The organism is Bradyrhizobium sp. CCBAU 51627 (assembly GCF_028128765.1).
Lineage (GTDB): Bacteria > Pseudomonadota > Alphaproteobacteria > Rhizobiales > Xanthobacteraceae > Bradyrhizobium.
Genome location: NZ_LBJG01000018.1, coordinates 56,938 through 113,300, shown reverse-complemented (window position 1 = coordinate 113,300; position 56,363 = coordinate 56,938). Strand labels below are relative to the sequence as shown.

Annotated in this window: 55 protein-coding genes (2 of these 55 only partly in view); 17 read left to right on the top strand and 38 right to left on the bottom strand. The window is 64.8% G+C overall.

The window, feature by feature from the left end; translation table 11 throughout:
* The 4 genes in view from XH88_RS09665 to XH88_RS09650 are tightly spaced (at most 22 nt apart) and all read right to left on the bottom strand, a layout consistent with a single transcriptional unit that may run on beyond the window.
* Positions 1-600, bottom strand: the 5' portion of a protein-coding gene (locus XH88_RS09665) for a CCA tRNA nucleotidyltransferase (protein ID WP_271615158.1). The gene continues 666 nt to the left of window position 1, outside the view; the window shows 600 of its 1,266 coding nt (coding positions 1-600); its start codon is at positions 598-600; the stop codon falls past the left edge of the window.
* Positions 601-622: 22 nt separating this feature from the next.
* The gene (locus tag XH88_RS09660) at positions 623-886 is read right to left on the bottom strand and encodes a DUF6111 family protein (RefSeq protein WP_271615157.1); all 264 of its coding nucleotides are present in this window, start codon (positions 884-886) and stop codon (positions 623-625) included.
* Complete coding sequence (locus XH88_RS09655; RefSeq protein ID WP_271615156.1) at positions 883-1,554, bottom strand: CoA pyrophosphatase; 672 nt, start codon at positions 1,552-1,554, stop codon at positions 883-885. The genes XH88_RS09660 and XH88_RS09655 overlap by 4 nt, the downstream gene beginning before the upstream one ends.
* Before the next feature lie 2 nt (positions 1,555-1,556).
* On the bottom strand, positions 1,557-2,168 hold the full coding sequence (locus XH88_RS09650; RefSeq protein ID WP_271615155.1) for a DUF1285 domain-containing protein: 612 nt from the start codon (positions 2,166-2,168) through the stop codon (positions 1,557-1,559).
* Positions 2,169-2,428: 260 nt separating this feature from the next.
* On the opposite strand from XH88_RS09650, the gene XH88_RS09645 reads away from it, so the two are divergent.
* The 6 genes from XH88_RS09645 to XH88_RS09620 all read left to right on the top strand — a co-directional run bounded on the left by XH88_RS09645 (position 2,429) and on the right by XH88_RS09620 (position 12,474).
* Complete coding sequence (locus XH88_RS09645; RefSeq protein ID WP_271615154.1) at positions 2,429-3,427, top strand: AAA family ATPase; 999 nt, start codon at positions 2,429-2,431, stop codon at positions 3,425-3,427.
* Positions 3,427-4,371 carry a DUF58 domain-containing protein gene (locus XH88_RS09640; protein WP_271615153.1) on the top strand — a complete coding sequence of 315 codons (945 nt, stop codon included), beginning with the start codon at positions 3,427-3,429 and terminating at the stop codon, positions 4,369-4,371. The genes XH88_RS09645 and XH88_RS09640 overlap by 1 nt, the downstream gene beginning before the upstream one ends.
* A complete protein-coding gene (locus XH88_RS09635; protein WP_271615152.1) occupies positions 4,368-7,181 on the top strand; it encodes a DUF4159 domain-containing protein in 2,814 nt (937 codons plus the stop codon). The genes XH88_RS09640 and XH88_RS09635 overlap by 4 nt, the downstream gene beginning before the upstream one ends.
* A gap of 181 nt (positions 7,182-7,362) precedes the next feature.
* Positions 7,363-9,426: a hypothetical protein gene (locus tag XH88_RS09630; protein ID WP_271615151.1), complete on the top strand. Its 2,064-nt coding sequence runs from the start codon at positions 7,363-7,365 to the stop codon at positions 9,424-9,426.
* Between the two features lie 235 nt (positions 9,427-9,661).
* Positions 9,662-10,072 carry a DUF2946 family protein gene (locus XH88_RS09625; protein WP_271615150.1) on the top strand — a complete coding sequence of 137 codons (411 nt, stop codon included), beginning with the start codon at positions 9,662-9,664 and terminating at the stop codon, positions 10,070-10,072.
* A gap of 146 nt (positions 10,073-10,218) precedes the next feature.
* A complete protein-coding gene (locus XH88_RS09620) occupies positions 10,219-12,474 on the top strand; it encodes a TonB-dependent receptor domain-containing protein (protein ID WP_271615149.1) in 2,256 nt (751 codons plus the stop codon).
* Positions 12,475-12,528: 54 nt separating this feature from the next.
* Here the strand turns inward: XH88_RS09620 and XH88_RS09615 are convergent, their stop codons facing one another.
* From XH88_RS09615 to XH88_RS09580, 8 genes are all read right to left on the bottom strand, one after another.
* Positions 12,529-12,912 (bottom strand): RidA family protein, encoded by a 384-nt coding sequence (locus tag XH88_RS09615; RefSeq protein WP_271615148.1) that lies wholly within the window; start codon positions 12,910-12,912, stop codon positions 12,529-12,531.
* A 44-nt stretch (positions 12,913-12,956) separates the two neighbouring features.
* A complete protein-coding gene (locus XH88_RS09610) occupies positions 12,957-14,570 on the bottom strand; it encodes an N-acyl-D-amino-acid deacylase family protein (RefSeq protein WP_271615147.1) in 1,614 nt (537 codons plus the stop codon).
* 10 nt (positions 14,571-14,580) lie between these two features.
* Positions 14,581-15,861 (bottom strand): MFS transporter, encoded by a 1,281-nt coding sequence (locus XH88_RS09605; RefSeq protein WP_271615146.1) that lies wholly within the window; start codon positions 15,859-15,861, stop codon positions 14,581-14,583.
* A gap of 257 nt (positions 15,862-16,118) precedes the next feature.
* Complete coding sequence (locus XH88_RS09600) at positions 16,119-16,889, bottom strand: IclR family transcriptional regulator (RefSeq protein WP_271615145.1); 771 nt, start codon at positions 16,887-16,889, stop codon at positions 16,119-16,121.
* Positions 16,890-17,014: 125 nt separating this feature from the next.
* Complete coding sequence (locus tag XH88_RS09595; protein WP_271615144.1) at positions 17,015-17,530, bottom strand: GNAT family N-acetyltransferase; 516 nt, start codon at positions 17,528-17,530, stop codon at positions 17,015-17,017.
* 115 nt (positions 17,531-17,645) lie between these two features.
* Entirely contained in the window at positions 17,646-18,581 is a 936-nt protein-coding gene (locus XH88_RS09590; RefSeq protein ID WP_271615143.1) for a glycosyltransferase family 2 protein, read from the bottom strand.
* Positions 18,578-19,729, bottom strand: coding sequence for a hypothetical protein (locus tag XH88_RS09585; protein WP_271615142.1), 1,152 nt, complete (start codon positions 19,727-19,729; stop codon positions 18,578-18,580). Before XH88_RS09585 ends, XH88_RS09590 begins: the two co-directional genes overlap by 4 nt.
* Positions 19,730-19,777: 48 nt before the next feature.
* On the bottom strand, positions 19,778-20,269 hold the full coding sequence (locus XH88_RS09580) for an NUDIX domain-containing protein (protein ID WP_271615141.1): 492 nt from the start codon (positions 20,267-20,269) through the stop codon (positions 19,778-19,780).
* Positions 20,270-20,385: 116 nt separating this feature from the next.
* On the opposite strand from XH88_RS09580, the gene XH88_RS09575 reads away from it, so the two are divergent.
* Positions 20,386-21,267, top strand: coding sequence for a metallophosphoesterase family protein (locus XH88_RS09575; RefSeq protein WP_271615192.1), 882 nt, complete (start codon positions 20,386-20,388; stop codon positions 21,265-21,267).
* A 97-nt stretch (positions 21,268-21,364) separates the two neighbouring features.
* On the opposite strand, the gene XH88_RS09570 is transcribed toward XH88_RS09575, so the two are convergent.
* The 3 genes from XH88_RS09570 to XH88_RS09560 form a co-directional block, all read right to left on the bottom strand.
* Complete coding sequence (locus XH88_RS09570; RefSeq protein WP_271615140.1) at positions 21,365-21,919, bottom strand: hypothetical protein; 555 nt, start codon at positions 21,917-21,919, stop codon at positions 21,365-21,367.
* A gap of 188 nt (positions 21,920-22,107) precedes the next feature.
* Positions 22,108-22,317, bottom strand: a complete 210-nt coding sequence (locus XH88_RS09565) for a DUF4170 domain-containing protein (RefSeq protein WP_008560963.1) — start codon at positions 22,315-22,317, stop codon at positions 22,108-22,110.
* Positions 22,318-22,340: 23 nt separating this feature from the next.
* Entirely contained in the window at positions 22,341-23,975 is a 1,635-nt protein-coding gene (locus XH88_RS09560) for an isocitrate lyase (RefSeq protein ID WP_271615139.1), read from the bottom strand.
* A 232-nt stretch (positions 23,976-24,207) separates the two neighbouring features.
* Here XH88_RS09560 and XH88_RS09555 point away from each other — a divergent pair, with 232 nt between their 5' ends.
* Positions 24,208-25,653, top strand: a complete 1,446-nt coding sequence (locus tag XH88_RS09555; protein ID WP_271615138.1) for a helix-turn-helix domain-containing protein — start codon at positions 24,208-24,210, stop codon at positions 25,651-25,653.
* Between the two features lie 159 nt (positions 25,654-25,812).
* Here XH88_RS09555 and XH88_RS09550 read toward each other — a convergent pair whose 3' ends face one another.
* The gene (locus XH88_RS09550; RefSeq protein ID WP_027575542.1) at positions 25,813-26,106 is read right to left on the bottom strand and encodes an antibiotic biosynthesis monooxygenase; all 294 of its coding nucleotides are present in this window, start codon (positions 26,104-26,106) and stop codon (positions 25,813-25,815) included.
* 372 nt (positions 26,107-26,478) lie between these two features.
* On the opposite strand from XH88_RS09550, the gene XH88_RS09545 reads away from it, so the two are divergent.
* Both XH88_RS09545 and XH88_RS09540 read left to right on the top strand, forming a co-directional pair.
* Complete coding sequence (locus tag XH88_RS09545) at positions 26,479-27,285, top strand: hypothetical protein (RefSeq protein ID WP_271615137.1); 807 nt, start codon at positions 26,479-26,481, stop codon at positions 27,283-27,285.
* Positions 27,286-27,444: 159 nt separating this feature from the next.
* Positions 27,445-27,813: a hypothetical protein gene (locus tag XH88_RS09540; protein ID WP_271615136.1), complete on the top strand. Its 369-nt coding sequence runs from the start codon at positions 27,445-27,447 to the stop codon at positions 27,811-27,813.
* A 1-nt stretch (position 27,814) separates the two neighbouring features.
* Here the strand turns inward: XH88_RS09540 and XH88_RS09535 are convergent, their stop codons facing one another.
* Positions 27,815-28,456 (bottom strand): tetratricopeptide repeat protein, encoded by a 642-nt coding sequence (locus XH88_RS09535; protein ID WP_333909244.1) that lies wholly within the window; start codon positions 28,454-28,456, stop codon positions 27,815-27,817.
* A 136-nt stretch (positions 28,457-28,592) separates the two neighbouring features.
* Positions 28,593-29,549, bottom strand: coding sequence for a zinc metalloprotease HtpX (htpX, locus tag XH88_RS09530; RefSeq protein ID WP_271615134.1), 957 nt, complete (start codon positions 29,547-29,549; stop codon positions 28,593-28,595).
* 184 nt (positions 29,550-29,733) lie between these two features.
* Between htpX and XH88_RS09525 the strand changes: the two genes are divergently transcribed.
* The 3 genes from XH88_RS09525 (at position 29,734) to XH88_RS09515 (ending at position 32,946) form a co-directional block, all read left to right on the top strand.
* Positions 29,734-31,050 carry a lytic murein transglycosylase gene (locus XH88_RS09525; RefSeq protein WP_271615133.1) on the top strand — a complete coding sequence of 439 codons (1,317 nt, stop codon included), beginning with the start codon at positions 29,734-29,736 and terminating at the stop codon, positions 31,048-31,050.
* Between the two features lie 111 nt (positions 31,051-31,161).
* A complete protein-coding gene (locus tag XH88_RS09520; protein ID WP_271615132.1) occupies positions 31,162-31,665 on the top strand; it encodes a DUF1993 domain-containing protein in 504 nt (167 codons plus the stop codon).
* A 180-nt stretch (positions 31,666-31,845) separates the two neighbouring features.
* Positions 31,846-32,946, top strand: a complete 1,101-nt coding sequence (locus XH88_RS09515) for an alkene reductase (RefSeq protein WP_271615131.1) — start codon at positions 31,846-31,848, stop codon at positions 32,944-32,946.
* Between the two features lie 109 nt (positions 32,947-33,055).
* Here XH88_RS09515 and XH88_RS09510 read toward each other — a convergent pair whose 3' ends face one another.
* Genes XH88_RS09510 through XH88_RS09485 form a run of 6 tightly spaced genes read right to left on the bottom strand, consistent with a single transcriptional unit; the run spans position 33,056 to position 40,373 of the window.
* Positions 33,056-33,922 carry an IclR family transcriptional regulator gene (locus XH88_RS09510; RefSeq protein ID WP_271615130.1) on the bottom strand — a complete coding sequence of 289 codons (867 nt, stop codon included), beginning with the start codon at positions 33,920-33,922 and terminating at the stop codon, positions 33,056-33,058.
* A gap of 12 nt (positions 33,923-33,934) precedes the next feature.
* On the bottom strand, positions 33,935-34,840 hold the full coding sequence (gene dapA, locus XH88_RS09505) for a 4-hydroxy-tetrahydrodipicolinate synthase (protein ID WP_271615129.1): 906 nt from the start codon (positions 34,838-34,840) through the stop codon (positions 33,935-33,937).
* A gap of 31 nt (positions 34,841-34,871) precedes the next feature.
* Positions 34,872-36,680, bottom strand: a complete 1,809-nt coding sequence (locus XH88_RS09500) for an ABC transporter permease subunit (protein WP_271615128.1) — start codon at positions 36,678-36,680, stop codon at positions 34,872-34,874.
* 4 nt (positions 36,681-36,684) lie between these two features.
* Positions 36,685-37,779, bottom strand: a complete 1,095-nt coding sequence (locus XH88_RS09495; protein ID WP_271615127.1) for an ABC transporter ATP-binding protein — start codon at positions 37,777-37,779, stop codon at positions 36,685-36,687.
* Positions 37,780-37,807: 28 nt separating this feature from the next.
* Positions 37,808-38,893, bottom strand: coding sequence for an ABC transporter substrate-binding protein (locus XH88_RS09490; protein ID WP_271615126.1), 1,086 nt, complete (start codon positions 38,891-38,893; stop codon positions 37,808-37,810).
* Positions 38,894-38,906: 13 nt separating this feature from the next.
* Positions 38,907-40,373 carry an FAD-binding oxidoreductase gene (locus XH88_RS09485; RefSeq protein WP_271615125.1) on the bottom strand — a complete coding sequence of 489 codons (1,467 nt, stop codon included), beginning with the start codon at positions 40,371-40,373 and terminating at the stop codon, positions 38,907-38,909.
* A 294-nt stretch (positions 40,374-40,667) separates the two neighbouring features.
* Here XH88_RS09485 and XH88_RS09480 point away from each other — a divergent pair, with 294 nt between their 5' ends.
* Entirely contained in the window at positions 40,668-41,474 is an 807-nt protein-coding gene (locus tag XH88_RS09480) for a tetratricopeptide repeat protein (protein WP_271615124.1), read from the top strand.
* Here the strand turns inward: XH88_RS09480 and XH88_RS09475 are convergent.
* The 8 genes from XH88_RS09475 to glpD all read right to left on the bottom strand — a co-directional run bounded on the left by XH88_RS09475 (position 41,463) and on the right by glpD (position 50,084).
* A complete protein-coding gene (locus XH88_RS09475; RefSeq protein WP_271615123.1) occupies positions 41,463-42,173 on the bottom strand; it encodes a hypothetical protein in 711 nt (236 codons plus the stop codon). The genes XH88_RS09480 and XH88_RS09475 overlap by 12 nt on opposite strands.
* Positions 42,174-42,324: 151 nt before the next feature.
* Positions 42,325-44,106, bottom strand: a complete 1,782-nt coding sequence (locus XH88_RS09470) for an ABC transporter substrate-binding protein (RefSeq protein WP_271615122.1) — start codon at positions 44,104-44,106, stop codon at positions 42,325-42,327.
* Between the two features lie 75 nt (positions 44,107-44,181).
* On the bottom strand, positions 44,182-44,511 hold the full coding sequence (locus XH88_RS09465; protein WP_271615121.1) for a DUF2160 domain-containing protein: 330 nt from the start codon (positions 44,509-44,511) through the stop codon (positions 44,182-44,184).
* 9 nt (positions 44,512-44,520) lie between these two features.
* Positions 44,521-45,327 (bottom strand): carbohydrate ABC transporter permease, encoded by an 807-nt coding sequence (locus XH88_RS09460; RefSeq protein ID WP_092298756.1) that lies wholly within the window; start codon positions 45,325-45,327, stop codon positions 44,521-44,523.
* Positions 45,327-46,301 (bottom strand): carbohydrate ABC transporter permease, encoded by a 975-nt coding sequence (locus XH88_RS09455; protein ID WP_271615120.1) that lies wholly within the window; start codon positions 46,299-46,301, stop codon positions 45,327-45,329. The genes XH88_RS09460 and XH88_RS09455 overlap by 1 nt, the downstream gene beginning before the upstream one ends.
* Complete coding sequence (locus tag XH88_RS09450) at positions 46,301-47,386, bottom strand: ABC transporter ATP-binding protein (protein ID WP_271615119.1); 1,086 nt, start codon at positions 47,384-47,386, stop codon at positions 46,301-46,303. Before XH88_RS09450 ends, XH88_RS09455 begins: the two co-directional genes overlap by 1 nt.
* Positions 47,387-47,397: 11 nt before the next feature.
* Positions 47,398-48,537 (bottom strand): ABC transporter ATP-binding protein, encoded by a 1,140-nt coding sequence (locus XH88_RS09445; RefSeq protein WP_271615118.1) that lies wholly within the window; start codon positions 48,535-48,537, stop codon positions 47,398-47,400.
* Positions 48,534-50,084: a glycerol-3-phosphate dehydrogenase gene (gene glpD, locus XH88_RS09440; RefSeq protein WP_271615117.1), complete on the bottom strand. Its 1,551-nt coding sequence runs from the start codon at positions 50,082-50,084 to the stop codon at positions 48,534-48,536. The genes XH88_RS09445 and glpD overlap by 4 nt, the downstream gene beginning before the upstream one ends.
* Positions 50,085-50,312: 228 nt before the next feature.
* Here glpD and XH88_RS09435 point away from each other — a divergent pair, with 228 nt between their 5' ends.
* Positions 50,313-50,579 carry a type II toxin-antitoxin system Phd/YefM family antitoxin gene (locus XH88_RS09435; protein ID WP_271615116.1) on the top strand — a complete coding sequence of 89 codons (267 nt, stop codon included), beginning with the start codon at positions 50,313-50,315 and terminating at the stop codon, positions 50,577-50,579.
* Positions 50,576-51,001, top strand: coding sequence for a type II toxin-antitoxin system VapC family toxin (locus XH88_RS09430; RefSeq protein WP_271615115.1), 426 nt, complete (start codon positions 50,576-50,578; stop codon positions 50,999-51,001). Before XH88_RS09435 ends, XH88_RS09430 begins: the two co-directional genes overlap by 4 nt.
* Positions 51,002-51,005: 4 nt before the next feature.
* On the opposite strand, the gene XH88_RS09425 is transcribed toward XH88_RS09430, so the two are convergent.
* Complete coding sequence (locus XH88_RS09425; protein ID WP_220003944.1) at positions 51,006-51,851, bottom strand: DeoR/GlpR family DNA-binding transcription regulator; 846 nt, start codon at positions 51,849-51,851, stop codon at positions 51,006-51,008.
* A 72-nt stretch (positions 51,852-51,923) separates the two neighbouring features.
* A complete protein-coding gene (locus XH88_RS09420; protein WP_271615114.1) occupies positions 51,924-52,598 on the bottom strand; it encodes an HAD family hydrolase in 675 nt (224 codons plus the stop codon).
* Positions 52,599-52,754: 156 nt separating this feature from the next.
* Between XH88_RS09420 and XH88_RS09415 the strand changes: the two genes are divergently transcribed.
* Complete coding sequence (locus XH88_RS09415; RefSeq protein ID WP_271615113.1) at positions 52,755-53,147, top strand: nuclear transport factor 2 family protein; 393 nt, start codon at positions 52,755-52,757, stop codon at positions 53,145-53,147.
* A gap of 58 nt (positions 53,148-53,205) precedes the next feature.
* On the opposite strand, the gene XH88_RS09410 is transcribed toward XH88_RS09415, so the two are convergent.
* From XH88_RS09410 to XH88_RS09395, 4 genes are all read right to left on the bottom strand, one after another.
* A complete protein-coding gene (locus tag XH88_RS09410; protein ID WP_271615112.1) occupies positions 53,206-53,397 on the bottom strand; it encodes a hypothetical protein in 192 nt (63 codons plus the stop codon).
* Positions 53,398-53,605: 208 nt separating this feature from the next.
* A complete protein-coding gene (locus tag XH88_RS09405; protein ID WP_271615111.1) occupies positions 53,606-54,016 on the bottom strand; it encodes an acyl-CoA thioesterase in 411 nt (136 codons plus the stop codon).
* Positions 54,017-54,023: 7 nt separating this feature from the next.
* Positions 54,024-56,120 carry a 3-hydroxyacyl-CoA dehydrogenase NAD-binding domain-containing protein gene (locus tag XH88_RS09400; RefSeq protein ID WP_271615110.1) on the bottom strand — a complete coding sequence of 699 codons (2,097 nt, stop codon included), beginning with the start codon at positions 56,118-56,120 and terminating at the stop codon, positions 54,024-54,026.
* Position 56,121: 1 nt separating this feature from the next.
* Positions 56,122-56,363 carry the 3' end of an acetyl-CoA C-acetyltransferase gene (locus XH88_RS09395; RefSeq protein ID WP_271615109.1) on the bottom strand. It continues 1,042 nt past the right edge of the window, so only the last 242 of its 1,284 coding nucleotides appear in the window; the start codon falls outside the window, past its right edge; the stop codon is at positions 56,122-56,124.

The following is a 56,363-nucleotide window of genomic DNA, read 5'->3' as shown; positions in this document are numbered from 1 at the left end:
GCCGCGGATGCAGGCGAGATAGCCGTCGCGATCAGGCTCGCCGGCACCGAAGGCGGCATGGATGCGGAAGAAACGCAGGATGCGCAAGTAATCCTCGGCGATGCGCTGGTCGGGATCGCCGATGAAGCGCACGCGCCGCGCCTTGGCATCGGCGATGCCGCCGACATAGTCGTAGACCACGCCGTTCGCATCGACCGACAGGCCGTTCATGGTGAAGTCGCGCCGCTCGGCGTCCTTGACCCAGTCGCGGCCGAAGGCGACCTTCGCCTTGCGGCCGAAGGTCTCGGTGTCCTCGCGCAGCGTCGTGACTTCGTAAGGCGCACCATCGATCACCAGGGTGATGGTGCCGTGGTCGATGCCGGTCGGCACGCTCTTGATGCCCGCCGCTTTGGCACGCCGCACCACCTCGTCCGGCAGCGCCGTGGTCGCGATGTCCAGGTCACCAGGCGTCAGGCCGAGCAGCGCGTTGCGGACGGTGCCGCCGACGACGCGCGCTTCCTCGCCACCTGCGTTGAGCAATTGCAGGACGCGCGCCGTGCCACCTGCGGTCAGCCAGGGCGCACCGGCAAGAATGGGGGCAAGTATCGGCTCCGCGCTCATCGTCCGGCTCTTATCCTTCCATTCAGCTGTCCCTGCCCGGCACGAGCTTGCCGTTCTCGATATGGGCGGGAATGTAGGTCGAATTCGGCGCGGCGCCGGAGAAATGCGCAAGGCCAATCAGCCCGCCGATCACGAGCACGAGCGCCACCAGGATCAGGCGCGCGACGACGGTGATCGGCCAGGACGATTGCACGAACAGGCCGGAGCGCGTGGCGGCGAGGAACAGCGCATAGACGGCAAAGGGAATGAGGAAGATTCCGATCTCGGTCAGAACCGGCCGGATCATGATGAATAGATCCGCTCATACAACACACGCAGCATCCCGGCCGTAGCCCCCCAGATGTAACGCTCCGCGAACGGCATGGCATAATAAAACCGCTCCATGCCGCGGAATTCCTTGCTGTGCACCTGGTGGTTCACCGGATTCATCAGGAAGGATAGCGGCACTTCGAATGCGTCATCAACCTCGGAATGATTGATCGTGAGCTGAAAACCCGGCCGCACCCTCGCCACCGTCGGCAGGATGCGGAAGCCGAACGCCGTGCCGTAGAGATCGAGATAGCCGATCGGCTCGACGAAATCTCTTGATAGCCCGACCTCTTCCTCGGCCTCGCGCAATGCGGCGTCAAGCGGCGAGGAATCGGTCGCATCGATCTTGCCGCCGGGAAAGGCGATCTGGCCGGCGTGATCGTTGAGATGCGCCGAGCGCTGCGTCAGGAGGATGGTCGGCTCGGGATGATCGACCACCGCGATCAGGACCGCGGCGGGGCGCACCGGCTGCTCGCGCGCGACGATCTCGAGCATCTTGTCGGTGCCGGGGTCGCCGGACGCCGGAATGATGTTGGGATCGTAGAGGCCGGGCGGAACATCGAAGCCGAGCCTCGCCTTCGAGCGGGCGAAGAAATCCGCGGCCCCCATGGCGGCCGGCTCGCTCGTCGGGATGGGCTTGTTCAAATTCAAAGTGCGGCCCTCACCTGCTCCGCGTCGGCCATGGCGAAGAATTCGCCTGATGATTCGACGCCGAACATCGGCTGGCCATCGACCATCCGCTCCTCGCCCATGTCAACCAGATCGTAATAGAGCGCGCGGGTAACCTTGGCCCAGAGGTCGGCGCGGACATGCAGATACGGCGTCAGGCCACCGTCCGCCGCCTGCTCGAAGCGCAGCCGGTGCGCGGCATCGCAGGTGACCCAGTCGCCGACATTGGTACGGAAGCTCAGTACGCGCCGGTTGTCCTCGCCGTGCTTTTGCATCTCGACCGCCATGAACGGCGCATCGTCGACGCGGATGCCGACCTTCTCCACCGGCGTGACGAGGAAGTGCTTGTCGCCTTCGCGCTTGAGGATGGTCGAAAACAGGCGCACGAGCGCGTGACGCCCGATTGGCGTGCCCATGTAGAACCAAGTACCGTCGGAGGCGATTCGGATGTCGAGATCGCCGCAGAACGGCGGATTCCACAGATGCACTGGAGGCAGGCCCTTTTTGGCGCCTTCGGCCTTGGCGGCACTCTGGGCGGCGGCAGTCAGCCCTTCAAGACCGCGATCGGCGCTCTGCCCTTGGTTCGCCATGGTTTGCCCTGACTTTGTCATTTGGCACGATTGGTGCAGGTCTACGTTGTACGTAACTATCCGGTTCCACCCCGGGCAAGTCCGGTGTGGAGGTCTCCACTTCGTGATGCCGTACATAACCCGAAGCCGATAAGGTGGGGATAGGTTAATTCAACGAATACATGGCGTTCCTGCAAGTTTAGCATAGGGCCCATGATGCAAGTTGATGCGATCATTTGACGACGCAGGAAAGCCGCGTGGCAGGCTGAAGGAGCGAGCGTATGGCGGAAAGTGTCGAGAAGCTCGAAGACGGCATCGTTCGTTCGGCCGAGCAGGTGTCGGCCCAAGTGCGCGCGGCGAAGGACGCGATCGCATCAGTGATCTTCGGCCAGGATCGCGTGATCGAGAACACGCTCGTCACCATCCTCTCCGGCGGCCACGCGCTCCTGATCGGCGTGCCCGGTCTCGCCAAGACCAAGCTGGTCGAGACGCTCGGCGTCACGCTCGGGCTCGATGCCAAGCGCATCCAGTTCACGCCCGATCTGATGCCGTCGGACATTCTCGGCGCCGAAGTGCTTGACGAGAGCACCGCGGGCAAGCGCTCGTTCCGCTTCATCGCAGGCCCCGTCTTTGCGCAGCTGTTGATGGCCGACGAGATCAACCGCGCCTCACCGCGCACGCAATCGGCGCTGCTGCAGGCGATGCAGGAGCAGCACATCACGGTCGCCGGCGCGCGGCACGATCTACCCAAACCGTTCCACGTGCTGGCGACGCAAAACCCGCTGGAGCAGGAAGGCACCTATCCGCTGCCCGAAGCGCAACTCGACCGTTTCCTGATGGAGATCGACGTCGATTATCCCGATCGCGATGCCGAGCGCCGCATCCTGTTCGAGACAACGGGCGCCGAGGAGACGCTGGCGAAGGGCTCGATGACATCTGATGCGCTGATCACGGCACAGCGGCTGGTGCGCCGCCTGCCGGTCGGCGATTCCGTGGTTGAAGCGATTTTGTCGCTGGTGCGCTCGGCCCGTCCGGGTGCCGAAAGCGGCGAGGCCGGCAAGTTCATCGCCTGGGGCCCCGGCCCGCGCGCCAGCCAATCCTTGATGCTTGCGGTGCGCGCACGCGCGCTGATCGACGGACGTCTGGCGCCCTCGGTCGACGACGTGCTCGATCTTGCCGAGCCGGTGCTGAAGCACCGCATGGCCCTGACGTTCCAGGCGCGCGCCGAAGGCCGGACGATTCCTGACGTGATCAGGCAGTTGAAGACTCGGATCGGTTGATGGCAGCAGAGAACGGGCACACGGCGAAGGAGATCATCGCGATCCGACGTGCCGATGGCGAAAGCCGCACGCTCGCAGCTTCCTTGCCGCGCCTGGTGCTCGAGGCCCGCCGTATCGCCGCCAACGTCATCCACGGATTGCACGGCCGTCGCCGCGCCGGTTCCGGCGAGAATTTCTGGCAATACCGCCGCTTCGTCTCGGGCGAGCCGTCGCAGAATGTCGACTGGCGGAGATCGGCGCGCGACGACCATCTCTATGTTCGCGAGCTCGAATGGGAGGCCTCGCACACGGTCTGGATCTGGCCCGACCGCTCGCCGTCGATGGCCTTCGCCTCGAAGACCGCGCGCGAGTCGAAGCTGGAGCGCACACTGATCGTCGCCTTTGCGCTGGCCGAGCTGCTGGTGGCGGGCGGCGAGCGCGTCGGCATTCCCGGATTGATGGCGCCGACCGCGAGCCGCAGCGTGATCGACAAGATGGCGCAGGCGATGCTGCATGATGATGCCATCAGGCTGAACCTGCCGCCGTCCTTCGTGCCGGCGGCGCTGGCCGAGATCATCGTGCTGTCCGATTTCTGGTCGCCGATCGCGGAGATCAGAGCGACGCTCGCAGGCCTGTCCGGCTCCGGCGCGCATGGCACGCTGGTGCAGGTCGTCGATCCCGCCGAAGAGAGCTTTCCTTATTCGGGCCGCGTCGAATTCGTCGAGCCGGAAGGCTTTGGCGTGATCACCGCCGGCCGCGCCGAAAGCTGGGCGCAGGATTACACCGCGCGGCTTGCGCTGCACCGCGACCAGATCCGCGCCGAGACCAACAAGCTCGACTGGCTGTTCACGACGCATGCGACCGACCGTTCCGCCGCCGAGCTCTTGCTGTTCCTCCATGCCGGCATGCAGGTGAGCAAGTCGGGCGCCCGCACCACCTCGATCAAGGCGGGGCCGGCCGCATGATGGGATTGCCGCTCGCTTTCACCGAACCGCTGCTGCTGATCGGCCTTGTCAGCCTTCCGGTACTATGGTGGCTGCTCCGCGTCATGCCGCCGCGGCCGCGCCGCGTCGAGTTTCCGCCGACGCGCCTGCTGTTCGAGATCGCGCCAAGGGAAGAGACTCCGTCGCGGACGCCCTGGTGGCTGACCGCATTGCGTCTGCTCGCCGCGGCGCTGGTGATATTCGCCGCCGCCGGCCCGATCTGGAATCCGCAAACGGGCCTTGCCGCCAGCAAGGCGCCGTTGATGATCATGTTCGACGACGGCTGGAGCGCGGCCTCGAACTGGGACACCCGGATCCGGGCCGCCGACGAGCTGATCGCGAACGCCGAGAACGACCGCCGCGGCATCGCGCTGGTGCCGCTATCCGAGCCGAACCGCGACATCACGCTGATGCCGGCCGGTGCGGCGCGCGTTGCGCTGCGGCAGATCGTGCCAAAACCCTATTCGATCGAGCGCGTTGAAACCCTCGCCGCGATCGATCGTTTCCTGAAAGCAACCGGCGATTGCGAGATCGCCTGGCTGTCTGACGGCGTCGACACCGGCCGCGGCGAAGAGTTCGTGGCTGGGCTCGGCAAGACCTTAGGGGATCGCAGCTTGACGGTGTTCGAAGGCGGCACCTCCTCCCCGCTGGCGCTGGTCGCGGCGGAGAACGCGGCTGCGAAGATGACGGTGAAGGTGCTGCGCACCGACAGCGGCATTGCCACCGGCACCGTGCGGGCGCTCGACCAGAAGGCCTCACCGATTGGCGAGGCACGTTTCACCTTCGGACCGCAGGACAAGGAAACCGAGGCGGCGTTCGACCTGCCGGTCGAGCTGCGCAACGACATCTCCAGGCTCGAGATTTCAGGCGAGCGTTCAGCCGGCGCGGTGCAACTGCTCGACAAGCGCTGGCGCCGCCGCGCCATCGGCATCGTCTCGGGCTCGACCAGCGAGACCGCGCAGCCGCTGCTGGCGCCGACCTTCTACCTCACGCGCGCGCTGGCGCCGTTCGCCGACGTGCGGCTCGCCGACAAGGGCTCGCCGCAGCAGGGCATCACCCAATTCTTGGACCAGAAACTGCCGATGATCATCCTCGCCGACGTCGGCACCGTCGCGCCCGAACTGCGCGAGCGCCTCAACGCCTGGATCGACCAGGGCGGCGTGCTGGTGCGGTTCGCGGGCCCCCGGCTGGCGCAGGCCGAAGACGATCTCGTGCCGGTCAAGCTGCGCAAGGGCGGCCGCACGCTCGGCGGCAGCCTGACCTGGGAGAAGCCGCAGCATCTCGCCAGCTTCGCCGCTGACGGTCCGTTTGCCGGCGTCGCCGTTCCCAAGGACGTTACCGTGAGCCGGCAGGTCCTGGCCGAGCCCGATGCAGTGCTCGCCACCAAGAGCTGGGCTTCGCTCGAAGACGGCACGCCGCTCGTCACCGGCGAGCATCGCGGCAAGGGCATCGTCAGCCTGTTCCATGTCAGCGCCGACATGCGCTGGTCGGATTTGCCGATGTCCGGCACCTTCGTGGAAATGCTGAGGCGTGTCGTCGAGATGTCCGGCTACACCGCCAAGCCCGGCGCCGGCGTTGCCGCTGAAGCCAGCACGGAGACGCTGGCACCGCTGCACATGCTCGACGGCTTCGGCGCCTTCGCGCCACCGCCCGCCACCGCCAAGCCGCTGACGGCTGATTATCGCGACCGCGCCACGCCGGACCATCCGCCCGGCTTCTACGGTCCGGCAGAAGGACCGCTTGCCGTGAACACGCTCGCCAACGCCGACCGCATCGCAGCCCTCAACACCTCGAGCCTGCGCGCCCGGCACGCCACCTACACCAATGCCGAGCCGCGCGACTTGCGCGGCTGGCTGTTGTCGACCTCGCTCGCGCTGTTCCTGGTCGATGCCGTCATCGTCGCGCTGCTCGGCGGTGGCCTCGCGGCGCTGCTGCGCCGCCGCGCCGCAGCCGCGATGATCCTGCTCGGGCTCGCCCTCGCAGGCGTCGCGGCTCTCTCGCCGACGCCGGCGCGAGCCGACAGCGCTGCCGACGAGTTCGCGATGAAGTCGACCTCGCAGACCCGCCTCGCCTACGTCATCACGGGCAATGCCGATGTCGATTCCATCGTCAAGGCCGGCATGTCCGGCCTGACGCTGTTCCTGGCGCAGCGCACCGCGCTCGAGGCCGGCGATCCCGTCGGCGTCGATCCCTCCCGTGACGAGCTCGCCTTCTTCCCGCTGATCTACTGGCCGATCGTGCCGGGCCAGCCGAAACCGCCGCAGGACGCCATCAACAAGATCGACGCCTATATGAAGCAGGGCGGCACCGTGATCTTCGACACCCGCGACGCGATCGAGGCGCCGCCCGGCGACGATGGGGCCTCGCAGACGCCAGGCATGCAGACCCTGCGCGATATCCTGTCCTCGCTCGACGTGCCCGAGCTCGAGCCGGTGCCGCGCGAGCATGTGCTGACCAAGACCTTCTATCTGCTGCGCGACTTCCCCGGCCGGTTCAATTCGGGCCAGACCTGGGTCGAAGCGCTGCCGCGCGAGGACGACGACGAGAGCGCACAGCGTCCCGCGCGCGGCGGCGACGGCGTCTCGCCAATCATCATCACTTCCAACGACCTTGCGGGTGCCTGGGCGCTCCGTCCGGACGGCCAGCCGATGCTGCCGCTCACGCCGGGCGAGCCGCGCCAGCGCGAATTCGCCTACCGCGCCGGCGTCAACATCGTGATGTATACGCTCACCGGCAACTACAAGGCCGACCAGGTGCACGCACCGGCCCTGATCGAACGGCTGGGGCAATGATGCGGGTTTTGAATTTGGATGCCCACCCAAATGAAGCCGTCATGGCCGGGTTTATCCCGGCCATCCACGCCCTGCCTCGCGGCATGGAGAACGTGGATGCCCGGCAGCGCAGACACGTTTACGCAGTCTGCGTAAAGCAGACTGCTATCGCCGGGCATGACGACGCCGAGAGAGTGACGCCATGAACTACGGCATCGCGTTCACGCCGCTTGTCCCGGCGATTGTCCTGTGGATTGCGCTCGCTGCGATCGTGATCATCGCGATCGTGCTGTTGGTGGCGCGGGCGCGCGGCGCGGCCGTGCGCGTCGCTGCGCTGGCGCTGTTCCTGCTGGCGCTCGCCAATCCCTCCTTCACACGTGAGGACCGCGATCCCCTCACCTCGGTCGCCGCCGTCGTCGTCGACAAGAGCCCGAGCCAGAATTTCGGCAAGCGCAACCAGGAAGCCGCGAAGGCGAAGGAGGCGCTGGTCGATACTTTGAAGAAGATCAAGGGGCTGGAGGTGCGCGTCATCGAGGCCGGACAGGCCGACGGCGAGACCGACGGCACGAAGCTGTTCGGCGCGCTGGCCTCGGCGCTGTCGGACGTGCCGGTCGACCGCGTCGCCGGTGCGTTCCTGATCACCGACGGCCGTGTGCACGATATTCCGGCCAACGCCGCCGCGCTCGGCTTCCAGGCCCCGGTGCAGGCCCTGATCACCGGCCAGAAGGACGAGCGCGATCGCCGCATCGCCATCACCGCGGCGCCGCGCTTCGGCATCGTCGGCCAGACCCAGACCATCAGCTACAAGCTCGACGATCAGGGCGTCACCGGCGAGCGCGCCAAGATCACGGTCCGCCGCGACGGCGAGGTCATCAACGAGCGCACGCTCTCGAGCGGCCAGAGCGCAAGTGTCGAGGTCGAGATCAAGCATGCCGGGCCGAACATCGTCGAGATCGAGGCCTCGCCGCTCGAAAGAGAATTGACCCCGGTGAACAACCGCGCCGTGGTCGCCATCGACGGCGTGCGCGACAAGCTCCGCGTGCTGCTGGTGTCGGGCGAGCCGCATTCCGGCGAGCGCACCTGGCGCAACCTGCTCAAATCGGACGCCAGCGTCGATCTCGTGCATTTTACGATTCTGAGGCCGCCTGAGAAGCAGGACGGCACGCCGATCAACGAGCTCTCACTGATCGCGTTTCCGACCCGTGAGCTGTTCCAGCAGCACATCAATGAATTCCAGCTGATCATCTTCGACCGCTACGCGCGTCAGGGCGTGCTGCCGACCGCCTATTTCGACAATATCGCGCGCTATGTGCGCTCGGGCGGCGCCGTGCTGGTGTCGGCTGGTCCCGACTACGCCTCGAACACCAGCATCTGGCGCACGCCGCTCGACACGGTGCTGCCGGCCGAGCCGGTCGGCGTGACCGAGAAGCCCTTTTATGCGCATCTCTCCGACATCGGCAAACGCCATCCCGTGACACGCGGGCTGGAGGGCGCGGCGTTCGAGCCACCGCATTGGAGCCGCTTCTTCCGCACCGTAGACACCCGCAATTCGGTCAACCCGCCCGTCATGACGGGCGCGGACGGCAAGCCGCTGTTGTTCCTGTCGCGCTTCGGCGAGGGCCGCGTCGCGCTGCTGCTGTCCGACCACATCTGGCTGTGGGCGCGTGGCTATGAGGGCGGTGGTCCGCATCTCGATCTGCTCAGGCGGATGTCGCACTGGCTGATGAAGCAGCCGGACCTCGACGAGGAAGCGCTGCGGATGCAGGTGCAGGGCAAGGACCTCGTGGTGGTGCGCCAGACCATGGGCGACAGCGTGCAGCCGGTGAGCGTGACTTCGCCCTCCGGCGTCTCGCACGATCTCACGCTCAGCCCCGGCGATCCCGGCGAGTGGCGCGCCAGCCTGCCGGCCAATGAACTCGGCCTGTGGCAGGCGACCGATGGCACGCTGAAGGCGCTGATCAATGTCGGCCCGACCAATCCGAAGGAGTTTTCGGAAGTCACCTCCACCACCGAGACCTTGAGGCCGCTGACGCAGGCGACCGGCGGCAATTCCGTGCGGATCGCGGATGGCTCCAGCGTCGAGCTGCCGCGCATCGTGCCGGTGCGCTCGACCAGCGTCTTTGCCGGCGACGGCTGGATGGGCGTGCGGATGCGCGACGCCAGCGTCGTGAAGGGCGTCGGCGTGCTGCCGATCTTCGCCGGCCTGGTCGGGCTGTTGCTGCTGCTCGGCGCGTTTGCCGCGACCTGGGTGCGAGAGGGGCGATGAGGCGCGACGAGAGGATGAGTCTTGCTCGGCCTCTCGCGCTTGAAAGCGGGAGCGGGAGCGCACCTCCCTCGGTGCTGCATCGAACCTGATCGCGTTGCCGGAACGACACATCAGCCCGGCCGCCTGCGCGCACCGCTCCGCCCGCGGTTGACATCCACGAGCCTCTCGCGCGATGTTACAATATAACATCGCGGCGCCCGGTTGGCGTCTCGCAATGCGGGGTGTCGTTTTACAGATGAAGTGGTTTCGGTCGAAAATCAGGCACGGCGCCCGGCTCGCGTTGTTCGCGATGCTGGTGCAGTTCGCGCTGACGTTCGGCCACAGCCACTGGTTCGCACAGGCCGCGCCGCTCGCGCAGTCCCAACTGGCCGACGGCGCCAACGGGACTGCCAAGTCGATCGCGTCGCCCGATAGTGCGGCGGTCCAGAAGCAGTCACCGACAACCCCCGACCGCGAACAGCCGGGCGACGACAATTGCGCGATCTGCGCATTGGTCGCGATGGCCGGCACGGTCGTGTTCGCGACGCCGCCTCTGCTGCACTTGCCGCAGGCGGTCGAGCTGCTCTACCGCACCACCGACGCCGAATTCATCCATCTGGAATCGGCAAACCACGCGTTCCAGCCACGCGCGCCTCCCGCCTCCTGATTTCCATCGATTGAGCTTGCCTTCGGCGTCGGTCGTCCAAGCCGACACCGCAAGGCTATCGAACATGACCCGTCGCGTGTCGACGGCGCGCGCCGCATGCGAGTGCTCTGAACGAGCGCAGCGGTGCGCGATCGGAAATCAGGACAATGGTGTCTTCAAAGGCAATATTGGCGAGCGCGAGCCTCGCCGTACTCACACTGTTTCAATCCGGCGGCAGCGCCATGGCGCAGACCACGGCCCCCGTCACGACGCTGCCTAGCGTCGAAGTCGAAGCACCCAAGCAGACGCAAGCGCCGCGCCGTCCCAAGGTTCGTGTCGCGGTCGACAGGCGCCGGGCCACGCCGCAGGCGCGGCCGCAGACCGAGGCGCCCGCCGCCGTCGAGGGCCAGGGCGAGCGGTTCGACACGGCGCGCCAGAGCATTCTGCCGCCCGGCGGGGCTACGGCTCACACGCTCACGCGCCAGGCCATCGAGGCGCTGCCTCAGGGGAGCAATGCCTCGCTGGACAAGGTGCTGCTGCAATTCCCCGGCGTCACCCAGGATTCGGCGGCGAGCGGCGACCTGCATGTCCGCAACGAGCACGCCAATCTGCAATATCGCATCAACGGCGTCATGCTGCCCGACGGCGTCGGTGCGTTCGGGCAGATCCTCGACACCGGGATCGTGGGCAGCCTCAGCCTGCTCACCGGCGCATTGCCGGCGCAATACGGCCTGCGCACGGCCGGCGTGCTCGACATCTCCACCAAGGCCGACGCCTTCAACAATTCCGGCGTGGTCGGCGTCTATGGCGGCAGCAACGGCACCATCTCGACCAATGTGGAATATGGCGGCACTGCAGGGCAGACGCAGTATTTCCTGTCGGGCCGCTTTCTCCAGAACAATCTCGGCATCGAGAACCCGACGCCTTCGGTCAATGCGATTCACGATCGCACCAACCAGGAGAAGGGCTTTCTCTATCTCTCGACGATGATCGATCCGACTAGCCGTCTCACCTTCATGAGCGGCGTCTCGAATGCGACGTTCCAGATCCCGAACAATCCCGGCCAGACGCCCGCCTTCACGGCCTTCGGCGTCTCGAATTTCGATTCCTCCAGGCTCAACGAGCACCAGAACGAGTTCAACCAGTTCAACGTCGTCTCCTACCAGACCTCGAACGGCGAGTTCGACACGCAGACCTCCTACTTCAACCGCACCAGCCTGCTGCATTTCTATCCTGATCCGATCGGCGACCTCGTGTTCAACGGCGTGTCCTCGGACGTCTATCGCCAGAGCGTGGTCAACGGCATCCAGCAGGACACCGCCTGGCGGATCGGCTATGCGCACACGCTGCGCTTCGGCCTGTCGGTGAGCGCGGAGCGAACGCTGGTCAACAGCGGGACGACGGTGCTGCCGCTGGACCCGGCAGGGGGTACGATCGACGCGCCGTTCTCTGTATTCGACTCCAATGCCAAGACCGGCTGGCTGGCCGGGACCTATGTCCAGGACGAATGGAAGATCACCAACAATCTCACCCTGAACGCCGGCCTGCGCTTCGACCAGATGTATCAATATGTCGATGCGAACCAGCTCAGCCCGCGTGTCAGCCTGACCTGGAAGCCGTTCGACGGCACCACGTTCCACGCCGGCTATGCGCGCAACTTCACCCCGCCCTCGCAGGTGATCGCAGCCCCCGTCAATCTCGCGCTGGTGACGCCGCCCGGCGCGCCTGTTAACACGCAGACGCCTGCAGTCGGACAGAGCAGCCCGGTGCTTCCCGAACGCTCGCACGTGTTCGACGTCGGCGTGACGCAGAAGATCCATGCGATCCCCGGTCTCGAGGTCGGCGCCGACGCCTACTACAAGAAGGCGCGCGACCTGCTCGACGACGGCCAGTTCGGCGCAGCCTATGTGCTGAGCGGCTTCAACTACGATCGCGGCGAGAATGTCGGCGTCGAGCTGAAATCGACCTATCGCAACGGCAATTTCAGCGCCTATGCCAACCTCGCCTGGGCCAAGCAGATCGCGACCGACGTGATCTCGAACCAGTACCTGTTCGGTGCGGACGAGCTCGCCTATATCGCGGGGCATTACATCTACACCGACCACGCGCAGATGCTGTCAGGGTCGGCCGGCGCCTCCTATCTCTGGGGGGGCACGCGCTACAGCGTGTCGATGATCTATGGTAGCGGCCTGCGCTCGGGTTTTGCCAACACCGATCATCTGCCTGGCTACACGCAGGTGAATCTCGGCCTGTCGCACGATTTCAACATCGTGGCGCCGAACAAGCCGACGACGCTGCGATTCGACGTGGTCAATGTGTTCGACACGATCTACCAGATCCGCGACGGCTCCGGCATCGGCGTGTTCGCCCCGCAATACGGACCGCGCCGCGGATTCTATGTCGGCGTCTCGCAGCGGTTTTAGCTGCGCGGCTTGCGTGTGTCGGGGCCTGCGGGCCCCGACACAGCAGGAGGCGGCTCACTTGCGGTAAGCGACGCAGTCGATTTCCACCTTGCAATCCACCACCATGCTCGACACCACGCAGGCCCGCGCCGGGGGATTGGCGCCGAAATATTCGGCGAAGACCTTGTTGAAGCTTTGAAAGTCCCTGGGGTCGTCGAGCCAGACGCCGCAGCGCACGACATTCTTGGGCTCATAGCCAGCCTCGGTGAGGATCGCGAGCATGTTGCGGATGGCCTTGTGCGATTGCGGGATGATGCCGCCCTCGATTACTTCGCCGTTCTCCATCGGCGTCTGGCCGGAGACGTAGAGCCAGCCATCGGCCTCCACGGCGCGGGCAAACGGAAGATGCTGGCCGCCCGCGCCGGTCCCACCGGCCGCGCCGTATCGTTTCAGCGTCATTGGTATTTGTCCTGTGTGTGATGATGAGACCCGCGATGCCGTCATCAGGTGATCAAGGCCCGCCCCGGCCGCGCGAAGGTGCTGCGTCCGTCTGCGACCACGGCCTCGCCGGCGACGAACACCGAACGAATGCCTGCGGGCATTTCCGTCGGCGTCTCGAACGTCGCCTTGTCCATGATGGTGTCGTCGAACAGCGTGAGATCGGCGATCATGCCCGGCCGCAGGATGCCGCGGTCGGACAGGCCGAAGCGCTGCGCGGGCATCGCGGTCATCCGCCGCACGGCGTCTTCCAGCGTCAGCCAGCCCTGCTCGCGCGTCAGCCGTCCGGCGACGCGCGGGAAACTGCCATAGGCGCGCGGATGCGGCTTGGTGCCCGGGCGCGGAATGCCGTCGGAGCCGACCATGTGCAGGCGATGGGTGAAGGCAGCGCGCAGATCCGCCTCATCGAGTTGGAACATGATGATGCCGGTCTGCCCCTGGTCCTCCTCGATGCAGCGAACCATCAGATCGAACGGCGAGATGCCGAGCTCGCGCGCGGCATCGACCATCGACTTGCCCTCGAGCGGCTTCAGTGCGGGATTGCCGGTGCCTGAGATCTGCACATTGTGCCAGCCGATCAGCACGATCTTGGACTGCGCGGAATGCGGATCGGGATCGCCCTCCTCCACCAGCACGCGCAGCGCCTCGCGCCTCGCCGGATCGCGCAGCCGTTCGCGCAACGCCTCGATGCCGCCTTCGAGCGCGGCCGGCGGCAGCAATTGCAGCATGTAGGAACTGCCGGCGGGATACGGATACATGTCGAAGGAGATGTCGATGCCCTCAGCGCGCGCCGCCTCCAGCCGCTCGAGCGCCTTGGGGATAGCGCCCCAGTTCGGCTTACCTGCCGATTGCAGATGCGACAGCAGCCCCGCCGCGCCTGATACCCGCAGGATCGCGATGAATTCGTCGATGGATTGCAACAGGCCCGCTTCGTAGCTGCGGATATGCGCGGTGAGCAGCTTCCCGTGCGCCCGCACGGTCGCAGCCAGCGCGTTCAGTTCGTTGGTGTCGGCGAAGGCACTCGGCGGATAGACGAGACCGAGCGACAGGCCGGCCGCGCCTTGCGCGAGCTGCCGGGCGAGCAGCGCCTGCATCGCCGCGATCTCCTCGCTGCTCGCCGCGCGGCGCTCGTAGCCGAGCACGGCAAGCCTGATCGCGGCATGGCCGACCAGGGAGACGAGGTTGAGGGCCACGCCTGGCCCTTCCAGCGCGTGCCGATAGCCGTCGAAGCTGTCGAAGACTTCGCTTGCTTGTGTCTCGCCGGCAAGACCGGAGAAATGCAGGCGCAGCAACTCCGCGGAGCCCGCGGTGGCCGGATAGAGCGAGAAGCAGCAATTGCCGACCACGAGCGTGGTCACGCCCTGCAGAACCTTTTCGGGCCTGTCCGGCTCGCGCAGGCAGATCAAGTCGTCATGGCAATGGGCGTCGATGAAGCCGGGCGCGAGATAGCAGCCGCGCGCGTCGATGATGTCGGCGTCCTCCGGCGGCAAGGCGGCGCCGATCGCCGCGATATGGCTGCCGCTGATGCGCAAATCGGCCTCGAACCACGGCGCGCCGGTGCCGTCGATCAGGCGCGCGTTGCGGATGAGCGTGTCCTTGCTGTCGGAATTCTGGGGCATGCCCCTCTCCTTAAGTCGCAGGCACGGCGCCTGCTGGCGACGCCTCCTCGAAGTCCGGAATCGTCTCGATCCGGCCGAGCACCACGACATAGAAGAAGATGCCGATCAGCAGCACGACGCCCGATATCATGAAGGCCCCGGCAAAGGATTGGGTCCAGTCGACGACGATGCCCGTCACGATCGGCGCAAGCACGCCCATCATGTTGTTGGTGAAATTCAGGATACCGCCAACCGTTCCCGCCCCACCCTTCGGCGCGATCAGCGACACGATCGAGGACCCGACGGGCGCGGCGGCCGACAGCCCCGAGATCGCGATCGACAGCCACAGCAGCGCCCAGCCCGGCTTCACGGTGAAGGCGGCGCCGATGACGGCGAGCCCCATCAGCATGCCGACGATGATCACCGACTGGCGCACCCGCGTCGAGTCGTAGCCACGCGCGATCAGATGATCGACCAGGAAGCCGCCGATCAACAGGTCGGACAAGGTCGCGAAGATCCAGGGAATCGTCGAATAGCCCGCGGCCGACATCAGGTTCATATGCATGGTCTGGGCGAGATAGCCGGGCAGCCATGTGAGGAAGAGATAGAAGGTGTAGCCATAGGCGGAGAAGCCGATGGTCAGGCCCCAGACCTTGCGGTTGCGCAGGAGATGGCCGAGCATGCGGCTCTGACCCGCCGCGGCCTGACCTTCCGGCGCGCCGCCGCCGGCGATGATGTACTCATGCTCCGTCTTCGAGAGTTTCGGGTCCTCGCTCGGATTCCGGTAGATGACATAGTAGGCGACGAAATAGAGGAAGCTCAAAAGTGCGGTGACGCCAAAGCCCCAGCGCCAGCCGTAGAGAAAGATCACATAGGCGACCAGCGGCACGCCGATCACGTTGGAGAATTTGGCAGCGGAATCGAAGATCGCGGTCGAGCGCGCGCGCTCGTCGAGCGGAAACCAGTGGCCGGTCGCCTTCTGGCTGGCCGGAAAGGCCGGCGCTTCGGCGACGCCGAGCAGCAGGCGCGCGGCAGCGATGCCCCAGAGTCCGCTGGCGAGCGCGGTGATGGTGGCGGCGACCGCCCAAAGGAAGCTCGAGGCACGGCCGACCGTGGTGACCCCGAAACGGTCGAGCACCATGCCGCCCGGAACTTGCAGCAGCGAATAGGTCCAGAAGAACGCGCTGCCGAGCAGCCCGATGTCGGTGGCGGTGAGACCGAGCTCCTTGGTGAGTTCGGGCGTCGCGGCGGAGAGCCCGACCCGATCGATGTAGTTGATGAGAATTCCGACGCCGAGGAGACAACCGATCATCCAGCGCCGCCCGGGTACCTGTTGGCCTGCACTTGCCATTTTTGAATCCTCGCGTGGACGCAGGCGCGTCTCGCGCTCCGGCATGGGAGCGCAGAACCTTCGCGACGCCTGCATTACATTGTCTCTTATAGTGGACAATATTATCTTATAGCGTCAGGTTAGATATCAGGGCGGCGCCATGTCAAGGCCTGACCGCGCGGCGACGGCGCCCGACGCCGGTGCATCGGTCGCGACCCTGCCGGTCGGCTCAGGTCAACTCAGGGACGATCCGAGAGTTCGGTGGCGGTGGCGACCAAATCGTCGAGCAGCGCGGTCCTGCGCTCCTTCAGCGAGTCCGCGGGAATGACGAAACAAAGCGTCGCGACCGCGACGCCCCTCTTGTCGCGAATGGGCGCGGCAAGACACGACGTGAACCGATCGGACAGCGCCGTGGTCACGCATCTGCCGTCGCGTCTGGCGCGCGCGACGTCCTTGATGAAATCATCGACATCGAGCAGGCGGCCGTCCGGCAGACGAAAATCCTCTTTCGGAACGAACGCACGAATGTCGGCTGGGCTCATATGGTCCAGCAGCAACCTGCCGGATGCCGTCCACGGCAGCGGCACCTCGACGCCGACATCCGTCGTGATCCGGAACAGACCCGAGCCGTCGCGCGTATCGACCACCACGTATTTGCGGCCGCGCAGCGCGCAGAGTTGCGCGGTGGCGCTGTGCTGGGTCGCGAGGCGATCGAGCGCCTCGCGGCACCGGCGATGCAGGGGATTGGCCTCCGCATAGGCCTGCCCGTAGAGATGCACCGCCTTGCCGAAATAAACCTGACCGCCCTCACCGACGCTCTCCAAGAGGTCCGCCTCGATCAGGCGGCTCGCGATGGCGTAGACCGTCGATCGCGGCGCGCCCATCTGCTTGGCGAGGTCGCTGAGCTTGGAGGGCGCGCGCAAATGCAGCAGTGCTTCCAGGAGATCGATGGTCCGATCAATCCCGTTCTGGCGTTCCGCGGGCGAGGCGCCCTTCCTGGATGCGGCCAAACTTCACATGCCCTTCGTCAGCTTCGCGGTTATCGGTTTTGGCATAAACCGCGCCGACGGTATAGCGTCTCGGGCTTTCCATATTCAGGAGCCCTTCATGTCAGCCTCGACCGGTCGTTGGTGCGCTATCCCCGCGCCTTGCTCCAGTCCGGAGCGACTGCGCCCGAGACGCCCTCAAAGGCGCCGTCGACGAGCTCAAACACCAGCACGCGCGCGGCATCGACCGGGCCCGGCATGGTGACCCGACCTTTGGGCACGAGCTTGAACCCCACGCGGCTGTAATAGGGTTCGTCGCCGACCAGCAGCACGAGGCGGTGGCCTTTGTCCCTTGCGTCCTTCAGGGCACGCTCCATCAACATGCGGCCGATGCCGCGGCTGCGGAACGGCGGCTCGACGGTGAGCGGCCCGAGCAGCAGCGCCGCCGTCTCCCCGATCGTGACAGGCAACTGCCTGACCGAGCCGACCAGCAGCGTGCCGATGCGGGCGGTGAACGAGACGTCGAGCAGGTGATCGACATGCTCGCGGATGCGATAGGCGCTGAGCACGAAACGGCCGGGGCCGAAAGTGCGCTCGTGCAGGCGCTCGATCGCCTGAGCGTCGCTGGGGATTTCGGGACGAATGGTGATTGAGAGATCGTTCATGTCATCAAAGCGTTTTCGAGCGAAGTGGATTCCGGTTCGCGTTGAGAAAACGCGTCAATCGCAGACTCGAAGTAGCATCTGCGCATCGGGAGGTCCATGGGCCTTGCGTCCGCCTTCAGTTCCTTTTCGGCGCCGGCTGCGACAGATAGGCCAGCATTTTCATCTCCCGTCGCCCTCGCGTGACGGTATCGAGCACGAGCCCCGACGACACCGACAGCAACGCCATGATCGTCAAGCCCATCGACAACACGGCGGTCGGCAGCCGCGGCACGAGGCCGGTCTCGAAGAATGTGACGACGATCGGGATCGCGAGGATGATCGCGGCCAGCGCCAGCAGGATCCCGATCACGGTGAAGAAGCGCAGCGGCCGCTCCGAGCGGTACAGCTTCAGCATGGTCCCCAGAATGCGAAAGCCGTCGCGCCAGGTGTTCAGCTTCGAGAACGAGCCTTCGGGCCGCGCGTAGTAGGGCGTCTCGACCTCGGCGACCGGCAGCGACAACTCCAGTGCATAGACCGCGAGTTCGGTCTCGATCTCGAAGCCATCGGACAGCACGGGGAACGATTTGACGAAGCGCCGCGAGAACACGCGGTAGCCGGACAGGATGTCCTTGAAGGCCTGGCCGAAGGTCGAGGACAGGAAACCGGTCAGCATGCGATTGCCCATGCGATGGCCGAGACGGTAGGCGGCCTGCGACTGGTCGATGCGGAGCCCGACCACCATGTCGAGATGTTCATCGAGCAGCTTGTCGATCATACGTGGAGCGCTCGGCGCATCGTAGGTGGCGTCGCCGTCGACCAGCACGTAGATGTCGGCCTCGATGTCGGCGAACATGCGACGCACGACGTGACCCTTGCCCTGCCGCCGCTCGCTGCGCACGATCGCACCGGCTTCGCGCGCGACGGCGGCAGTGCGGTCGCGCGAATTGTTGTCGTAGACGTAAATCTCCGCCGCCGGCAGCGCCTTGCGAAAGTTGGCGACGACGGTCGCGACCGCTGCCTCCTCGTTGTAGCAGGGCACCAGCACGGCGATGCGAGGTTGCGCAGATGTCATCGCGGCAGCACTCCGAGGTTGGTCGACTCGCGCCGGACGGGCGCCGCCTCACGCGCCTCGACCGGTTGCAGCAGCCGCGCGAACGCCAGCGTCCACAGCGACAGCATCGTGATCGGAACGACATAATAAGGCGTGAAGATCGGATGGCTCATGAAGAAGCCCAGATTGACGACCAGGTTGCCGGCAGCGACGAGCGCGGCCTGACGCACATGCCTTTCCCCGGCCCGCAACAGCCACACCGTCGCACCGATTGCCAGCACGATCAGCACGAACTGCATGTCGCGCAGATACTGGCCGAAAACCGCGAGATCGAAGGCCGGCGCGACCACGTCGGCGCTGCCATAGGTCGTTGCCAGCGCGCTGCCGGCGTTGATGGCCTGGGCAGCCAGCGTTGGCGCCATGCCGACGAGCACGCCTGCACCGAAGGCCAGGCCCTGCACGAAGGTCGCCAGCGAGCGCGTCCACAGGAAGGGAATGCCGAGGAACAGGAAATAGCCGGCGGCCAGCAGCGCGTTCGGCAGCCTGAAATTGACGGACGCGCCGAGCAGGAGACCGATCAGCGCAATCAGCAGGACGCTGCGCTTGTCCCTGGTCAGCCACAGCGCCGTGAGCAGGCCGGCAACCGCGCACAGCGCCATCGTCGGCGCCACCGAATAGCTCGCCTTGGCCGGATTGATCATGAGATAGACGGCGAGCGCGCCGAACACGCCAGCACCTGTGAGCGACGGCAGCGTCCGCGCCATGGCAATGCCCGACAGCGCAAGGCCACACACGATCAGGCTCGCGGCAATATAGAGCGGCACCACCTGGTGGCCTTCCGGAAACAAGGCGAGCAGAAAGCCGGTGCCCGGCGGATATTGCATCACGACCTTGCCGTCTCGCATCGGATTGTGGCAGGGCCAACGGATCGGATCCTTCCACTCGGCGAAGCCGATCTCCTTCATCTTGCCTTCGAAATAACGGTCGTCGTCCCTGATCGCGTTGGTGTCGAGCCCACCGAGGCCAAAGCGCTGGAACAGGTGCGCCTGCCTGAGATAGCAGATGTCGTCATAGACCCCGCGCGCCTCGCTCCAGCGCGACATGGTCAAAATGTTGCTGGCGAGGATGGCGAGGCAGATCAGGCCGAAGGCAAGTTTTGCGGCTTTCATCAGGTTTCCGGTGCGCCCATTCGGACGGGTTACTAGCATAGCGCGCGCTCAGCGCCACGTCGCCATCGCGGGCCTGCCATCGAGCACTTCCGCGATCCGCAGCCGCGTGCCCTGTGTTGCCTCCTCCGGCAGCGCGGTGGCATCGAAGAAGCCGCATGCGATGATCTCGCGGTTGGGCTCTGGCAGCCGGTCCTGGCGGAAATGCCTGACGACGTAAACCGCGACATGGTCGCGGCGGGAGACGTGGCTGTTGAGGAAGATGCCATGCAGCACGGCCTCCCCGGTCAGGTCGATATCGCCCTCCTCCTTGAGCTCGCGACGCATCGCCTGCTCCATGGTCTCGCCAAAGTCGACGCCGCCGCCCGGCAAATACCAGCCCGAGACGTAGCTGTGCTTGACCAGGAACACCTTGTTGTCGGCATCGAGCACCACCGCACGGACGCCGAGCGTCATGCCGCGGGCCAGCAGGAAATAGGCGTGGAAGAATCGCCGCAGCAGCGGCTCGAATCTCCGTCGGATCTCGTCCAGGCGCTTCGCCATCAGCCCCTCGTGATGCGCGCCGCTTCAGGCCCTTGCAGGCTTCGCTTGCGCAGCGAGCGCGACCTTGCCATTACAGCGAGGGAATAGCGAGGCAATCGCGCGCGATGACATCTTTCCTGGCACCTTTCACGCTCGCCCATCTGTCCGACCCGCATCTGCCGCCGCTGCCGAAGCCGCAGTTGATCGAGCTCGCCGGCAAGCGCGCGCTTGGCTACGTCAACTGGACGCGCAACCGCCACAAATACCAGCGCCGCGAGGTGCTCGACGCGCTGGTCGCCGACATGCAGGCGCAAGCGCCGGACCACATCGCGGTCACGGGTGATCTCGTCAACCTGGCGATGGAGGCGGAGTTCGCACCGGCGCGCGCCTGGCTCGACGAGGTCGGGCCGCCCGACCGCGTCACCACAATTCCCGGCAATCACGACGCCTATGTCCGCGCTACCTTTCATCGCTTCGGCGAGACGTTTGCGCCCTATCTTGCGGGCGATGACGGCAGCGTCGGCTTTCCGAGCGTGCGCCGCCGCGGGCCGACCGCGCTGATCAGCCTCTCCAGCGCGGTGCCCACGCCACCCCTGATGGCGACGGGCATGCTCGGACGCCATCAGCTCGCCAGGCTCGAACAGATGCTCGATCGGCTCGCGGCCGAGGACGTCTTCCGCGTGCTGCTGGTGCATCATCCTCTGAAGTCCGACGCGCGCCAGAAGCGGCTGATCGATTCGGCAAGCCTGCTGGCGCTGCTCAAGCGCCACGGCGTCGAGTTGATCCTGCACGGGCACGACCACATCCATTCGACGATGTGGTTCGAAGGCCCTGATGGCGACATTCCCGCCATCGGCGTGCCGTCGGCGTCCGCGCTCGCGCACGGGCGCTATCCGGCGGCGGCCTACAACCTGTTCAGGATCGAGAAGGATAATGCCGGCTGGCGCTGCGAGCAGATCGTGCGAAGCATCGATCATGGTTTGCAGGTCCGGGAGATCAAGCGGGTGCGGCTGGTGTAGTCCCGCCGTCATTGCGAACGCAGCGGACCAATCCAGATTCCCTTCGCGGACGCAGTCTGGATTGCTTGGTCGCTTCGCCCCTCGCAATGACGACGCCTCACCAGCTCCGCAGCGCCGCCAGCACGGCGACGCCGAACAGCGCGGCAGCGCCGAGGATGAAGCCGAACACGAACGGCCACAGGCGCGAGCGGCGCGGCGGTTCTGCGACCTCCAGCTTCGGCTCGGGCGGCACCACCATCGCGTGCTCGCGCTCGATCATGCGGCGGGCGACATAGTCGGTCACGGCGTCCACGATGACAGCCGTGTCGTGCGATTCGGCGAGCACGATGCGGCCGAAGCGGGTGTCCTGGACGAAGCGATACATCCGCTTGTCGCGCCCCATCATGATGTGGGCGACGACATCGATCCAGAGCCGGGGCGTATCGCCCTGGCTGATGCCGCGATCAAACAGGTCGATCTTGTCGGGCACCTGCGCGAACAGCGGATCGAGCGCGTCATTGAGGATCTCGAGCCGCGCCACCTCGGCGTCGCGCAAATCGACGACGACGCCGGTCCGGTCGGCGGCCTCGATCCGCGCGCGCAACAGCGCGTCGCGCAGCCGCACCGGGCGTGGCTGACTGGGATGGATACCGCTGGTCTCGGGCTCTGACATTGTCGGCCTCGTCCTCACTTGCCGCCATTAACCTATCAGTAACCATCGCGCCGGCAAAGGCCTATAGTTCCAGACACTTACCGTGCCCACAGGCCATTCATGTGTGCCAAAAACAGACGATCCCACCCGGCTCGCGCCGGATGGGACCCTCCGTCCTTGGACGTTTTCTTAAAATCGTCAGGCAGCTGTCAGGCCGAGACCCGCGACGGCTCTTCCACGATCGAGAAGCGGACGCCGGCCTTGTGGCGGCTCTCTTCCGATACCTCGCGCCAGCAGTCCTCGGCTTCCTTGCGGGTCTTGAACGGACCTTTGACCTGGGCCGAGCCTTCGACGAGCTTGTGGAAGTTCATCGAGCCGAACTCGCCGCCGATCACCCAGAAATTGCTGCCTTTGGTCATTGTCAGTCTCCTGTTGCCTGGCGTTAGCCGAACTGGTTCATCGTGTTGTGGACGCCGCCCGCCTTCAGGGCAGCTTCGCCAGCGAAGTATTCCTTGTGGTCGTCGCCGATATCGGAGCCGGCCATGTTCTGGTGCTTGGCGCAGGCGATGCCCTGACGGATCTCCTGGCGCTGAACGTTCTTCACGTAGCCGAGCATGCCCTGCTCGCCGAAATACTCCTTGGCGAGGTTGTCGGTGGACAGCGCAGCCGTGTGATAGGTCGGCAGCGTGATCAGGTGGTGGAAGATGCCGGCACGCTTGGCCGAGTCCGCCTGGAAGGTCCGGATGCGCTCGTCGGCTTCAAGCGCCAGCGGCGTCTCGTCGTATTCCGGCTTCATCAGGTCGGCACGGTTGTACTTGCTGACGTCCTTGCCGGCTTCCTTCCACGCGTCGTAGACCTGCTGACGGAAGTTGATGGTCCAGTTGAACGACGGCGAGTTGTTGTAGGCCAGCTTGGCGTTCGGCACGACCTCGCGGATGCGATCGACCATCTTGGCGATCTGCTCGATGTGCGGCTTCTCGGTCTCGATCCAGAGCAGGTCCGCGCCGTTCTGCAGCGAGGTGATGCTGTCCAGCACGCAGCGATCCTCGCCCGTGCCCGGACGGAACTGGTAGAGGTTCGAGGGCAGCCGCTTCGGACGCAGCATCTTGCCGTTACGATTGATGATGACGTCGCCGTTCCTGGCGTTCTGCGCGGTGATTTCCTCGCAATCGAGGAAGCTGTTGTACTGGTCGCCGATGTCGCCCGGCTTGTGGCTCACGGCGATCTGCTGCGTCAGGCCGGCGCCGAGGGAGTCGGTGCGGGTGACGATGACGCCGTCTTCGACGCCGAGCTCGAGGAACGCGTGGCGGCACGCGCGGATCTTGGCGATGAACACCTCGTGCGGCACGGTGACCTTGCCGTCCTGGTGACCGCACTGCTTCTCGTCAGAGACCTGGTTCTCGATCTGGAGCGCGCAGGCGCCCGCTTCGATCATCTTCTTGGCGAGCAGATAGGTCGCCTCGGCATTGCCGAAGCCGGCGTCGATGTCCGCGATCACAGGCACGACGTGGGTCTGGAAGTTGTCGATCTTCGCGATCAGCTCCTTCTCGCGGGTCTTGTCGCCTTCCTTGCGCGCCTTGTCGAGAAGACGGAAGATGTCATTGAGCTCGCGGGAGTCAGCCTGGCGCAGGAAGGTGTAGAGCTCCTCGATCAGCGCCGGCACCGCGGTCTTCTCGTGCATGGACTGGTCGGGCAGCGGGCCGAACTCGGAACGCAGCGCCGCGATCATCCAGCCCGAGAGGTACAGATAAGTGCGATCGGTCTTGCCGCCGAAATGCTTCTTGACCGAGATCAGCTTCTGCTGGGCGATGAAGCCGTGCCAGCAGCCCAGCGACTGGGTGTACTTGGTGGGATCCTTGTCATAGGCGGCCATGTCGGCGCGCATCAACGCCGCGGTGTAGCGCGCAATGTCGAGGCCGGTCTTGAACCGGTTCTGCAGACGCATGCGTGCGACGGCTTCGGCCGTCACGCCGTTCCAGGTCGGCTGGGTCTCGAGGAGCGCTTGGGCCGCCTTGACCTCATCCTGATACGAAGACGGGGCCTGGAGGGTGCTGATGCCGCGTGGCTGATAGTTCATGAGCCTGATCCTTTTCGCTGACGATGGCGATGGCTAGCCATCGACATTCTTGACACTGCATTGCGAAATGCGTGGTCAGAGGTAAACGCGAAAACAGGAACTTCGTACAGATGCCTTGTCTTTTATTGGTGATGTCATGTAACATAAGAACATGTAACAGATGTTATTTTGTAAAAATTGTGAAGTATAGGTCAGCAAGACTGTCCTTGATGTGCGCACGGAGATCCAAGAAATGGCCGCCGAATCCGGGAAAAAGCTGTTCGTCGGTCCGCGCTTCCGCAGGATCCGACAGCAATTGGGACTGTCGCAGACCCAGATCGCCGAGGGGCTCGGGATCTCGCCGAGCTATGTCAACCTGATCGAACGGAACCAGCGCCCGGTGACCGCGCAGATCCTGCTGCGGCTGGCCGAAACCTACGACCTCGATCTGCGCGATCTCGCCACCGCCGACGAGGATCGCTTTTTCGCCGAGCTGAACGAGATCTTCTCCGATCCCTTGTTTCGCCAGATCGATGTTCCCAAGCAGGAGCTGCGCGACCTCGCCGAGCTCTGCCCCGGAGTTACTCACGCACTGCAACGGCTCTATGCCGCCTATACCGAGGCGCGCCAGGGCGAGACGCTGGCGGCAGCCCAGATGGCCGACCGCGACGTCGGCACGCGTTACGAGGCCAACCCGGTCGAGCGCGTGCGCGAGCTGATCGAGGCCAACAGGAACTATTTTCCGGAGCTGGAGCAGGCCGCAGAAGCCTTGCGCGACGAGCTGAACGTGCCGGCTGAAGGGCTCTATGCCGCGCTCGCCGCGCGTTTGCGCGAGAAGCATTCGGTGCAGACCCGCATCATGCCTGTTGACGTGATGCGCGAGACGCTCCGGCGCTTCGACCGCCACCGCCGCCAGCTCCTGATCTCCGAGCTGGTCGATCCGCCTGGCCGCGCCTTCCAGCTCGCGTTCCAGCTGGGCTTGGGGGAATGTGCGCAAGCGCTGGAGACCATCATCGGCCGCGCCGGCCCGCTCGACGATGCACCGCGCCGGCTGTTCCGGATCACGCTCGGCAACTATTTTGCGGCGGCCGTCATGATGCCCTATCCGGCCTTCCTCGCTGCCGCCGAAGCGCTCAACTACGATATTCATGTGCTGGCGCAGCGGTTCAATTCCGGCTTCGAGCAGGTCTGCCATCGCCTCACCACCTTGCAGCGGCCGAACGCGCGCGGCATTCCGTTCTTTCTCTTGCGCGTCGACAATGCCGGCAACGTCTCGAAGCGATTTTCGTCCGGCACCTTCCCGTTCTCGAAATTCGGCGGCACCTGTCCGCTGTGGAACGTGCATTCGACCTTCGACACGCCGGACCGCCTGCTCAAGCAGGTGATCGAGCTGCCCGACGGCACCCGCTATTTCTCGATCGCGCAGATGGTGCGCCGTCCCGTCGCGCCGCATCCGCTGCCACAGCCGCGCTTTGCCATCGGCCTCGGCTGCGAAATCCGCCACGCCGCGCGCCTGACCTACGCCGCCGGCATGGACCTGGAGAAAACGGAAGGCACGCCGATCGGTGTCAATTGCCGACTCTGCGAGCGCGAAAACTGCGCCCAGCGCGCCGAGCCGCCGATCACGCGCACGCTGATCCTGGACGAGACGACGCGACGGGTGTCGAGCTTCGCATTCTCGAATGCGAGGGAGCTGTGAGGGGGCGCTCTCAAGGCACGCACGCGCCACACACACCGCTGTCATGCTCCGCGAAAGCGGGGCATCCAGTAGGCGCGGCCCGTCGGCTCTATCGCTGCTGTCACGGCGTACTGGATCGCCCGGTCATCAAGCCGGGCGATGACAGCGGAGAATGAGGCCCTACGCCAGCGTATGCACGATCACCGGCCCCGCCGCCGCACTCGCATGCCCTGCCAGCAGCGGCCCCAGATCCTTTTCGATCCAGGCGATCGCGCGCTTGTTCGCCTCCTCGGCCTGCTCGAACTTGTCGAAGATCGAGATCGCAGTCACCGTGTCGTCGCCGGCATAGACCACGTAATAGGCCCTGAAACCGTCGACATCGCTGATGATGGGAACGGCGCCGTCCTTGATGCGGCGCGCCAGCTCTTCGGCGCTTCCACTCTTCGCCTTGGCCTGACGGATGGCGGCATACATGGCATCCTCCTTCCGGCTATCTGGATTGGGGCTTGTTGCCCGCTGATGAATCTACACCTCGGAGTCAGCCCCGTCATCCTGAGGCGCTCCCCATGGGACGCAAAGCGTCCCATGGGGAGCCTCGACGGATGAACGGCTCGGATGCACCGGGCCGTCGCCCTTCGAGCGCCGCTGAAGGGGCGGCCGCCTCAGGGTGACGGAAGAGCGAGGGGCGCGGCGTCGACCTTGGTTAACCCTGCCCTAACCCGCTGCCGCGATCTGCAACCAGCGGTTAAGCACGCCTCAACATCACTGCCTTAGTCTCGTCCCACTCACTTTTCGCAAACAACGGCGGCCTATCCTGCCGCGAGAAGTGACACCAGGGGGTTTTACATGCGCATTGCGTTACTGCTGACCGCGACCATTGTCGGCGCGCTGTTCGCCAATCCGTCCAACGCCGGCTCGTTCGACGTCGCGTCCGCCGATGCGACGCTGCCGCCCGGCTTCCAGAGCTACCGCGGCTATATGTTCGACCTGTCGGAGGCGTCCGATCGCAAGGACCTCGACAAACTCACCGAGAATCTGAAGCAGCAGATCGACGTCGTCGAAGGCGCCGGATTCTCTCCGCGCGTGCTGCGCTTCTTCCGCACCGTCCCGATCATTGCGAGCGAGCTCGCCTGCCTCGACGAAGGCGCCGGAACCGCGTGCTACGGCCGGGTCACGCCGGACATCCCGCGCACCACCCCCCGCACATTGACGGTGTGGGACCACGACAAGCAGCGCTGGACCAATCCGAACGCGGTCGACCTCGCGGTCGATTCCGGGCTCGGCGTGATCATGGTCCGGCCGGACATGATGCGTTACGAGAAAGAGGCCGTGCTGCTCCACGAGATGCTGCACGCCTATCACGCGCGGCTGCTGCCGGACGGCTACGCCAACAAAGGCGTGATCAGCTATTACGCCTATGCCAAGTCCAAGGATCTGCTGCCCAAGGAAGCCTATGCGCTGAAGAATCCCATGGAGTTCTTTGCCGTGACCGGCAGCATCTTCCTCTCCGGCAAGAGCGAATTCCACGATCCCAAGACCCGCGAAGCGCTCAAGGAGAAGATGCCGGACTATTACAAATACCTGGTCGGCGTATTCGGCTTCGACCCCGATCCGGCGGCAAGCTCGAGCGGACCGGTGGCCTCGCTGAAATAAGGCGGCAAGCAAGTCCTCAAAAAGCCGCGCACGATGCGCGGCTTTTCTGTTCTGTGGAGCGGAAGCTGCGGATGACGCCCTGGCAGGAATTGCCAAGCCGGCAGCCGATCTGCATAGTCCCGCCGCATCGATTGGACTGTTTCGAAGAGGATAGAAGACATGGCGGACGCCGACCTGGATGTCGTGATCCGGCAACTGGCCAGACAGCTGCATACGGGCCTGATGTCCCGCGCCAAGGAGCGGCGGGATCGTTTCAACGGCCTTGCGGCCAAGGCCAAAGGCAAGGAGACCGGCACCCGCTTCAAGATGATGGCCAAGGCCACCATGGAGCAGGCCACCGCCGCCGCAAAGCGCCTGCAGATGTCCGCCGACAACGTCGCCGACAGCTATGCCCGCGCCATGCGGCTGGCGGCCAGCACATCCGTCGAGGTGAAGGCGGAGAAGCCGGCGAAGGAAAAGCCGGCCAGGGACAAGCCGGCGAAGAAGGCTGCGAAGGCGAAGAAGGCGAAAGCCAAGAAGGCCGTCTAACTCACCGCTGCGGTGTCCAGACCTGGGCCGGCTCGGGGTGCGCGAGCTCGGCGAGCTTTGCGCGCGCGGTGTCGCGGGCGCGGCCGTCCTTGCCGGGAGGCAGCGCAAGAGCGGCCTCGAAATCGGCGCGAGCCTCGTCCGCCTGACCGCGGGCGAGAAACGCAAGGCCTCGGTCGAGGCGGCTCTGCGCGTCCGTGGGATCGAGGCGGACCGCCGTGCTGTAGCTCAGAACCGCACGGTCGAGATCGCCCTTGGCGGCGAGCACGAGGCCGCGCTCGCGATAGGGCATGGCCGGCCTGGGATCGAGCGCAATCGCCTCGTCATAATCGGCAATCGCAAGGTCCAGCTCCCCGTTCTGGCGGTATGCCTGCGCGCGGTCGCGATAGAGCGAAGCGCGGTTGGGATTGAGATGGATGGCCTCGTTGAAATCGGTGACCGCTCGGCCGATGTCACCGTGGCGCAGCGCGATTCGTCCACGCCCCTCATAGGCGAAGGCGATCAGGGAGCCGCGAAGCGGCGAGAAGCCGATCACGGCCGAACAGATGTCGGGCTCGTCCGCGTCACCACAATTCACGACCGTATGCGTGGACAGGCCAATGGCCACACCCAGGACGATCAACAATGGCACGGCGGCTCTGGACATCTCGACGGCGACCGGCGACGGGCCGGCCACGCATCCCCTTTCGAAAGGAATACTCTCTGTCGGGTCATTAACACCGACCGAACTGCGCCTCTGTGCGCCAGGTCACAAAGCCAGGCAAAATCCTGATGGTTCCGCGTCAGCCCCAAGGACCCCGGGAAGGGCCACGCGAAGGACCACGCGAGGACGAGCGGCCCCACGGGCCTTGCGGCGGATAGTTCTCGTTAGCGCCGACCGACGGCGCGGCGCGCGTGCCGAGCTCGGCCGCGAGCTGCTGGAGCGCCGCGATGCGGTTCTGGGTCGAGGGATGGGTCGCGAAGAGACTATCGACCCCATGGCCCGACAGCGGATTGATGATGAACATATGCGCGGTGGCGGGGTTTCGTTCGGCATCGAAGTTCGGCACCTGATGCGCGGCGTTCTCGATCTTCACCAGCGCCGAAGCGAGCCACATCGGCTGCCCCGCAATGCGCGCGCCGAGATTGTCGGCGGCGTATTCGCGCGTGCGGCTGATCGCCATCTGCACCAGCATGGCGCCGAGGGGGGCGAGGATCATCATCAGGATCGAGCCGACGATGCCGGGTCCGTTGTTGTCGCGGTTGCCGCCGAAGAACATACCGAACTGCGCCAGCATGGAGATCGCGCCCGCGATGGTCGCGGTCACGGTCATCAGCAGCGTGTCGTGATTCCGGATATGTGCGAGCTCGTGCGCGATCACGCCGGCAAGCTCCTCGCGACTGAGCTGGTTCATCAGGCCGATGGTGACGGCGACGGCGGCATTCTCGGGATTGCGGCCGGTCGCGAAGGCGTTGGGCTGGGCCTCGTCCATCAGGAATACGCGCGGCATCGGCAGGCCCGCCCGGCCAGCAAGCTCGGCGACGAGCCCGACCAACTCCGGCGCGCTGCGGCGGTCGACCTCATGGGCGCCGTACATCGAGAGCACCATGCGGTCGGAGTTCCAGTAGGTGAAGAGGTTGGTCGCGGCGGCAATGACGAGCGCGATCATGGCGCCGCTGGCGCCGCCGATCAGATAGCCCACCGCCATGAACAGGGCAGTGAGGCCTGCGAGAAGCATTGCGGTACGCAGATAATTCATGGCCGTCTCCAGCGCGGGCCATGGCCGCCGATGGCGTCGCAGGCCGGCCAACGTCAGGTAGGGACGACCCCGCCCCCGATGCAAGGTTTCAGGGTGCGTCGCGGAGCCGCGGCACTGGTTTGAGGACGATCAATCCATTAAACTTCGTCAGGAATCCAAGCGTCTCCCCCCTTCCGGAAACCTCATGCTCCAGACCCGATTTGCGATCGCGGCCGCCGCCCTTGTCGCGCTCGCCCTTCCCGCCTTCGCCCAGTTCGCGCCACCGCCGGCAAGGCCTGCCGCGCCCAGGGCAATTGCGCCCAAGGCCACCGCGCCCTCGCCACGCGCGGCGTCGTGCCACAACGGGGCGAGCTTCGATCGTTTCCTCGCCGACGTGAAACAGCAGGCGATAGCCGCCGGGGTATCGCAGCGAACGATTGCGGAGGCTTCGCCCTACCTCGTCTACGATCAGGGCATCGTCAACCGCGACCGCGGCCAGCGCGTGTTCGGCCAGCTCTTCACCGAATTCGCCGGCCGCATGGCCGCGCCCTATCGCATGCAGAACGGCCAGCAGCACATCAGGCGGCACGCAGCGGCGTTCGCCCGTGCCGAAAAGGAATACGGCGTCCCGCCGGCAGTGATCGCCGCGTTCTGGGGACTGGAGAGCGACTTCGGCGCCAACATGGGCAATCTGCCGACGCTGAAATCGCTGGTGTCGCTCGCATATGATTGCCGCCGTTCCGAGATGTTCGTGAACGAGACCATCGCCGCGCTGAAGATCATCGACCGTGGCGATCTGACACCCGAGGAGATGATCGGCTCCTGGGCCGGCGAGCTCGGCCAGACCCAATTTCTCCCGACTCACTACGTCAACTACGCCGTCGATTACGACGGCGACGGACGGCGCGACCTTCTGCGCAGCGAGGATGACGTGATCGGCTCGACCGCGAACTACATCGCCAACGGCTTGAAATGGCGGCGCGGCGAGCCCTGGCTGGAAGAGATCAAGGTGCCGCAGAATCTGCCATGGGATCAGACCGATCTCAGCGTGCAGCTGCCGCGTACGAAATGGGCGCAGCTCGGCGTCACCTATCCCGACGGCCGGCCGCTGCCGAACGACAATCTTCCGGCGTCCGTGCTGCTGCCGATGGGGCGTAATGGGCCGGCCTTCATGGCCTATGCGAATTTCGCCGCCTATACCGAATGGAATAACTCGCTGATCTATTCGACCACCGCGGGTTATCTCGCCTCGCGCATTGCGGGCGCGGCTCCCATGCGCAAGCCCGCCGGACCGGTCGCGCAACTGCCGTTCAACGAGCTCAAGGAATTGCAGCAAATGCTGGTGCGCGCCGGCTTCAATGTCGGCAAGGTCGACGGCGTGCTGGGCCAGCAGAGCCGCACCGCCGTGAAGGCGATGCAGATCAAATACGGCCTGCCCGCCGATTCCTGGCCGACCGCAGAGCTCCTGGCCCGCATGCGCGGCGGCACGGCACAGGTGCAGCCCCAGGCGACGGTGCGATAGAATTTTCGCACTGCACAAGCCTGTTTTCGCGATTGTATTATTCCATGAGCCTCCCATGTGAGTGGCTCAGGTTTTCTCCTGAGATTTCCCATCCTTTGAAGCGAGCATCACATGTCCTTCTATGACGCCGTCGTTCCCGCCTATCTGCAAATGCTGAACAGCCTGACTGGCCTGCTCACCAAGGCTGAGGCGCATTGCGCGGCCAAAAAGATCGACCCGAGCGTCCTGCTCGGCTCCCGCCTGTTCCCGGACATGCTGCCGCTGTCGAAGCAGATCCAGCTCGTCAGCGATTTCTCGGCCAAGGGTTGCGCACGGCTGACGCATACCGAGGTGCCGTCCATGCCGGACACTGAAACCAGCTTCGCGGAATTGAAGCAGCGGCTGGCGAAGACCATCGACTTCGTGAAATCGTTCAAGCCAGAGCAGTTCGAGGGCGCCGACAGCAAGGACGTCACCTTTCCGGCCGGATCCGACCGGACCGTGACGCTGAAGGGCCAGCAATTCTTCAGCTCGGTGTCGCTGCCCAACTTCTATTTCCATGCCGCGACCGCGCACGGCATCCTGCGCCATAACGGCATCGAGATCGGCAAACGCGATTTCCTCGGCATGAGCTGATCTGCGCAATCGCACGGCCGCACTGGCGAAAATCCGCTGTCGCGGCCGCAATCGCGCATGAATTATGCTGCGCGGGCGCTGCCGCGCAGCTCGCCTGCACTTTCCGTATGGCTCATCCCTTGCGCCCGATGCCGCAATGCACAAATGTTCCGGACCTCTTAACTCCTGGAAGCATCCCCAATGAGCCGTCCGACCAAATTATTTGAGACCTACAAGCTTGGCCCGATCACGCTGGCCAACCGCCTGGTGATGGCGCCGTTGACGCGTAACCGCGCCGCGCCCGGCACCTTCGTCCCCTCCCCGCTCGCGGCCGAGTATTACGGTCAGCGCGCCTCCGCAGGTCTGCTGATCACCGAAGCAAGCCAGGTCTCGCAGCAGGGCCAGGGCTATCAGGACACGCCAGGCATCTACTCGAGGGAGCAAGTCAGCGGCTGGCGCAAGGTCACCGACAGGGTGCATGAGCGCGGCGGCAAGATCTTCATCCAGCTCTGGCACGTCGGCCGTATCTCGCATGTCGATCTTCAGGCGGGTGGCGCCGCTCCGGTGGCGCCGAGCGCGATCCGCGCCAAGGGCAAGACCTTCGTCAACGGCACCTTCGCCGACGTCTCCGAGCCCCGCGCGCTCGAGCTTTCCGAAATCCCTGAAATCATCGACGACTTCAAGCGCGCCACGAAGAATGCGCTGGAGGCCGGTTTCGACGGCGTCGAGATCCACGGCGCCAACGGCTATCTGCTCGACCAGTTCGCCAAGGACGGCGCCAACAAGCGGACCGACGCCTATGGCGGCTCGATCGAGAACCGCGCGAAGCTGATGCTGGAGGTCTCCAGGGCCGTCGCGGCCGAAGCCGGCGCCGACCGCACCGGCATCCGCATCTCGCCGGTGACGCCTGCCAACGACATCTCCGATTCCAATCCGCAAGCGTTGTTCGATTACATCACCGACGGCCTCAACGCCTTGAAGCTCGTCTATCTCCACGTCGTCGAGGGCGCCACCGGCGGCCCGCGCGACTTCGCGCCGTTCGACTATGCATCCTTGCGCAAGCGCTTCTCGGGCGCCTACATCGCCAACAACGGCTACGATTTCGATCTCGCCACCAAGGTGCTCGACGCTGATGCCGCCGATTTGATCGCGTTCGGCAAACCGTTCATCTCCAATCCCGACCTGGTGGAACGGCTGAAGAAGGGCGCAGCGCTGAACGATTGGGACAAGAACACCTTCTACGGCGGCGGCGCCAAGGGCTACACGGACTATCCAACGCTCGCGGCCGAACCAGCGGAGTAATTCTCTTCACCCTCTCCCAGCTTGCGGAGAGAGGCGAAGAAAGAAAAAGGCCGGGATTAGTCCCGGCCTCGGGATTAGTCCCGGCCTTTTTGATTGTCAGCGGCGAGCCTCAGGCCGCGTAACGGTTGAACTTCGATTTGGAGATCGAGGTCGCGGCGACATGGACATGCTGCGCGAGTTCGGCCTCGGCGCGCTCCTTGGTCCAGCGCGTCGTCGGCACTGAAATGTTGATCGCGGCAACGGCGCGGCCGTGCTCGTCGATGATCGGAGCTGCGACCGAGATGTCACCCATCACGGTCTCGTTCATGATGACGGCATAGCCGCGTTGGGCTGCGACCCGAACGCGCTCCAGCAGCGCCTTCGGGTCGGTCACGGTGAACGGCGTCAGCGGCACGAGCGGCGTCCGCTCGAGCAGCGCGAGACGCTCCTCCTCCGGCAACGCCGATAGGATCGCGGTGCCCGACGCCGTGAAGAAAGTCGGCAACCGGCTGCCGATCACGATGTCGATGTTGATGAGATGCGCGCCCGGAAAGCGCGCCACGAAGACGACCTCGTGGCCATCGAGTTCGTGCAGATTGGTCGTTTCCCCGAGATTGCGGCTGATCTCGAGCAGATAGGGCGAGGCACGGTCGATCAGGTCGTTGGCCTTGAGATAGCTGTGCGAGAACTGAAGCACCTTTGAGGTGAGGCCATAGTTGCGCGTTCCCTCGATCCGCTTGAGATAGCCGAGCGTCTCGAGCGTGTAGACGAGGCGCTGGGTAGCGCTGCGGTCAAGATCGGCGGCGCGCGCGATGTCGGCGAGCGTCATGTAGCGCTGCGGCCCGTCGAAGGCATGCAGGACCTGGAACGCCTTCTCGGTCGAGCCGACGAACAGGGACGAGCGCGGCTCGCCGCCTTTGTCGGCCGTCTTCGCGCCGGCTTTGGCGACTTTCGTCCTCGCAGGCCGTCCGCCGCCCGCGCGCCTGCTACGTGCCATGCTGCCATCCTCTCACGCGATGTCCTCCGAGATCGCCAGTTGACGGCCGAGCTCGGCGCGGAATGCTGAGACCAGCGCCGGCGCCGGCTGCACCAGCGGCGCCAGCATGCGCGGCGCGTCGACGCCGATCATGTCCATCACCGCCTTCATCGGTCCCGGATTGGTTTCGGCAAACGCCATGTTCATGAACGGGATCAGACGCCGGTGCAGGCTCAGCGCCTCCGCGGTCCGACCCGCGATCGCCGTCTCGTAGATCGCGCGCCAGGCGCGCGGCAACAGGCATGCGGTGACGACGATGCCGCCCGTCGCGCCCGCCGCGAGATGCAGCGGAAACAGGCTGTCCTCGCCGCTCAGCACCGCAAAGCTCTCATCGACGCCGGCCACGACCTGGAGGAAATGGTACATGTCGAGGTTGCAGGCCTTCATGCCGATGATGTTGGGATGCCTGGAGAGCTCATGCAGGATTTTTGGCTCGATGGCGATCCGGGTTCGGTAGGGAATCTCGTAGATCAGGACGGGCAGGGGCGAGGCGTCGGCATAGCGCAGGAAATAATCGCGAATGCCGGCCTGAGTCGGGTTGGTGTAATATGGCGTAAGAACCAGGAGACCGTCCACGCCCTCGGCTGCGAATTCACGGCCTGCCTGCAGGGCATCGTGGAAACCGGTGTCCAGCACGCCGGCAATCACGGGCCCCTTGCCCGCCATCGCCTTCACCGACAAGCCTGCCATCTTGATCCGCTCAGACCGCGCCAGCGCGCCATATTCACCGGTGCCGCCGAGCGGCACTACGCCGTCGATGCCCTGCTTGTTGAGCCAGGCAAACAGCGCCGCGACCGCCTGAGCGTCGATCCTGTCGTCGGCCTTCACCGGGGTCGGAATGGCCGGGAACAGCCCGCGAAGGCGATTGGCAGTGAGCATGACGAGAACCTCTGGTTAGAACGTGGGATGACTACCTTGCGCCAGCGCGCCGACGCAGGCGTTCGGCGACGAAGATCAAGAGCCCCATGAAGATGAACAGGCAGGTCGAGACGGCAGCGATCACGGGCGAGACCTGAAGCGTCACCTCGTCCCAGAACTGCTTCGGCAGCGTGGCATTGAGGCCGCCGGTCGCAAACAGCGCGATGGTGAGCTCGTCGAACGAGGTCGCGAAGGCGAACAGGAACGAGGAGAACATGCCGGCACCGAGAATCGGAAAAGTAATGTGGCGCAGCGTCGCAAAGGGACGCGCGCCTAGGCTTTGCGCGGCGTGGTCGAGCCGCGTGTCGTAGTTGCGCAGCACGGCCATCATGGTCATCACGACATAAGGCACCGCGACGACCGTATGTCCGAGAATGAGTCCGAAAGCGCTGCCGACGAGGCCCATGCTCGCGAACACATAGAACAGGCCGACTGCGATGATCATGCGCGGCACGACGATCGGCGACAGGATGAAGGCGAGCCAGGCGGCCTTGGCGGGAATGTTGCTCCTCACCAGGAGAAACGCCGCCGGCGTTCCGATCAGCATGGCGAGCGCCCCCGTCCCCAGACCGACAAGCAGCGAGCGCAGGAACGCCTGGGTCCAGACCGGCGAATGCAGCACGGTCTCATACCAGTGCAGCGTAAATCCCTGCGGCGGCCAGTTGAGGCCGCCGGTGCCGAACGACAGCGGGATCATTAGAAGCGTCGGCGCACTGATGATGATGAGCATGGTCCAGACGAAGGCCTGCAAGCCGAGGCCGGCCTGGTCCGGATTGCGGTCGCGGCGGCGCGACGGCGACAGCAGAATGATGCGGTCGGAGATCACGCCAAGCAGAGTGAGGAGCGCATCGCCCGCCTTCTGGATCGGGCTCGACAAACGCGACGTCGCCGCGGTGCGCGGCGCAGATGCGCCGGTCATGGTCGACAGGCCGAGCAACCGGTCATAGGCGGCAAAGACGATGAGGACCACGAGCAGCAGCAACACCGAGATTGCGCCGGCAAAACCCCAGTTCAGCGTCTGCTGAACCTGGTCGATGATCAATTGCGTGATCATGGTCTCGCGGCGTCCGCCAAGCAGCGCCGGAACGATGAAGAACCCGATCGCAGTGACGAACACCATGATGCCAGCCGCGGCGACGCCGGGCAGCGACAGCGGAAAATAGATCTTCCAGAATGCCATGCCCGGACGCGCGCCGAGCGTGGCGGCTGCACGCGGCAGGTTGCGGTCGATGTTCTCCATCACCGAGAGCATGGTCAGCACGGCGAGCGGCAAGAGCGCATTGACCATGCCGACGAGCACGCTGCCGAAATTGTAGAGCAGGCTCGCAGGACTCGAGATGATGCCGAGCGAGATCAGGAGCTTGTTGATGACGCCGTTGCGGCCGAGCAGCACGATCCAGGCGAAGGCGCGGACCAGGAAACTGGTCCAGAACGACAGCAGCACCCAGAACAGAAGCGTTGCCTTCCGTTCCTTGCCGACGACGGAGATCAGATAGGCGATCGGGTAGCCAGTGACGATGCACACCAGCGTCGTCACCAGAGAGATCTTCAGCGTGATGAGGAGGACGTCGACATAGACCGAGGAGGCGAACAGCTGGCGGTACGGCGCGAGCGTGAATGCGCTGTCGTTGGTGATGCTGAGCACCAGCAACTGGCCGACGGGGTAGACCAGGAAGAAGACGAGCAGCAGCACAAGCGGGCCGCCCATCGCGACCCAGGTCCAGGCCTGTGACCGGCTGCGCGAGCGAATCACACTCCGGAGCTGTCCCGATTCGACTGCGGGCGCTTTGGCCAATGCCATGGCGTCAGTGTCCCCTGCCGTCGCGGATCGCCACGGCATCCGCGGAATTCCAGCCGAGCGAAACGAGCTGGCCGATCTCGTAGGGCGCCGCGCTCGATCGCGTCGGATAGGCCGCGACGAGGTGCGGCATGTCGGCCTTTTCGGGTGCGATGTAGAGCCGCGTCATGCTGCCGCTGATCATCACGTCGACCAGCCTGCCGGTGAGCTTGCCGCTCGCCGCGTCCCCGACATGGAGGTTCTGGGGGCGGACCATGAGCTTGATCGGCTCGCCGGCAGTGAATCGCGCGCCGTTGCCGACCGCGCGTGACGGTGCCGTTTGGTCCGCCAGCACGATGTCGAGCCCCTGCGCATCGACCTGCCGGACCGTTGCGCTGAGCAAGTTGGATTCACCGAGAAAGTCCGCGACGAAGACCGATTGCGGGCGGAAATAGAGATCCTCCGGCGAGCCGAGCTGCTCGATCGCGCCTGCGTTCATCAGGCAGATGCGATCGGACATGGTCATCGCTTCCTCCTGGTCGTGGGTGACGTAGATGATCGTGGTGCGGAGCTCGCGATGGATGCGCTTGATCTCAAGCTGCATCTGGTCGCGCAGCTTCTTGTCGAGCGCGCCGAGAGGCTCGTCCATCAGGATGATCGCGGGGCGATAGACGATGCAGCGCGCCAGCGCAATGCGCTGCTGCTGGCCGCCCGAGAGCTCGCGCGGATAGCGCTTTGCGACATACGGCAGGCGTACCGTCTCCAGCGCCTCGGCGGTGCGCCGGCGCGCGTCGGCATCGGCGATCTTCCGCATCTTCAGCGGAAACGCGATGTTGTCCTCCACGGTCATGTGAGGAAACAGCGCGTAGTTCTGGAACACGACGCCGATGTCCCGGTCATAGGCCGGGCTGCGCGTCACATCGGAATCGTCGACCAGGATCTGACCTTCGTCCGGATGCGCGAGTCCTGCGATCAGGCTGAGCAGCGTCGTCTTACCCGACCCCGAAGGACCAAGCAGCGTGAGGAATTCCCCCTTCGCGACATCGAGACTGGTCGGCGCCAGCGCGACGAAGTCGCCATAACGCTTGGTAAGCCCTTTGACGCGCAAGCTCGACGAAGTCATGCCTTGCTCCAATCGCGACGCTTCAGGGTCAAGCCAGGATCCAGCTGTTGAAGCGCTCGATGACGGTTGCCTGGTTGTCGTACCAGAATTTCGCATCGATCTTCAGACCTGCCTTGATGTTATCCGGATAGGTCGGACAGTTCCTAGCGAGCTCCGGCTTGACGTAGTTGAAGGCCTCGGGCTGCGTGAGGCCGGCAGGGAAATACTCCATCAGCGCCGCCTGGCGCTTCGGATCCGAGGCGAACTTGATGAACTCGCGGCAGGCATCCGCATTTGGCGTGCCGGCGAGGATCGACCAATTGTCGCCGCCCCAGATGCCCTGATTCCAGACGATCTCGACCGGCGCGCCGGCCGCCTGAGCGGCCTGCGGACGCGACACCCAGGTCGGCAGCAGGTCAATCTCGCCCGAGGTCAGCATCTGCTCGACCTGCGCGCCGCTGGTCCACCACACCGCGACCGAGGGCTTGATCTTGTCGAGCGAGGCAAAGGCCTTGTCGAGATCGCAAGGATAGACCTGCGCGGTCGGCACGCCCGCGCCCATCAGCGCCTCCTCGATCGTGTCGAACGGATGCTTGCGCACGGCGCGGCGTCCCGGAAACTCCGCCACATTCCAGAAATCGGCCCAGGACTGCGGCGCCTTGCGCCCCTTGAAGGCGTCGGTGCGGTAGGCCAGCACGGTGGTGTAGACGTTGGTACCGACACCGTAGGGCGACATGAACTCGGCAGGAATCGACTTGATGACGGGCTCGGATTCGAGACCGTGCTTTTCGAGATATTGCTTGCTGCCGGTGGTCAGCAGCAGGATCGCGGGCCAGCTAATCTTGGCCATGTCCCAGGTGTAGTTCTTGGTATCGATCATGGTCTTGATCTGCGCCACCGGCTCGGCATTGGCCTGCACGCCGACCACCTCGATGCCGGTCGCCTCGGTGAACGGACGGTAGAACACCGCGCCATAGGCCTTGGTGTAGATGCCGCCGTCGTCGCGCACGACGATGCGCTTGCCGGCGGCGCGGGACGGCGACCAGACAGAGGGCGCGGCGAGCGCGACGGCGCCGGCTCCTGCGCCGAGCAGCAGGCGGCGGCGGGAAGTGATGATCTTCGGTGCGTTGGTCATGTCAGTCCCCTCTCTACGATGTTGCGATGGTCGGCGAAGCTGCGGCCGTCTCAGTCGCCGATGACGGCGGCAGAACGCGGCCGGGATTGAACAGACCCGACGGGTCGAACGCCTGTTTCACCGCCCGCATCAAGGCGAGCTCGACCGGCGGCTTGTAGCGGATCATCTCGCCGGTCAGCGTGCGCCCGACGCCATGCTCGGCGCTGAAGGTGCCGCGCAAAGAGTTGGCGACATCGTTCATGGCGCGGCGAATCCTCTGCGCAGTCTCGTCGCGGTCCGGCAGCGCATCCCATTCGGCGAAGGTGAAGAAGGGGATGAGATGGATGTTGCCGTCGCCCATGTGGCCGACAATGACGAACGGCAGATCCGGCACGATCGCGCGCACCGCCGCAATGGCCCGGTCGATGAAATCAGGCACGGTCGAGACCGGCACCGCGGTGTCCGAGGTCAGACCGACGCCCGCTTTCTTGTTGGCTTCCGACACGCTGTGCCGCACCAGCCACATCGCCTTGCGCTGGGCCTCGCTGGTGGCGACCACGCCGTCGCTGACGAGCCCGGCCTCGAGCGCCTGTTCGAGCACTGTCTGCATCGTCGCCGCAAGCGCGGTGGCGTCGCCCGTGTCAGACAATTCGACGAGGACATGCCAGGTGTCGATCTCCGCAACGGGACAGCGCCGACCCGGCACCTGCTCCAGGACTAGCTGGATCTGCTTGGCATTCATCAGCTCGAAGGCGGAGAGCCGCGAGTTGCAGGCGGCTTGGAACAGGCCGAGCACCTCGAGCGCTCGATGCGGACTGTCGACCGCGAGCCAGGCGACGGACTCCGCTGTCGGCAGCGGATGCAGCTTCAGCACCGCGCCGGTGATGACGCCGAGCGTGCCTTCGGAGCCGATGAAGAGATGCTTGAGGTCATAGCCGGTGTTGTTCTTGCGCAGTGCGTAGAGGCCGTCCCAGACCGATCCGTCCGGCAGGACGACCTCCAGCCCGAGCACGTTGTCGCGCGTATTGCCATAGCGGAGCACACCGGTGCCGCCGGCATTGGTGCCGATATTGCCGCCGATCTGGCAAGAGCCTTCGGCGCCGAGACTGACGGGATAAAGCCGACCGGCGGTCGCGGCGGACTCCTGAATTGTCGCCAGCACGCAGCCGGCATCGACCACCATCGTGTTGTTGACGGGATCCAGCGAGCGGATCCGGCGCATGCGCGTCAGCGCGACAATGACCGGCGGCTTGCCCTGCCCTGATGGCGTCGCGCCCCCGCACAGGCTGGTGTTGCCGCCCTGCGGCAGCACCGGGGTGTCATGGGCGACGCAGAGACGAACGATAGAAGCGACCTGCTCCGTGGTCGAGGGTAGCACAGCGCAGAGCGCCGGCGCGTGAAACCGGCCACGCCAATCCTCGGTGAGACCCGCGAGATCCTCCTCGCGCGTCAGCACGGCCGTGTCGCCCAGCAACTGCCGGAACGCCTCGATCAATGCCATCTACCGACCTCCGGAACGGGCCCACGTGGGTCCAAACGGCGCCTGCGCAAGTAATCGAAATACGATTACTTCAATCGCATTATGCCGATCATGAATTCGATGTGATGGGGAGTCAAGCGGGGGGTACGCACGCCGTCATGCCCTGCGAAGGATCTCGCGACCAAAAGCTCGGGGCGACGCTCCCGCTCGGCGAAAAGCCCAAGCAAACACACCGTCACGAATTACACTTGATCGATGAGCAGCAAACGGGCGCCTCGTGTTGCTGGCCCTTCGCATCCTTGCTCTAATACGGCGATGGATGACATTCAGACACTCGTTCGCCGCGCGACTGCAGCGGTCAATTCGGGCAAGCCGGATGAGGCGCAGCGTCTGTGCGAACAAGGCCTTGCGCGCGATCCCGGTGATCCGGTGCTGCACCATCTGCTGGCTGCCGTGCTGTTCTCCAGGGGCGCCCTCGCCCCGGCTCACGCGCATATCGACGTCAGCCTGGCCAAGCGGCCGAACAACGCGCCGGCGCGGCTGCTGGCTGCCCGTATCGCGCGCAGCGAAGGACAGTTCGACACCGCGCTCGTCCATCTCGATGCCGCTATCGCCACCAGCCCACAGCGCGAGATGTTCATCGAGAAGGCACGAACGCTCGATATGGCGGGGCTGCGAGATCAGGCACGTGGCGCCTGGCAGGCAATCCTCAAGGTCATCCCTGGGCATCAGGAAGCAACGGCGCAACTGGGCCGGCTGGCCTGGGAGGATGGCGACCCCGCCACCGCTGCAAGCCTGCTCACGCAAGCGACCGCGACGGACGCGCCGGCGTCCGTCTGGTTCAATCTTGGCCTTGCGCGGCAGGATTTGCGTGACCACAGGGGCGCGGCAAGCGCCTATCGCAAGGCCTTCGAGCTCAAGCCTGAGCATGCCGAGGCCGCGCTCAATCTCGGCATCTCCCTCCAGGAGACCGGAGAGCTGGATGCCGCCATGGAGGCGTTCGGGAAAGCCTATCGCTTGCGCCCGCAGCTGTTCGGCTCCATCGCAATGGCGCTGACCTCCGCCCCTCACGGGCGGCTGTGGCTCGACGAGGAGGAGCTGCGGCGCACGCTAGCGCGTTAGGCGTCCACGCTTGGCGCGAAACTGCTTGCGATAGACATTCGGCGCGGCCAGCACATCGCCGACGACCTTCTCATAGGACTGCCGGTGCGCCGCATCGAAGCTCTCGAACACGAGTTCGGGCGCCTGGCGTGGAACGGCAAAGCACTGCGCGATCGGCAACCCCTTCTTCAGGACGCCTGAAAAATCAGGCTTGATCCAGACGGCTGGAAAATTAATGCCACCGTCGTGAAACCGGTCGGCGTCGACCAGACCCGAGACGAGGCGGAACGGCAGGTCGTCACGGTTGATGGGATGTGTCGCGAACAGCGACCAGCCGGGCTCGAGCTCGATGGTCCAGAAACTGTTGAACTTGAGCGCGGATCGTCCATTCGAGAACGGTGCCGCGGCGAATTGCGCGACCGGATGGAAGCTGAGCGGCGCGCGCGGATGCCCCGCCGTCTCCGGCTCTGGGATATCCCAGTCCCACGAAAATTCGCCACCCTCGATCCTGATGTCGCACGGCAGCGGAATCATGATTCCATACGCCATCGCATCGACGAAGGGCGGACACTGCTTGACCGTACGGATGTCGCGGCCGTGGATCTCCGAATGCGCTGTGGCGGGCATCGTCCGCAGCCAGTCCGGCAAGGCGGTACGCGCCGGAAATGGTCGCACCAGATGATCGGCCAGCTTTGGATCGCAACGGAAAATCATGCGCATGGCGAAGTCTCGCTTCCAGGTCCGAGCTGTTCAATTCAGATCACGGCCGCCGATAAGGCAAGAGGGCCAAACGACAAAAGGCCGGGATTGCTCCCGGCCTCCTGCTCTCGTGGATGGCCCGGACGAACCTGGCCATGATGATGTCAGCGAATTACTTCGCTTCGGCGCGCTTGGGCGGCGAGGCCGGCCACGACTTGATCAGCGTGTCGTAGTCGACGGTTTCGCCCTTCGGCTTCTCGTTCGCCAGCTTGCGCTGCGGAGCGATGTTACCGTCCTTGGCCGACTTGTCGTACCAATACTCAGCCGTCTTCTTCGGGTTGAGCTTCGGTCCGCAGGCGCCCTGCACGCCCGACTTCTCGAGACGCTCCATGACCGAGTCCTGAGCGGCCGCGAGCGAGTCCATCGCGGCTTGCGGCGTCTTCGCACCGGACGACGCATCGCCGATGTTCTGCCACCACAGCTGAGCGAGCTTCGGATAGTCAGGCACGTTGTTGCCGGTCGGGGTCCACTGCACGCGCGCGGGCGAGCGGTAGAACTCGATCAGGCCGCCGAGCTTCGGCGCACGTTCCGTGAAGGACTTGTCCCAGATGTCGGATTCGCGGATGAAGGTCAGACCGACATGGCTCTTCTTCAGCGACACCGTCTTGGAGACGATGAACTGGAGATACAGCCAGGCAGCCTTGCGGCGATCGACCGGGGTCGACTTCAGCAGGGTCGCCGATCCCACGTCCTGGTAGCCGAGCTTCATGCCGTCCTTCCAGTAGGCGCCGTGCGGCGACGGAGCCATACGCCACTTCGGCGTACCGTCCGCGTTCATCACCGGCAGACCGGGCTTCACCATGTCGGCGGTGAAGGCGGTGTACCAGAAGATCTGCTGGGCAATGTTGCCCTGCGACGGAACCGGGCCCGATTCGGAGAAGGTCATGCCCTGAGCCTGCGGCGGAGCATACTTCTTCATCCAGTCGAGATACTTGACGATCGAGTAGACCGCCGCCGGTCCGTTGACGTCGCCGCCACGCTCGACCGACGAGCCGACCGGACGGCAGCCTTCCATGCGGATGCCCCACTCATCGACCGGCAGGCCGTTCGGGATGCCCTTGTCACCGTTGCCGGCCATCGAGAGCCAGGCGTCGGTGAAACGCCATCCGAGCGAAGGATCCTTCTTGCCGTAGTCCATGTGACCATAGACGCGGACGCCGTTGATCTCCTTGACATCGTTGGTGAAGAATTCAGCGATGTCCTCGTAGGCCGACCAGTTCACGGGAACGCCGAGATCGTAGCCATACTTGGCCTTGAACTTGGCCTTGTAGTCCGGATTGGTGAACCAGTCGTACCGGAACCAATACAGGTTGGCGAACTGCTGGTCCGGCAACTGGTAGAGGTGACCGTTCGGCGCGGTCGTGAACGACTTGCCAATGAAGTCGTTGACGTCGAGCATCGGGTCCGTGACGTCCTTGCCGTCCTTCGCCATCCAGTCGGTGAGATCGACCGCCTGACCGTAGCGGAAGTGCGTTCCGATGAAGTCGGAGTCGTTGATCCAGCCGTCATAGACGTTCTTGCCGGACTGCATCTGGGTCTGAATCTTCTCGACGACGTCACCTTCCTGGATGATGTCGTGCTTGACCTTGATGCCGGTGATCTCCTCGAACGCCTTCGCGAGCGTGCGGGATTCATATTCGTGCGTGGTCAGCGTCTCGGAGACGACGTTGATCTCCATGCCCTTGAAAGGTTCAGCGGCCTTGATGAACCACTGCATCTCCTTCAGCGCATCGTCCTTCGACAGGGTCGACGGCTGGAATTCGCTGTCGATCCACTTCTTGGCGGCGGCTTCGTCAGCGCGCGCCGGCGCGGCGATCGTCATCGAAGCCGCGATCAGCGCGACGGCGCTGGTCATGGTCAGAAGACTGTCCTTGGTCGTTCGCAAGTGTCGCATTAAGTTTCCTCCGGTTGAAGCGACAAACTAAATCCAGGCCCGGGTAGACCCCGGATCTGCTCTTTCTCGCAGGCCTCAGACGGTGCGAAAGATCACCACGCCAGAGGCAAGCGAAATCACGGTTGCGAGCCACAGGCTCGTTATTTCAATTCCTTCCTCTCCGATCGGAATCGTCGTGATCGGATCGGTGCCGACGAGCCCGATCCACACCAGGTGGATGACGGCGGCCACGATCAGCGAGACGAACAGGCGGTCGCCGCGCGTGGTTGGGATGCGCAGGATCCCGACGCGCTCGGCCTCGGGATAGGCGGCTGCGAGCCAGGTCATAATGGCCAGCGTGCACGCCAGCGCCACGAAGAAGATCGCGGTCGGCAGCGTCCAGGCCATCCATGCAATGGAGTCCATGAGAACCTCCTACACCCGGCCGAGCGCGAAGCCGCGCGCGATGTAGTTGCGGACGAACCAGATCACGAGCGCGCCCGGGATGATCGTGAGCACGCCGGCGGCCGCCAGCAGGCCCCAGTCCATGCCGGCCGCCGACACCGTGCGCGTCATGACCGCAGCGATCGGCTTGGCATTGACCGAGGTCAGCGTACGCGCCAGCAGCAGCTCGACCCAGGAAAACATGAAGCAGAAGAAGGCAGCAACGCCGATACCGCTTGCGATCAGCGGCACCAGGATCTTGATGAAGAACCGTGGGAACGAATAGCCATCGAGGAAGGCGGTCTCGTCGATCTCGCGCGGTACGCCGGAGACGAATCCTTCGAGGATCCACACCGCCAGCGGCACATTGAAGATGCAGTGCGCGAGCGCAACCGCCCACGGCGTATCGAACAGGCCGATCGCCGAATAGAGATTGAAGAACGGCAGCGCATAGACCGCGGCCGGCGCCATGCGGTTCGACAGCAACCAGAAGAACAGATGCTTGTCGCCGAGGAAGCGGTAGCGCGAGAACGCGTAGGCCGCCGGCAGCGCCACCGAGATCGAGATGATGGTGTTGATAACGACGTATTCCAGCGAGTTGATATAGCCGGAATACCAGCTCTCGTCGGTAAAGATGCGCCTGTAGTGCTGCAGCGTCGGCGCATGCGGCCACAGCGTCATCGTCGAGATGATCTCGCCGTTGGTCTTGAAGCTCATGTTGACGAGCCAGTAGATCGGCAACATCAGGAAGATCAGGAACAGCCCCATGATGAGGCGGCGGCCGGGGATCGAATGCATCAGGCCACTCCTTCCTTTGGCTTGAGCGCTGGCACGGGCTTGAGCGCGACCGACGGCTTGGGCTCCGCCGCCGGCTCCTTCTCCGCCTGGACCTTTCGTTCGACACCGGCATTGGTCATGACGGTGTAGAAGATCCAGCAGACGATCAGGATGATCAGATTGTAGACCAGCGAGAGCGCGGCCGCCTTGCCGAGGTCGAACTGGCCGAGCGCGATCTTGACGAGCTCGATCGACACGAAAGTGGTCGAGTTGCCGGGGCCGCCGCCGGTGACGACGAATGGCTCGGTGTAGATCATGAAGCTGTCCATGAAGCGCAGCAGAACCGCGATCAGCAGCACACGGTTCATCTTCGGCAGCTGGATGGCCTTGAACACGGCCCAGCGCGAGGCACCGTCGATCTGGGCGGCTTGGTAATAAGCCTCCGGGATCGACTTCAGGCCGGCATAACAGAGCAGCGCGACGAGGCTGGTCCAGTGCCAGACGTCCATCACGATGACGGTGACCCAGGCATCGATGTCGTTGGAGACGTAATTATAGTCCAGCCCGATGTGGTTGAGGACATAGCCGAGCAGGCCGATGTCGGGGCGACCGAAGATCTGCCAGATCGTGCCGACCACGTTCCACGGAATCAGCAGCGGCAGCGCCAGCGTGACGAGGCAGGCGGCGACGGTCCAGCCTTGACGCGGCATCGACAGCGCGATGACGATGCCGAGCGGCACCTCGATGGCGAGGATCACCAGCGAGAAGAACAGATTGCGGCCGAGCGAGGCCAGGAAGCGGCCGCCGAGATCGGTCGAGGGATCGAGCAGCTCCTTGAACCAGCCGACGCCGTTCCAGAAGAACTGGTTGTTGCCGAAGGTGTCCTGCATCGAATAGTTCACCACCGTCATCAGCGGCAGCACCGCCGAGAAAGCGACGACCAGGAACACCGGCAGCACCAGGAACCAGGCTTTTTGGTTGACGGTCTTGTCCATCAGGCGGCTCCCTCCACCAGAAGGCTGTCGGCATAGACGTGGATGTGCGCGGGATCGAATTTCAGGCCGGCATTGCCGTCGGAGCTGGTGAAGCCTGCCGGCGCACGCGCTGCGATCTTGGCCTCGTCCACGCGCACGCGCGCGAAGCGAATGCGGCCGAGGTCGTCGATACGCTCGACCTTTGCGCTGAGCAGGCCGGGCCCCGGCGCAACCGCGTCGACGAATTCCGGACGCACGCCGATCTCGATCTTGGCGCCTGCGGGCAGGTTGTCGTAGCTGCGGTTCAGCGCGATGACATGGCCGCCGACCCTGGCTTCGCGCCCCTTCACCTCGGCCGGCAGGATGTTCATGCCGGGCGAGCCGATGAAATAACCGACGAAGGTGTGGGCGGGCTTGTCGAACAGCTCCGCCGGCGTACCACTCTGCACCACGCGGCCGTCATGCATGACGACCACGGTGTCGGCGAAGGTCAGCGCCTCGGTCTGGTCGTGGGTGACGTAGATCATCGTGAGGTCGAGCTCGCGATGCAGCGCCTTCAGCTTGGAACGAAGCTGCCATTTCAATTCAGGATCAATCACCGTCAGCGGCTCATCGAACAGCACGGCGGCAACATCGGAGCGAACGAGGCCACGGCCGAGCGAAATCTTCTGCTTGGCGTCGGCGGTGAGCCGCGTCGCCTTGCGATTCAGATAGGGTTCGAGGTCGAGCAGGCGGCCGATCTCGGCGACACGCTTGTCGATCTCGGCCTTCGGCACGCCGCGATTCTTCAGCGGAAACGCCAGGTTCTGCCCCACCGTCATCGTGTCGTAGATCACCGGAAACTGGAACACCTGGGCGATGTTGCGCTTCTGGGTTGACAGCGGTGTGATGTCCACCCCGTCGAACAGGATTTTCCCCCGCGACGGCGTGATGATGCCGGAGATGACGTTGAGCAGCGTGGTCTTACCGCAGCCGGACGGGCCGAGCAGCGCGTAGGCGCCGCCCTGCCGCCAGGTCATGGTGACCGGCTTCAGCGCAAAGGTCTCCGGCGGCGCATCGTTGCCGCCGTAGGAATGGGCGAGATCGACGAGGTCAATGCGAGCCATGGCGCATCCCCTCAAGCTTTTTTCTTTGACGCGTTGTCTTCACGCGAACCGCCAGGCACTTCGCTTGAAAACGCTATGGAGCCCGGAGCGGCGACCAGACGGTCTGCCGCATCGAACACAAAGACATCATTGGGATCGAGCACGGCGTCCAGCGTCTGGCCTGGCTCGAACTCGTGCACGCCATGCAGCACCGCAACCCAGTTCGATCCGTCGCGGGTCAAATGCACGAAACTCTCCGAACCGGTGATCTCGGTCACCGTCACCCTGGCATGGAAGGCGTGGCGATCGGCCTCACCATTGGCAAGGCCAAGCTGATGCGCGCGGAAGCCGACGCGATAGGCGCCGTCTGCAAGCGACGAATAGAGACCCGAGGCCGGCGACGACGTGCCGCCTGCATATTGCACGGAGCCGTTCTTCTTCTCGATGCCGACGAGGTTGAGCGGCGGATCGGAGAAGACCTGGGCGACGCGCAGGGTCTGCGGCCGGCGGTAAACATTGGTGGTCTCGCCGATCTGGAGCGCCTGGCCTTCCCACATGCACACCGTATTGCCGCCGAGCAGCAGCGCCTCGGTCGGCTCGGTGGTCGCATAGACGAAGATCGCGCCGGAGGCCTCGAAGATGCGTGGCAACTCGGCGCGCAGCTCCTCGCGCAGCTTATAATCGAGATTGGCGAGCGGCTCGTCGAGCAGCACGAGATCGGCGTCCTTGACCAGCGCGCGCGCGATCGCGGCGCGCTGCTGCTGGCCGCCCGAGAGCTGGAGCGGCGTGCGCTTCAGGAACGGCTCGAGCCGGAGCAGTTTTGCGGCTTCCGCCACCCGGCTCTCGATCTCCTCGCGCGGCTTACCCTGCACGCGCAGGGGCGAGGCGATATTCTCGTAGACCGTGAGCGAGGGGTAGTTGATGAACTGCTGATAGACCATCGCGACCGAGCGCTGGCGCACGTCGGCGCCGGTGACGTCCTTGCCGTTGACGAGCACCTTGCCCGTGGTCGGCTTGTCGAGACCGGCGAGCAGCCGCATGATCGAGGTCTTGCCCGACAGCGTCGGCCCGAGCAGCACGTTGAGCGTGCCGCTCTCGAGCGTCAGCGAGACGTCGCGGATGTGCTGGACCCCGTCGACAGTCCGGGTCACATGATCGAGTGTCACGCTCATGAGCGTCCTCCTGCTTCCAGCAGCGGACTTTGCGACACGGCGTGGGTCCTGATCCAGTCGTCCAGGGACGCAATTTCATCGGCAGATAGTCGCAGACCGAGCTTGGAGCGGCGCCAGACGATATCCTCGGCGGTCACCGCCCATTCATTGTTCATCAGGTAGCGAACCTCGCGTTCGGTCAGAGTTGCGCCAAAGGCCTGGCCGAGATCAGCGGCCGACTTGGCGTCGCCGAGCAATTTGATGGCGCGGGTGCCATACGCGCGCGCGAGGCGTCGCGCATGCTCATGGCTCAGGAAAGGGTAGCCGCGCTGGAGTTCGGCGATCAAGCCGTCGACGGCCGATACGTCCATGTCGCCGCCCGGAAGCGGCCATTTGCCGGTCCAGCCCTCGCGCGCCTTCGCACTGCGAAGATAGGGGGCGAGGCGTTCCAGCGCCTCTTCGGCAAGGCGGCGGTAGGTCGTGATCTTGCCGCCATAGATCGACAGCAGCGGCACCCCGCCCGGCGTGTCGAGCTCGAACACGTAATCGCGGGTCGCGGCCTTGGCCTCGCTGGCGCCATCGTCATAAAGCGGCCGCACGCCGGAATAGGTCCAGACCACCTCCGCCGGCGCCACCGGCCTGGCGAGATATTCGCTCGCGGCCCTGCAGAGATACTCGATCTCCTCCGGTGTCGCCTTCACCTTGGCGGGATCGCCGTCATAGTCGCGGTCGGTGGTGCCGATCAGCGTGAAGTCGTCCTGATAGGGAATGACGAAGATGATGCGGCCATCGGCATTCTGGAACATGTAGGCACGGTCGTGATCGTAGAGCTTCCTGACCACGATGTGCGAGCCCTGCACCAGGCGCACCTTTGCTTTCGCATTGACGCCGGCACCGCGGCCGAGCACGTCCTCGACCCAGGGGCCGCCGGCATTGACCAGCGCGCGGGCCTGGATCTGCGAGCGCACGCCGGTCAGCGTGTCGACCATGCTGACGGTCCAGACGCCATCGGACTGCTTGATATCCGTCGCGCGGGTGCGGGTGCGGATCTCGGCGCCCTTGTCGGCGGCGTCGCGCGCGTTGAGCACGACGAGGCGGGCGTCATCGACGAAGCAATCGGAATATTCGAACGCGCGGACGTAGCGATTCGGGATCAGCGGCTTGCCGACCTCATCGCGTCTGAGATCGAGCGAGCGCGTCGCCGGCAGCAAATGGCGTCCGCCGATATGATCGTAGAGAAAGAGGCCAAGGCGCAGCAGCCAGGCCGGGCGCAGGCCGGCGTGATGCGGCAATACGAAACGCAGGGGGCGGATGATATGGGGCGCGATGCCCCAGAGAATCTCGCGCTCGATCAGCGCTTCGCGGACCAGGCGGAACTCGTAATATTCGAGATAGCGCAGGCCGCCATGCACCAGCTTGGTCGACCAGGACGACGTCCCGCTCGCCAGATCATTCATTTCGCACAGGAAAACAGTGTTGCCGCGGCCCACCGCGTCACGCGCGATCCCGCAACCGTTAACACCGCCTCCGATGATGGCGAGGTCGAAAATACGCTCCAACAGACGCATCCCCCGGAAACCGCCCGTTCAGTCGCGCGGCTGCTTTCGTTTTTGATTAGAACACACCAGAAAACGAAAGCAAGACGAAAGAGAGGCCAAGGGAAGCGAAAGCGAAACTTTCTGTGGGGCAATTCGCCATCGAATTGGGCATGTCGGATGGCGATTGAGAGCGCAGTGCTGCGCTTGAATAGCCGCTCCAAGCTGATATGGTCATAATAGTCATATTGGTTCTACTCGATGACAGACAGCAGCACTCCCAACGGCACGTGGACGCTTGCGAATGCCAAGGCGCGCCTGTCCGAGGTGATCGATCGCGCCCAGACCGGTCCCCAGATCATCACCCGCCACGGCAGGCCGAATGCCGTGATCGTGTCCGCCGAAGAATGGGCGCGGAAGACTGCACGCAAAGGCACGCTCGCTGAATTCCTGCTGGCCTCACCACTGCGCGGCGCCGACCTCGAACTTGAACGCGCACAGGACGAACCACGCGACGAGATGCCGTGAACCTGCTCCTCGACACCAATGTGCTGTCGGAGGTGCAGCGTCCGATTCCTTCTCCGAAAGTTTTGGCCTGGCTCGATACGGTCGACGAGGATCGCGCTTTCATCAGCGTCGTGTCCGTCGCCGAGCTTCGACGCGGGATCGCATTGCTGGATGACGGTCGTCGGCGGACGGCACTGACCGCCTGGCTCGCCCATGATCTGCCGGCCCGGTTTGCAGAGCGCATTCTGCCGATCGATCACGCGGTGGCTGAGCGCTGGGGGGATCTAATGGCACAGAGCCGCGGCAGCGGCACTGCCTTGTCAGTCATGGACGGGTTCTTCGCGGCAACGGCGCTGGCTCACAATCTCATGCTCGTCACACGGAATGTGAAGGATTTTACGGCCTTCGGCGTGCCGCTGCTCAACCCGTGGGACGGCGCCTGAGGCGCTAGCGCAACCGCACCACTGGGGCCGCTTCTGGCGCCGCATCCTGCGCATCGGCCTGGGTCTCGTCGATGTCAGCCCCCTTCGGCATTGCCTCCACCACCTCGATGCCCTTGCTGTGGCAGATGGTGGCGAGGCGTTCGGGCAGCTCCTGGTCGGTCACGAAGGTCTGGATCTGCGTCATATGCGCGATGCGGACCGGCGCACTGCGGCGAAGTTTTGTGGAATCGGCGACCAGCATGACGCTGCGAGCATTGGCGATGATGGCCTGCGCTACCTGCACCTCGCGATAGTCGAAGTCGAGCAGCGCGCCCTCCTCGTCGATCGCGGATGCGCCGATGATGGCGTAGTCGACCTTGAACTGACCGATCAGCTGCGTCGCGGTCGAGCCGACCACGGCGCCGTCGGCGCGGCGCACCGTGCCGCCGGCCACGACCACCTCGATGCGGGGATGGCGGTACAACAGCATGGCGACGTTGAGATTGTTGGTGATGACGAGGAGATCCTCATGCGAGGTCAGCGCGCTCGCGACCTCCTCCGTCGTGGTGCCGATGTTGATGAAGAGCGAGCAGCCGTTCGGGATCAGCGAGGCGGCCGCAGCCCCGATCGCCTTCTTCTCGTCGGCGGCGACGAAACGGCGCGCCTCGTAAGCGAGGTTTTCCACGCCGGAGGCGATGATGGCGCCGCCATGGATGCGGGTGAGCGAACGGCGCTCACAGAGATCGTTGAGGTCCTTGCGGATGGTCTGCGCCGAGACTTCGAAGCGGCGCGCAAGCTCCTCCACCATGACGCGGCCGGAAGCGCGGGCGATGTTGAGGATTTCGGCTTGGCGATGGGTCAATCCGGTCACGGCAAGGGCCTCAAATCAGGACGTGCATGGTGAGGCTTCTCGCGCATGCGGTCAATGCTTTGCTGATCAATCTCACCACGCCATCGCGCGGGCGAGCCGCGCGAGCAACTCGGGATCGTCAAAGGCGCTGGCGGACGCGACCGCGCCTGCGCCAACGAGGTCAGCGTCGCTGAGGCTGGTCCGGATGCCGATGGTCGGAATCCCTGCGGCGGTGGCCGACTGCACGCCGGAGCGGGAATCCTCGAACGCGATCGAGGCGGCTGCGCTGGCGCCGATGAAACGCAGCCCTTCCTGATAGGGTAGCGGGTGCGGCTTGCCGTGCGGCAGCTCGTCGCCGATCACGAGCGCCTTGAAGCGATCCGTGATGCCGAGGCCGGACAGCAGCAGCTCCGCATTGAGACGCGGCGCGTTGGTGACGGCGACCATGGGAATGCCGGCGTCGTCTGCACGGTCGAGCAGCGCCATCAGGCCCGGTAGCGGTTCGATCTGCCCCGCAACCAGGTTGCGGAACACCTCTTCCTTCTCACCGAGGATCTCGGCGCGGCGCTGCAATGTCTCGTCGGCCAGGAAGCGCTCACCAATCGACAAATTGGCAAAGCCTTGCAGTTCCCTGGAGAAGCGCGCGTGGTCGAAAACATGACCGCGAGGACCGAGCACCTGGTTGAACGCCTTCAGATGGAGCGGGTCGGTGTTGGCGAGCGTGCCGTCGATGTCGAACAGCAAAGCCCGGCCCGGTCCCTGGATCATGTCGTGTTCTCTTTCGCGTTCGGCGCAACGATGCGCGAGACGTATCAACTCGCGCCGGCTGACGCAATGCAGCCCATTGCGGCGATCGCGACGTGGCACTCGACAAAATCGAATGCGGCTGCAACAGTGGCCGCAAGATCAAGGACGGAGGATACGATGACACCCAATCGCGATCACGCTGCCACGACTGACCATGATGCAGTGGCACAAAAAGTCGAGGCCTTTCGCCTCGCCCAGATCGCGGCCGATCCAAAGGCGCTCAGCCTGCTGTGCGCGGATGATCTGAGCTACAGCCATTCCAACGGCTTCCTCGAGGACAAGGCAGCCTTCATCGCCAATGCCACAGACGGCAAGACGAAATTCCTGTCGATTGCATACAAGGATCCGACCATCAAGATCGTCGGCCCAGCCGCGATCGTCCGCTTCCACTGGATGGCCGAGATGATGACCGACGGAAAGAAAGTGGCAAACAGCCTTCACATCCTGATGAACTGGCAAAGGCAGGGCGACGAGTGGAAGCTGTTATCGCGCTCCGCGACGAAGCTGTGATCAACGGCGTCATTCCGGGACGCGCCCAAGGCGCGGGCCCGGAACGACGAGTTGATTGCTACGCCGCCACCTTCACATCGCCGTTCAACAGCTTGCGCGCAGCCCGCTCGGCTTCGCGGGCATTGCGAAAGAGCTGGCCTTCAAGACGATTGAATTGCTGGGACGAGGCGAAGAAGCGGTAGCCTCCCTGACCGCGGACCACGATGCCCGCGGTCTCTGAATTCACTTCGATGATGTAGCTGTCCGGCATTTCCCGTAGATTCCTCAGTGCGGGCAAATAACGGTCAGTCTGCCCAAAAGTTCCTGAGGGCAAATCAACCGGTTTCCACCCCGAATCGACGCGCTACTGAGTACGCTGAGACCTCATCCGTTTTATGACCCGTTGTTGGCAAAGACGCGACGCGTGGACTCATCGGCGCCGCACATCTTGCTGACATGGGACAGAGCGCCGCGCGCGATTAAGTCGCGATCGCCGTGCCGGTCGTGCGCACCTCTTGCGGCCGACCGTGCTCGTCGATCGAGACGTAGGTAAAATTTCCGTCGGTGACGAGGAACGGATGCTCTTCCCCGCGCCGCAGCGCCCAGGCTTCCAAATGCACCGTCATCGAGGTCCGGCCCACGCGCACGAGATTGGCGTAAACCGAGACGAGATCGCCGACATAGACGGCTTTCCGAAAATTCATCGCCTCGATCGCCACCGTGACGGTGCGCGACTTCGCGACTTTCGATGCAAACACGCCGCCGCCGACGTCCATCTGGCTGAGCAGCCAGCCGCCAAAGATGTCGCCGTTCGCGTTGGTGTCGGCGGGCATCGCCAGCGTGCGGATGCAGAGATCGCCGCTCGGGCCAGGATCGGACTTTTCAGTCATGCAGGTCTCACTTGAAATTGTCCCAGCCCGGATCGGGCGCGAAACGCCCGCCGAATCGCTCGGCCAGCGTGTGCAAGGTCGATACGACATTCTCCACGCCGCGTGCACGCGCATAGTTCAGGGGACCGCCGCGGAACGGCGCGTAACCGGTGCCGAAGATCATGGCGCCATCGACCGCATCAGGGTTGTCGACGATGCCTTCACGCAGAGCCGCGACGCAGACATTGGACATCGGCAGCACCAGGCGGTCGATCATCTGATCCGTGACGCGCGGCCCGGTCTCGGGCAGCGGCGCCTTCTCGGCCTTGCCGTCCTTCCAGGTGTAAAAGCCCTTGCCGGTCTTGCGGCCCAGTTCGCCCCTGGCGACCCTGTCGCGCAGCCAGGCCGGTGTCGGGGGCAAGAGATCGCCGAATTTGGTGCGCAACATATCGCCGACGTCCAGGCAGATGTCGAGCCCGACCTGGTCGGCCAGCTCGATCGGTCCCATCGGCATGCCGAACTGTTCGGCCGCGGCGTCGATCAGGCGTTGGTCGGTCTTCTCGTCCAGCATCACCATCGCCTCAAGCATGTAGGGCGTCAGCGCGCGATTGACGAGGAAGCCCGGCGAGCTCTTCACCTGTAAGGGCAAACGATCGATCGCGCCGACGAAGGCGAGCGCCTCTTTCAGCACATCTAGCTCGTTGCCGTCATGGCTGACGACTTCGACCAGCTGTAGTCGCGACACCGGATTGAAGAAGTGCAGGCCGACGAGGCGCCCCGGCCGCGCCAGCGTGGTGCGCAGATCCTGCAGCGGAATGCTCGACGTGTTGGTCGCAAGGATCGCGCCCGGCTTCATCTTCGGCTCGAGGCCGGCATAGACCTTCTGCTTCAGCTCGAGCTTTTCCGGGACCGCCTCGATGATCAGGTCGGCGTTGCGAACGCCCTCACCGTCCATATCGGGAATCAGGCGATCGAGTGCATCGCGCACCTCGGTGGGTTTACGAATGATCTTGCCGTAGAGCTCGGCAGCGCGCTTGACCGCGCCGGCGATCGGTTCGGCCTTCATGTCGGCGAGCGAGACGCGCATCCCCTGCCCCGCTACCCAAGCCGCGATATCGCCGCCCATGGCGCCGGCGCCGATGACATGGACGTGCTTGATAGTGTTGCCGCTGCCGGCGGCTTTCTTCATCTGCTCGCGCAGGAAGAAGACGCGGATCAGATTCTGCGCCGTCGGCGTCACCATGAGTTTGGCGAAGGACGCCTGCTCCGCTTTCAGCATCGCGGCCTTGCTGCCGCCATTCCTCTCCCAGAGATCGATCAACGCGTAGGGCGCCGGATAATGCTCGCGCCGCGTGGCCTTCGCCGCCTCGATACGCATACGCCTGGCGAGCAGCCCGCGCACCGGGCCGAGATTGGCCGCGCGCGTGAGCAGTCCGGGCTTGGCTCGCTTCAGGCGGCCGAACAGCGCGTCCCTCACGGCGCCGAGGACGTGGCGCTCCTGCGTCACGGTATCGACGAGGCCGAGTGCCTTGGCGCGGCGCGCATCGATGGTGCGGCCGGTCAGCATCAGCGCCATCGACTGGGTCGGATTGACCAGGGCCGTAAAGCGCGCGGTGCCCCCGAGGCCGGGATGCAAGCCCAGCGTCACCTCCGGGAAGCCGAAGCGGGCACCATCGACGGCAATGCGCGACTGGCAGGCGAGCGCGACTTCGAGGCCGCCGCCGAGGCAAAAGCCGTGGATGACCGCGACCGTCGGCAGCTTCAATGCTTCCAGGTGATCGACCACCGCGTGCGCGGCGCGGATGCGCGTTTCGACCATCTCCGGATCGGTAGCGCCGCGGAACTCGTTGACGTCGGCGCCGGCGATGAAGCCGGACGCTTTTGCCGAGCGGATCACGAGGCCGGCGGGCCGCTCGGTCTCGATCGCCGCGAGCACGGCGTCGAATTCCTCCATCACGTCGGAGGACAGCGTGTTGGTGCTGGCGTCGGCGCGGTCGAACAGCAGCCAGGCGACGCCGTCGGCATCGCGCGTCAGCTTGAAATGCCTGTAGGGACCGTCGGGCGCCCGCTCGGGCCCGAGCGAGAGCAAGCGGTCGCCGAGCGCGGTGATGATCTTTGAATCCATGTCACACCGCCTCGATCAGCATGGCGCCGCCGAGCCCGCCACCGATGCATTCGGTGGCAACTCCGCGCCGCGTGCCGAGCCGCTTCATCGCGTTGACGAGATGCAGCACGATGCGGTTGCCGGAGGTGCCGACGGGATGGCCGAGCGAGATCGCGCCGCCATCGACGTTGAGCTTTTCGCGGTCGATCTCGCCGGCCGCACCGTCGAGCCCCAGAATCTCGCGGCAGAACTTGTCGTCGTTCC

Bases quoted from the DNA above. Each gene is read 5' to 3' on its own strand.
- XH88_RS09660 (WP_271615157.1), bottom strand. From the start codon at position 886: ATGATCCGGCCGGTTCTGACCGAGATCGGAATCTTCCTCATTCCCTTT.
- XH88_RS09650 (WP_271615155.1), bottom strand. From the start codon at position 2,168: ATGGCGAACCAAGGGCAGAGCGCCGATCGCGGTCTTGAAGGGCTGACT.
- XH88_RS09645 (WP_271615154.1), top strand. From the start codon at position 2,429: ATGGCGGAAAGTGTCGAGAAGCTCGAAGACGGCATCGTTCGTTCGGCC.
- XH88_RS09640 (WP_271615153.1), top strand. From the start codon at position 3,427: ATGGCAGCAGAGAACGGGCACACGGCGAAGGAGATCATCGCGATCCGA.
- XH88_RS09635 (WP_271615152.1), top strand. From the start codon at position 4,368: ATGATGGGATTGCCGCTCGCTTTCACCGAACCGCTGCTGCTGATCGGC.
- XH88_RS09630 (WP_271615151.1), top strand. From the start codon at position 7,363: ATGAACTACGGCATCGCGTTCACGCCGCTTGTCCCGGCGATTGTCCTG.
- XH88_RS09625 (WP_271615150.1), top strand. From the start codon at position 9,662: ATGAAGTGGTTTCGGTCGAAAATCAGGCACGGCGCCCGGCTCGCGTTG.
- XH88_RS09620 (WP_271615149.1), top strand. From the start codon at position 10,219: ATGGTGTCTTCAAAGGCAATATTGGCGAGCGCGAGCCTCGCCGTACTC.
- XH88_RS09615 (WP_271615148.1), bottom strand. From the start codon at position 12,912: ATGACGCTGAAACGATACGGCGCGGCCGGTGGGACCGGCGCGGGCGGC.
- XH88_RS09610 (WP_271615147.1), bottom strand. From the start codon at position 14,570: ATGCCCCAGAATTCCGACAGCAAGGACACGCTCATCCGCAACGCGCGC.
- XH88_RS09605 (WP_271615146.1), bottom strand. From the start codon at position 15,861: ATGATCGGTTGTCTCCTCGGCGTCGGAATTCTCATCAACTACATCGAT.
- XH88_RS09595 (WP_271615144.1), bottom strand. From the start codon at position 17,530: ATGAACGATCTCTCAATCACCATTCGTCCCGAAATCCCCAGCGACGCT.
- XH88_RS09590 (WP_271615143.1), bottom strand. From the start codon at position 18,581: ATGACATCTGCGCAACCTCGCATCGCCGTGCTGGTGCCCTGCTACAAC.
- XH88_RS09585 (WP_271615142.1), bottom strand. From the start codon at position 19,729: ATGAAAGCCGCAAAACTTGCCTTCGGCCTGATCTGCCTCGCCATCCTC.
- XH88_RS09580 (WP_271615141.1), bottom strand. From the start codon at position 20,269: ATGGCGAAGCGCCTGGACGAGATCCGACGGAGATTCGAGCCGCTGCTG.
- XH88_RS09570 (WP_271615140.1), bottom strand. From the start codon at position 21,919: ATGTCAGAGCCCGAGACCAGCGGTATCCATCCCAGTCAGCCACGCCCG.
- XH88_RS09565 (WP_008560963.1), bottom strand. From the start codon at position 22,317: ATGACCAAAGGCAGCAATTTCTGGGTGATCGGCGGCGAGTTCGGCTCG.
- XH88_RS09560 (WP_271615139.1), bottom strand. From the start codon at position 23,975: ATGAACTATCAGCCACGCGGCATCAGCACCCTCCAGGCCCCGTCTTCG.
- XH88_RS09555 (WP_271615138.1), top strand. From the start codon at position 24,208: ATGGCCGCCGAATCCGGGAAAAAGCTGTTCGTCGGTCCGCGCTTCCGC.
- XH88_RS09550 (WP_027575542.1), bottom strand. From the start codon at position 26,106: ATGTATGCCGCCATCCGTCAGGCCAAGGCGAAGAGTGGAAGCGCCGAA.
- XH88_RS09545 (WP_271615137.1), top strand. From the start codon at position 26,479: ATGCGCATTGCGTTACTGCTGACCGCGACCATTGTCGGCGCGCTGTTC.
- XH88_RS09540 (WP_271615136.1), top strand. From the start codon at position 27,445: ATGGCGGACGCCGACCTGGATGTCGTGATCCGGCAACTGGCCAGACAG.
- XH88_RS09535 (WP_333909244.1), bottom strand. From the start codon at position 28,456: ATGTCCAGAGCCGCCGTGCCATTGTTGATCGTCCTGGGTGTGGCCATT.
- htpX (WP_271615134.1), bottom strand. From the start codon at position 29,549: ATGAATTATCTGCGTACCGCAATGCTTCTCGCAGGCCTCACTGCCCTG.
- XH88_RS09525 (WP_271615133.1), top strand. From the start codon at position 29,734: ATGCTCCAGACCCGATTTGCGATCGCGGCCGCCGCCCTTGTCGCGCTC.
- XH88_RS09520 (WP_271615132.1), top strand. From the start codon at position 31,162: ATGTCCTTCTATGACGCCGTCGTTCCCGCCTATCTGCAAATGCTGAAC.
- XH88_RS09515 (WP_271615131.1), top strand. From the start codon at position 31,846: ATGAGCCGTCCGACCAAATTATTTGAGACCTACAAGCTTGGCCCGATC.
- XH88_RS09510 (WP_271615130.1), bottom strand. From the start codon at position 33,922: ATGGCACGTAGCAGGCGCGCGGGCGGCGGACGGCCTGCGAGGACGAAA.
- dapA (WP_271615129.1), bottom strand. From the start codon at position 34,840: ATGCTCACTGCCAATCGCCTTCGCGGGCTGTTCCCGGCCATTCCGACC.
- XH88_RS09500 (WP_271615128.1), bottom strand. From the start codon at position 36,680: ATGGCATTGGCCAAAGCGCCCGCAGTCGAATCGGGACAGCTCCGGAGT.
- XH88_RS09495 (WP_271615127.1), bottom strand. From the start codon at position 37,779: ATGACTTCGTCGAGCTTGCGCGTCAAAGGGCTTACCAAGCGTTATGGC.
- XH88_RS09490 (WP_271615126.1), bottom strand. From the start codon at position 38,893: ATGACCAACGCACCGAAGATCATCACTTCCCGCCGCCGCCTGCTGCTC.
- XH88_RS09485 (WP_271615125.1), bottom strand. From the start codon at position 40,373: ATGGCATTGATCGAGGCGTTCCGGCAGTTGCTGGGCGACACGGCCGTG.
- XH88_RS09480 (WP_271615124.1), top strand. From the start codon at position 40,668: ATGGATGACATTCAGACACTCGTTCGCCGCGCGACTGCAGCGGTCAAT.
- XH88_RS09475 (WP_271615123.1), bottom strand. From the start codon at position 42,173: ATGCGCATGATTTTCCGTTGCGATCCAAAGCTGGCCGATCATCTGGTG.
- XH88_RS09470 (WP_271615122.1), bottom strand. From the start codon at position 44,106: ATGCGACACTTGCGAACGACCAAGGACAGTCTTCTGACCATGACCAGC.
- XH88_RS09465 (WP_271615121.1), bottom strand. From the start codon at position 44,511: ATGGACTCCATTGCATGGATGGCCTGGACGCTGCCGACCGCGATCTTC.
- XH88_RS09460 (WP_092298756.1), bottom strand. From the start codon at position 45,327: ATGCATTCGATCCCCGGCCGCCGCCTCATCATGGGGCTGTTCCTGATC.
- XH88_RS09455 (WP_271615120.1), bottom strand. From the start codon at position 46,301: ATGGACAAGACCGTCAACCAAAAAGCCTGGTTCCTGGTGCTGCCGGTG.
- XH88_RS09450 (WP_271615119.1), bottom strand. From the start codon at position 47,386: ATGGCTCGCATTGACCTCGTCGATCTCGCCCATTCCTACGGCGGCAAC.
- XH88_RS09445 (WP_271615118.1), bottom strand. From the start codon at position 48,537: ATGAGCGTGACACTCGATCATGTGACCCGGACTGTCGACGGGGTCCAG.
- glpD (WP_271615117.1), bottom strand. From the start codon at position 50,084: ATGCGTCTGTTGGAGCGTATTTTCGACCTCGCCATCATCGGAGGCGGT.
- XH88_RS09435 (WP_271615116.1), top strand. From the start codon at position 50,313: ATGACAGACAGCAGCACTCCCAACGGCACGTGGACGCTTGCGAATGCC.
- XH88_RS09420 (WP_271615114.1), bottom strand. From the start codon at position 52,598: ATGATCCAGGGACCGGGCCGGGCTTTGCTGTTCGACATCGACGGCACG.
- XH88_RS09415 (WP_271615113.1), top strand. From the start codon at position 52,755: ATGACACCCAATCGCGATCACGCTGCCACGACTGACCATGATGCAGTG.
- XH88_RS09410 (WP_271615112.1), bottom strand. From the start codon at position 53,397: ATGCCGGACAGCTACATCATCGAAGTGAATTCAGAGACCGCGGGCATC.
- XH88_RS09405 (WP_271615111.1), bottom strand. From the start codon at position 54,016: ATGACTGAAAAGTCCGATCCTGGCCCGAGCGGCGATCTCTGCATCCGC.
- XH88_RS09400 (WP_271615110.1), bottom strand. From the start codon at position 56,120: ATGGATTCAAAGATCATCACCGCGCTCGGCGACCGCTTGCTCTCGCTC.